This window comes from Pseudomonas sp. YL2 (assembly GCF_023063025.1).
GTDB lineage: Bacteria > Pseudomonadota > Gammaproteobacteria > Pseudomonadales > Pseudomonadaceae > Aquipseudomonas > Aquipseudomonas putida_A.
Genome location: NZ_JAJSLU010000007.1, coordinates 82,152 through 139,822, shown reverse-complemented (window position 1 = coordinate 139,822; position 57,671 = coordinate 82,152). Strand labels below are relative to the sequence as shown.

Below are 57,671 nucleotides of genomic sequence, written 5' to 3'. Positions count from 1 at the left end.
CGTGGCGATTGCCCATCGCAACGTCATGGCGCTGATCGACTGGTCGGCCAAGGTCTACAGCCGCGAGGACATTCAAGGCGTGCTGGCCTCGACTTCGGTGTGCTTCGACCTGTCGGTGTGGGAGCTGTTCGTCACGTTGGCCAACGGCGGCTCGCTGATCATCGCCCGTAATGCCTTGGAGCTGCCGCAACTGTCGGCCCGCGATCAGGTGCGCCTGATCAACACCGTGCCGTCGGCAATTGCCGCGCTGCAGCGTGCCGGGCAGATTCCGCCGAGCGTGCGCATCATCAACCTGGCGGGTGAGCCGCTGAAACAAGCGCTGGTGGAGGCGCTGTATCAGCAGTCGACGGTCGAGCACGTCTACGACCTGTACGGCCCGTCGGAAGACACCACTTACTCGACCTGGACCCGCCGCAGTGCCGGTGGTCAGGCACGGATCGGGCGCGCGCTCGAGCACAGCGCCAGCCATCTGTTGGATGCCGATTTGCACGCGGTTCCGCAGGGTGTTTCGGCCGAGCTGTACCTGTCCGGCGCCGGCATCACGCGCGGTTATCTGGGGCGTGCGGCGATGACCGCCGAGCGCTTCGTGCCGAATCCTTTCGTCGGCAGCGGCCAGCGCATGTACCGCACCGGCGACCTGATTCGTCAGCGCGAGGAGGGCGAGCTGGAGTACATGGGCCGGATCGACCATCAGGTGAAAATTCGCGGCTTGCGTATCGAACTGGGCGAAATCGAAGCGCGTCTGCAGGCACATGCCGCCGTGCGTGAAGCGGTGGTCGTGGCCAGCGAAGTGTCGGGCAGTCAGCAACTGATTGCCTATCTGGTGCCGAGCGATCCGGCGATCATCGACGCCAATGCCGAGCACCAGGCCGCACTGCAGCAAGCCCTCGGTAACTGGCTGGGCGCGACCTTGCCGGATTACATGGTGCCGAGCCACCGCCTGTGGCTGGCGCAGCTGCCGCTGACACCGAACGGCAAGATTGATCGCAAGCGCCTGCCGGCACTGGAACTCAGCGCCGCGCAGTTGCATGTCGAACCGGCGAATGCCACTGAGCAGGCGCTGGTGCAGATCTGGAAAGAGGTATTGGGCCTTGAGCAGGTCAGCACCCATGACAGTTTCTTTGCCTTGGGCGGCGATTCGATCATCTCGATTCAGGTGGTCAGTCGCGCCCGTCAGCAAGGGCTGGAATTGAGCCCGAAAGACCTGTTCCAGCAACCGACCATTCAGCAACTGGCCCTGTGCGTGCAGGCTGCCGAAGGGCGTGTGGCGCCGGAGCCGGCGCTGATCGACCTGCCGCTGCACGGCTTGAGCGAGGCGCAAGTCGCGCAACTGCCATTGCCGGCGGGGCAACTGGACGGGCTCTATCGCTTGTCGCCGATGCAGCAGGGCATGCTGTTCCTCGGCCTGAATTCGCCGGAATCGGACCTCTACGTCAACCAGTTGAGCGTTCCGGTGCAGGGCCTTGAGCCGCTGCGCCTGCAAGCCGCGTGGGAAACCGTCAGCCGTCGCCACGACATTCTGCGCACCGGTTTCCTTTGGCAGGACATGGCCGAGCCGCTGCAATTCGTGCTCGCCGATCCGCAGTTGCCGTTCAGTCTGCTCGACTGGCGTGAGCAGGATCATTCGGCCGAAGCCTTGCAAGGCCTGGCGGATGCCGAGCGGGCCAAGGGCTTCGACCTTGACCAGCCACCGCTGCAACGGCTGACGCTGGTGCAAGTCGGCGAGCACAGCTATCAGCTGATCTGGACTTACCATCACATCCTGATCGACGGCTGGAGCAGTTCGCAGTTGATCGGTGAAGTGCTGAGCCAGTATTCCGGACGACCACTGGCCGAAGCGGTGCCGTACCGTGGTTACATCAACTGGCTGCAGCAGCAGGACGCGAATGCCAGCGAAGGTTTTTGGCGTCAGCACCTGAGCCGGCTCGACGAGCCGACCTATCTGGCGGACGCGGTGACGCGCACCGGCAGTGGTCGCGGTCACCAGGCGCTGTACAGCCGTCTGGGCGAGGCCCGCACCGAACAGTTGAAAGCCTTTGCCCAGTCGCAGCAGGTCACCCTCAACACCTTGGTGCAGGGCGCCTGGCTGGTGCTGCTCAGCCGTTACAGCGGCCAGCGTTGCGTAGCGTTCGGCGCGACGGTGGCGGGGCGTCCGGCGAGTCTGCCGGCCTCGGAATCGATCCTCGGCCTGTTCATCAACACCTTGCCGGTGATCAAGGACGTGCCGGCCGAGCAGGCCGTGGGCGCCTGGTTGCGTGAGTTGCAGGATTTCAACCTGGAACTGCGCGAGCGCGAATACACGCCGCTGACCGACGTCCAGCGTTGGGGCGGGCGTGCCGGGCAGTCGCTGTTCGACAGCATCATCGTGTTCGAAAACCACCCGATCGATCAGGCGCTGCGTGAGTGGCGCGATGATTCGCTGAAGTTTGGCGAGATCAATAACTCGGGCCTGACCAACTTCCCGATGGACCTGATGGTCACCCTCGAAGACGGGCTGGTGATCGAGTACATGTTCCTGCGCGAACATTTTGATCTGGCGACCGTGGAAGGCATCCGCAGCAACATGGAAGGCCTGCTCACCGCGCTGGTTCAGGACGCCGGGCAGGCGCTGGGACGCATCGGTCTGCCAACCGGGCAAGTCTCGCCTGCGCAAGACTTTGCTGCGCAAGCGCAGACCACGCTGGTGCACCAGCGCATTGCCGGGTGGGCCGCGCAACGTGCCGAACAAACCGCAGTGATCTTCAATGAGCAAGCCTTCAGCTACGGTCAGATCGAAGCGCGGGCCAATCGTCTGGCGCATGCGCTGATCGCCGAAGGTGTCGGTCCGGAAGTGCGGGTCGGTGTGGCCCTGCCACGCAGTGAAAACATGATCGTCGCGTTGTTGGCGGTGCTCAAGGCCGGGGGTGCCTACGTGCCGCTGGACGCGACCTATCCGCGCGAGCGCTTGAGTTATCTGATGCACGATTCGGGCATCGCCTTGCTGCTCAGCGATTCGAGTCTGCGTCAGGTGCTGCCGACCCAGGCCAACCTGCATGTGCTGGAACTCGATCAGCTGGATCTGCGCACTCAGCCGGATTCGGCGCCGCAGGTCGCGGTGCAGCCGGGCAACCTGGCTTACGTGATCTACACCTCCGGCTCCACCGGTCAGCCGAAAGGTGTCGGCGTGGCGCACGGGCCGCTGGCGATGCACTGCCAGGCGATCGGTCAGCGTTACGAAATGAGCGCGGCCGATTGCGAGTTGCACTTCATGTCGTTCGCCTTCGACGGCGCGCATGAGCGCTGGCTGACCACCCTGACGCACGGCGCGCGTTTGCTGATTCGCGACGACAGCCTGTGGACGGCCGAACAAACCTACGACGCCCTGCATCAGCATGGCGTGACCGTGGCCGCGTTCCCGCCGGTGTATCTGCAACAACTGGCTGAACACGCTGAGCAGCACGGCAATCCGCCGCCGGTACGAATCTACTGCTTCGGCGGGGATGCGGTGCCGGTGGCAAGTTTCGAATTGGCCAAACGCGCACTGCAACCGCAGTACATCATCAACGGCTATGGCCCGACTGAAACGGTGGTCACGCCGCTGATCTGGAAGGCCGCGGTCGACGATCAATGCGGAGCGGCCTATGCGCCGATCGGCAGCGTGGTCGGCGAGCGCAGCGGTTATGTGCTCGACAGCGACCTCAACCCGCTGCCGGCCGGCATTGCCGGTGAGTTGTACTTGGGTGGCGCGTTGGCTCGCGGTTATCTGGGGCGTGCCGGTGGCACCGCCGAACGTTTCGTTGCCAACCCATTCAGTGCCGACGGCAGTCGCCTGTACCGCACCGGCGACCTGGTGCGCCAGCGTGCCGACGGCACTGTCGACTATCTCGGGCGGATCGACCATCAGGTGAAAATCCGTGGTTTCCGCATCGAGCTGGGTGAAATCGAAGCGCGCCTCAAGCAGCAGCCGGGCGTGCGTGACGCTGCCGTAGTGGCCCGCGAGGGTGTCAGCGGCAAGCAACTGCTCGGCTACGTACTGGCCGCTGCCGAGACGCCGGCCGACGGTTTGGGCGAGCGTCTGCGCGAGCAACTCAAGGCCAGCCTGCCGGATTACATGGTGCCGGCACACCTGATGGTGCTTGAGCGCATGCCGCTGACGCCGAACGGCAAACTCGACCGCAAGGCCCTGCCGAATCCGGACGCCGAACAGCGCCTGGCCTACGTCGAGCCGCGCACCGAGCTGGAAAAAGCCCTGGCGAAGATCTGGCAGGACGTGCTGAAAATCGAACGGGTCGGGCTCACCGACAACTTCTTCGAACTGGGTGGCGACTCGATCCTCAGCCTGCAAGTGGTGGCCCGCAGCCGTGTGCTCAAGGCTCAGGGCCTGAGCCTGAAACTGCGCGATCTGATGCAGAAACCGAGCATCGGCGAACTGGTAGCGAGTGTTCAGGGCACGGCGGAAAAAGCCTCCGGGTTGCTGGCGATGAACGCCGAGGTCAAGGGCGTGGCGCCGCTGTTCTGCCTCCACGCCGGTTTTGGCACGGTGTTCGACTACGAGCCGCTGGCGCGGCGCCTGAGCGGTCAACGCCAGCTGTTGGCGATTCAGTCGCGGATGCTGCTGGATCCGGCGTTCAACGACACCTCGCTGCAGGAAATGGCCAGTGATTACCTGGCGCAGATTCGCCAGAAACAGCCGCAGGGGCCGTATCACCTGCTGGGCTGGTCGCTGGGCGGAACTCTGGCGATGTTGATCGCCGCGCAACTGGAGCAGGCCGGGCAACAGGTCAAGTTTGTCGGGCTGGTCGACAGCTTCGTGCCGTCGGCGGCGGTCGACGCCGGGGCTGTCGATGACTGGCAAGCCGACCTGCGCGATTTCCTGCAGGTGACGCTGCCGGACGCCGCTTCGGACTTGTCTATCGACGGTGAGGAAACGCCGCACAACCTGCGCGCGCTGTTCCAGCGTGCCATGAGCGCCGAGCGCGGGGCGTCGACTTATGTGGCGCTGGGTGCCGAAGAACTGGCGCAGGTGTTCAGCGTGGCGCGCCGGCTCAAGCAGTTGTCGCTCAAGCTTGAGCGCTGTGCGCCGCTGACCGTCAACCCGACGTGCTGGTGGACCTTGGGGCGCGAAGCCGAGGCACTGGAGCTGGCGGCGCAACTCGACCAGCCGGGCATGGGCGGCGAATGGCTGGATTGCGGGCACTTCCAGATCCCGCGCGATGAAACTTTCCTGTCCGAGGCTGAAGAAATGCTCGGCCAGATCGTTGAATCAGTAGTCATGTCCTGAAACCTGCTGTGAAACCCAAGTAAAACCGATCGGGCGCTGATGGCGCCCGATCGCTTTGGAGATTTGAATGTCATTGAATCCTGATATCGCCGCATTTCTGCAACTGGTCGGCAACGGCCGGGCCAGTGGCAAACGCGTCGGCATGCACGAGTTGAGCCCGACCGAGGCCCGTGAACAATTCGATCAGTCATCGTTGCTGATGGACGCCGGCGGTGAAGAACTGGCCGTAGTCGATGAGCTGCAATTGCCGGTGCGTGACGGTGCACTGTTGAACGCACGGATCTACAGCAATCATCCGTTGCAGGCGGGTGCCGGTCGTCCGGCACTGTTGTATTTTCATGGCGGCGGCTATGTGGTCGGCAGCCTCGACTCGCATGATTCGCTGTGCCGCGCGTTGGCTTCGCTGGCGGATTGTGTGGTGCTGTCGGTGGCGTATCGACTGGCGCCGGAACATCGCTTCCCGACAGCGGCCGACGACGCCCGCGATGCCTGGGACTGGCTGGTGGCGAGTGCTGCTGATCTGGGCATCGACACGGCGCGGCTGGCGATTGCTGGTGACAGCGTTGGTGGCAGCCTGGCCACGGTGCTGGCTGCGCAACTGACGGATGCCGCTGTGCAGCCGCGTTTGCAGGTGCTGATTTATCCGGTCACCGATGCCAGTCGCAGCACGCCTTCGATCGAGCGTTTCGCCGAAGGTTATCTGCTGGAGAAGGCTTCGCTGCAGTGGTTCTACGCGCACTATCAGCGTGATGCCAGCGATCGTCTCGATCCGCGTTTCTCGCCGTTGCTCGGCGAAGTTCCGGCCGATGTCGCGCCGGTGCTGATGGTGTTGGCCGAGTGTGATCCGTTGCACGATGAGGGCGTGGCTTATGCCCGGCATTTGCAGGCGGCGGGGGTTGCTGTGGATTTGCAGGTGTACTCGGGCATGACCCATGACTTTATGCGGATGGGGGCGATTGTTGATGAGGCTGAAGAGGCGCTGGGGTTGATTGCTGGGCGCTTGGTGGAGGTGTTTGATTTGGCTTGACGGGGTGGGGGGGGTGAGTGGGTGAATATCCGTTGCTGCGGTAACGGCCACTTAGGGTTCCGCCCTTACGGCGGGTCACTTTTTCCAGACGCCGAAAAAGTAACCAAAAAGGCTTTACCCTGACGTTCGGCCCTCGCCTAGGCTCGGGTTCCTTCGCTGCGGGATTCATCCGGGGGGCAGCGCCTACGGTTTGCTTCGCTGCACCTCCTCTCGCTGTGTTTGGCTGCGCCAAACGGTCGCTGCGCTCCCACCCCCGGATAAATCCCTCCACTCAGCCTGCCGACGGGCCCTCAGATCAAAAGCGGTACTCGAGCTAACGCTCATTGTGTTGAGTGGGGCGGCTTCGCCGCAAGGGGTGCACGCTCTCTAAATTGTAGGAGCCAGCCTGCTGGTGAAGGCGGCCTGACAGCCGACCCATTTACAACTGAACACACCCATTCCAACTGTGGGAGCGGGCTTGCTCGCGAAGGCGGCCTGCCAGTCGACCAAACTCCAACTGAAAACACCCATTCCCACGCAGGAGCTGCCGAAGGCTGCGATCTTTTGATCTGCTTTGGCTTTGGCTTTGGCTTTGGCTTTGGCTTTGGCTTTGGCTTTGGCTTTGGCTTTGGCTCTTGATGTGGCTTTTGATCTTTTGCCCCTTCGGCAGGCCGAGCGTAGGTGTCCATCCGGGGGTTAGGCGCGCAGCGCCATGCGGCGGAGCCGCATACATCGAGAGGAGGTGCAGCGAAGCAAACCGGAGGCGATGCCCCCGGATGGACACCGTAGCGAGGGAACACTGAGCCTCAGCGAAGTGCCGTACGCCGGGGCAAAGCCTTTTGGGTTACCTTTTCGGCGTCTGGAAAAGGTGACTCGCTGTAAGAGCGAAACCGCCAGCGGCAGCACCCGAAGCAACGGATATTCACCCAAAACCCCAAGAGCCTGGTCGGCCCCAAGGCCGCCAAGTCTCCAAAAAAAACGCCAGCAAATGCCGGCGTTTCAGTGAGCGCTAAACGTATTACCAGTTGTAGGTCACGTCAGCAGTCATGGTCCGGCCTTCGCCGTAGTAGCAGTCGAGGGTGCCATTGCACGCGGCAACGTACTTCTCGTCAGTGAGGTTTTGCAGGTTGGCTTGCAGCTTCACGCCTTTGACATGCAGCGGCGATTTCTCCAGGTCGTAAGAGACCATGGCGTCATACACGGTGTAGGACGGAATCTGGAACGAGTCCGACTCGTAATCCGAACCGTAGCTGCTGCGCACGTAACGGGCGCCCAGGCCCATGCCGAAACCGGCGAGGGCGGTGGAGATGTCGAAGTCATAGTTGACCCACGCGGAGGCGGTCAGCGGTGGACGCATGGCCAGGGTGCGACCTTCGCGCCCGTCGTTGTCCTTCTCCCACTTGGTCTGGTTACGCGACACCGCCGCCAGCACGCGCAGGTTGCGGGTGACGTTGACCTTGCCTTCCAGCTCGATACCGCGCGAACGCACGGAGCCGCTCTGGGTGCTGAAGCCCGGGTTGGCGAGGTCGGTGGTCAGCATATTGTCCTGGTCGATCTGATACGCCGACAACTGGATGAAGCCATCGATGGCCTTCGGCTCGTACTTGACACCGACTTCGTACTGCTTGCCGGTGGTCGGTTCGAAGGCGCCGCCGCTCATGTCGGTACCGGTTTGTGGCAGGAACGATTCGGCGTAGCTGACGTACGGCGTGATGCCGTTGTCGAACTCGTAGCCCAGGCCGGCACGACCGGTGAACTTCTCGTCCTTCTGGTTGCTGTGGCCGCCACTCAGCGGTTGCTTGTTGTCGGTTTCGGCGAAGTCATAACGACCGCCGAGGGTCAGGAACCACTGGTTCCAGCGCAGTTGATCCTGAGCGTACAGGCCGGTCTGGGTGATGGTGTTGTCCCACTTGTACGGCTGGCGGAAATTGATCTGGCTGCCATACACCGGGTTGTACAGGTCCAGACCTGGAGCGGTGCGGTCGTACAGGCCGAGGAATTTCGAATTGTAGTGGTAGTAATCCACGCCCAGCAGCACGGTGTGCTCGACGTCGGCGGTGTGGAACTTGGCCTGGGCGATGTTATCGATGCCGTAGACCTTGTTGTGCTGCGACCAGTCCACCGCATAACGGCTCTGGTAGCTGCCGTCGTTGAGGCCGGTGACCGGGTTGGTCGGGAACGCATAACCGTGCAGCGGCGCCACGTACTGGTCGTTGATGTCGGCGTAACGCGCGTTCTGCTTCAGGGTCCAGACGTCGTTGAGTTCATGGGCGATCTCGTAACCGACGACGAACTGCTCGCGGTGGTACTTGTTCACGTCCGGCTCGCCGAGGAACAGGCTGCGGCTGATGCGCCCGGCCTGGCTGCGATGCACCGTGCCGTTGGCCGGCAGGCCTTGGGCTTCCGGTACATCGTGGTCTTTCTGGTACTGACCGAACACGGTGATGGTGGTCTGGTCGTTGGGCAGCCAGGTCAGGCTTGGCGCCAGCAACATGCGGTTCTGGCTGGCGTAGTCGATGGCCGAGCCGCTGTCGTTGACCACACCGGTCAGGCGGTAGAGGAATTCGCCCTGATCATCGATCGGGCCGCCGAGGTCGAAGGCACCGTACTTGCGGTCATAGCTGCCGCCACCGAGCTTCACTTCGTGCAGCGGGGTCGCGGTCGGGCGCTTGCTGACCATGTTGACGATACCGCCCGGCTGGTTCTGGCCGTACAGCACCGAGGCCGGGCCTTTGAGCACTTCGACGCGCTCCAGGGTGTACGGGTCGATCTGCAGCGAACCGCCGGTGCTGCCGCCGCCGTAAGGCATGTGCAGGCCGTCGAGGTACAGCGGAGTAGGGGAGAAGCCACGGGACGTCGGTTCGTCGAAGATCTTCACCCGGTCCGAGAAACCGCCGCCGGTCATGCCGGGGGTGTATTGCAGGGCTTCGGTGACGGTCTTCGAGCCGCGCATCTTGATTTCGTCTTGAGTGACGACGTTGATGGTCTGCGGGATTTCCTTGAGCGACGAATCGGTCTTCGATCCGGTGGCGCTGCGCTTGGCGACGATCCCGTCTACCGGGCCCCAGGCCGATTCGGCGGTGGCGGAAATGCTGGTCGGGGCCAGATCGAGGCTGGCACCGCCGGTGCTGCGCGAACGCAAGGCGACGTTGTTGCCTTCGACGCTGTAGGCGATGTTGGTGCCTTGCAGCAGTTGCGCGATGGCGGCGGTCGGTTCCAGGTTGCCACTGACGGCGCTGCTGCGCAGGCCACTGACTTCATCCGGGCTGTACAGCACTTGGAGGTTGGTCTGGCGACCGAATTCCTGCAACGCGCTCCCCAGCGACTGTGCAGGAATATTGATCGCCACGGCGGCGGCCTGGGCCTGGCCGATCATCGGCACAGTCAGGGCCATGGCGCAGAACGCGGGCAAGGTGCAACGGAAGGAGCGGCGGATCAGCAGGGCCTTGGCGAGCGGGTGGAGTCCGTGCGGTGCGGGCATTGTTCTTCTACTCTTCAAAGTGTTGACTGAGAACTATTTCTATTAACTGTTAGTAAGACGTTGAGCCTTCCGAAAACCGGAAAGCTCAACGCAAATTTTTTACAAAATTTTCACAGTCAGGCGGGTTGCAGCTCAGTGACCACTTTGCCGGCGCTCATGCGCACCAGTTGGTCGGCGACATCGAAGTAACGATCGTCGTGGGAAATGACGATGATGGTCTTGCCCAGACGCTTCAGGTCCGGCAGCAGCTCGGTATAGAAAATCCGCCGGAAGGTCGGGTCTTGATCGGCGGCCCACTCGTCGAACACCAGCACCGGACGCTCTTCCAGCCAGGCGTTGATCAGGGCCAGACGCTTGCGCTGGCCGGTGGACAGGTCGGTGGTGGTGAACGAGCCGTCACGCACACTGACCTTGTGCGCAATTTCCAGGCGCTCCAGGTATTGGTTGGCGTCTTCCGGGATATGCGTATCGCCCTGAACCACGTCGTCGAACAGGTAATAGTCGGCGAAGATCGTGGTGAACAACTGACGGTAATCGTCGCGGTTGGCGGCATCGACGAGCTGCTGGTTGAGGCGGATTTCGCCTTGCTGTGGCGCGTACAGGCCCAGCAGCAACTTGATCAGCGTGGTCTTGCCGCAGCCATTTTCGCCGACGATGAAAATGATGTCGCCCTGTTCGATTTTCAGGTTCACCGGCCCCAGCCGGAACGGCTTGGCGCCTTCTACCGTCGGGAAGCTGTACGAGACATCGGTCAGTTCCAGGCTGTGCACTGGGGTCTTTTGGTGGCCCTGATCGCTGAGCAGCAGGTGCGGCTCTGGGGAGGAAAACTGTTCGGACAGATCGGCGATCCGGCGGAACGCGATTTGCGCGCGACTGACGATCGGCAGGGTGCCGATGATGTGTTCCAGCGGCCCTTTCATGTACAGCAGCACCAGCACGAAGCCGCTCATCACCGCTTTGTCGGCGCTCGGCCACAGCGATTGCAGGCCCAGCGCCAGGCCGATCACCACGAAGAACAGCATCGAACCCAAGGTCTTGGCGACCACAAAAATGTTCACCGAACGCACCTGCGTGTCGCAGATCTTGTCGGCCGTGCCTTCGATGCCCGAGACGAACATGCGATGCCGGCGCGGGCGGTGGATGCGCAGCTCCTTGGCGCCCTCGGCGACTGCGTGATAGTGCTTTTGCAACTCGTCTTCGTAGTCACGGGCCTTGAGGAAACCCTGCATGCCGCGCCCGCGTGCGATGTATTGAATGACCGTGCCGATCAGGATCGCCACCGCCATCATCAGGAACATCGGCCACGACAACATCGCCAGGTAGCCCATGCAACCGAGGGTAACAGTCAGGGAAATCGCCAGCGGCGCAAAGGCGAAAGCGAAGTCGCTGATGGTGTCGACGTCGTGGGTCAGCACCGGAATCAGCCGATGGCTGCGATAGCGCTCGATCTGCTCGATCGGCGCCGAAAGGACTTTCTCGCCCAGCTCTTTGCGCAATTTGGCGATGATGTGCTGGCCGACGAAATTGGTGCCGATGTCGGAAAAGATCGAGCTGGTCAGCGCCAGCAGGCACAGGCCGGCGAACACCGCGACCATCGTGCTGGTCAGTGCGCCCTCGGCGTGCAGCACGTTGTTGATGGTCGCCAGCAGTGCGGTGACGCTCAGGCCACCGACCATGCCGAGCAGGATCGACACGCTGACGATCAGTCGAAAGGGTTTGAGCAGGGCGAACAATTCATTGATCACCCCGCGTGTTGGTTTGCTCATGGAGGTTCCCTGCTTGAAGGAGCGGCGAACACCGGCACTGCGCGTGGGTTCGCCTGGATGACGTAGAGGGCGGTGGGCGCGCCATGGAGGATCGCGCCCACTTTTAGAACGACTGGCTGGACGGCTAATTTAGCCGGGCGATGGCGTTACAGATCGCGGGCGACCCGGAAGCCGATCCAGTCGCCGCGGGTGTCGGTGTAGGTGGCGTTGCGGTTGCCCGAGCGCGAGAACACCGGTGCCTCGCCCCAGTCGTTGCCACGGATGCGCCGCACGTCGCACTTGCCGCTTAACCAGGCACTGCCATCGCTTGGCGCGCCGACGTAGTTCTCGTTGTAGCAATCGGCGGTCCACTCATAAATATTGCCGTGCATGTCGTAGACGCCGAAGGCATTGGCCGGGAAGCTGCCGGCCGGCGCGGTGAAGTTGTAGCCATCGGCGGCGCCGTAGGTGTTGGCGTGTTTGGCGATGCTGTATTCCTTGCCTTCGTCAAACGGGAAAGGGAACGGCCCGGTGCTGCCGGCGCGGGCGGCGTATTCACGCAGTGACTCGCTGACCAGCCGGTATTGCTGGCCGGTCTTCTTCGACAGCCAGGCCACGTACGCTTCGACCTCCGGGAAATCCATGCACACCGCCGGGTGCTTGTCGGTGTACTGCTTGCGCGGGTCGCTGCCCTGATAATCCGGGATCCCCGCCTTGCAGGCGCGACCGGGACGAGTGTCGCCGTCGGGCATTTTGTAGCCGCTGTCCTTGAGGTAGGCGTCCCACTCGCCGCGCAGAATCTGGAAACGGCTGATCGCCAGCGGTTTGGCAAACGTCACCGGGTGCAGCGGTCCTTCATCCGGCTCGCGGCCGACCTCATCCTCCGGGGTGCCCATGGTGAACGTGCCGGTGGGCAGCACGACCATTTCCGGGCAGTCCTTGCAGTCCTTGAACACCTTGCCCGGCGCAGGCGGGGTGGCGGCCTGCGCGGCGCCCGGCAGCAGGCCGGCGGCGAGGGCGGTGAGCATCAGCGCCGGCAGCGCCTTCAAGGAAAATCGACGCAGTTCACTGTTCATTGCGAGTCTCGCTAAAAGGAAAAAAGGAGCGTCCGGGTCAAAGAGCCTGGTCGAGCACGGCCAGCAAGCGGTCGATTTGCTCTTCGTCGTTGAGCAGCCCCGGTGCGGTACGGATCACCGGGCCGACGTCACGGTGCACGGCATCGGCCACCACGCGGTTGGCCATCAGGTGCGCGGCGATCTTGGCGCTGTCCTTGCCCTTGACCCGGAAGAAGGTGAAACCGGCGGACAGATCAGGGCTCAGTGGCGTCACCAGTTCGATTTGCGGACGTTGCTGCAGGCGTTGTTTCAGGTAGCTGTTGAGCGCGTGAATACGCGCCTCGACCTCGGCCTTGCCCAGCTCAAGATGCAATTTGAACGCTTCGTCCAGTGCCCAGCGGTGCTCGAACGAGTGGTAGCCGCCGGGCGTCATGGTGGTGGAAAACGCCGTGGCTTCGGAGAACGTCGGAATGATCGGGGTAACGTATCTGACTTCGGCGAAGCGGCTGCAGACGATGCCGGTGCCACGTGGGCCGAACATCCATTTGTGGGTGCCGGCGATGAAGAAGTCGCAGTTCATCTGCGCGAAGTTCAGGTTGTCCACGCCGAAGCCATGTACCCCATCGACCACGTAAACGATGCGGTCGGCGTCGCTGCGACCACGGTTGTGCCGGTCGACGATGGCGCCGATTTCACCGATGGGCAGTTTCATGCCGCTGCCCGAATGCACCCAGCACATGCCCAGCACCCGGGTTTCGGGGCGGATGGCGCCGTCGATGGCAGCAAGGATTTCTGCCTTGCTGGCGCTGTACGAATCCTTGAACAGGCGAATTTTGCGCACCCGGGTGCCGTCGCGTTCGCTACGCAGGGCGAGGATGGTGTGGGTCGCGTAGTGCTCGTGCTCGGTGGTGAGGATTTCCTGATCGGGGCGCACGTGCACGCCGCCGTAGATCGTCGCCAGACCTTCGGTGGTGCTGCCGGTCAGGGCGATCTGTTTGGCGTCGGCTTGCAGGTAGCGTCCGGCCCAGACCCGCACGTTCTCCTCGCGCTGTTCGATCACGCCGAGATCCCAATCCATGGCCAGGCCGGGATTTTTGTCGAGGGCGGCGCGGTGTCGTTCAATCGCCTCGCGCACCGGTTTCGGGTGCGAGGTGATCAGAAAGTTGGAGAAGTGCAGATACGCTGGATCCTGATCGAACAGCTGCTGCAACCGCGTCCACTTGTTGCCGGTCGCGGGCGCGGCGTTCGCGGCACCGGCGACATTCGGCAGGCTCGCGCCCAGTGGCAGCGCCGCCGCGAGAATCCCCGCCTGCTTCAAGAACTCACGACGATTGCTCATGGCTTGGCAGTTCCCGGCGCAGCGGCCAGTGCCGGTTTCGCGGCTTTCTCGACCTGATCCCAGACCCGCAGGAAGTTGCCGCCCCAGAGCTTGGCGATGTCCGCTTCGGAGTAGCCACGTGAGATCAGCTCGGCGGTGACGTTACGGATGTCGCCGACGTTCTCAAAGCCTTTGACGCCACCCCCTTCGTTGAAGTCGGAGCTGATGCCGACATGGTCGATGCCGATCTTGCGCACCGCGTAATCGATGGCATCGCCCAGATCCTTGAGGCTGGCTTTCGGCTCTTCTTCGAGGATGCCGTACAGGCGGCTGGCGTACTGGCCAAACTTCTGCTCGGACCACGCGGCAATGATCGGGTCGCCCGGCATCAACGCCATCGCCAGGTTCGGCAGCGGCGGCAGGTCGAAGTCCTTGCGCATCTCGTTGAGCTTGTCCTGGGTGTGCTGGGTGAGCGGACGCAGGTACTGCGAGAACGCGACAATCTGCACCACGCCGCCGCTGTTTTTGATCAGCTGCATTTCCTTGTCGCTGAGGTTGCGCGGGATGTCGACCATCGCACGCGGTGCCGAGTGCGAGGCCACCAGCGGCGTGCGGCTCAGTTGCGCGACTTGCTCGAGGGCCTTGGTCGACATTTGCGAGACGTCGATGATCACACCCAGATCGTTGAGGCGCTTGACCGCTTGCTTGCCCAGATCCGAGAGACCGTCGAGGGCGTCCGGCGAATCATTGAGGAATGGCAGCGGCCGCGACGAATCCGCCCAGTCGTTGTTGCCGATGTAGCTGAAACCGAACATGCGCATGCCGCGCGCCGTCCACAGGTCCAGCAGGTTGAGGTCGTGGCCCAGCGGGTAGGCGTTGAGCATGCTGATGAAAATCGCGAATTTGCCTTCGCCGTGCAAACGCCGGAAATCGTCCGGGGTGTAGGCGATGGCGACCTGATTGGGGTAGTCGCGAACCATCCCGGAGATGATCTTGAAGCGGATTTCCTGCTGGTTGCGCGCCTCGTCGACGAAGCCGGGTGTTGGCTTGTGCGGGGCGTTCGGGCCGTTCCACATTTCCGGCCAGCCGAAGATGGTCAGGGCGGCGCCGGACAGGCGCCCGCGGTTGGCCTTGGCGAGGTCGAACTGGCCGTCGCCGTCCTTGTCGGCTTCGTGGCCGTCGGTGCCGAAATTTTGCGTCAGGCTGACATGGCTGTCGAAAGAGAGCATGCGTTCGTGCAGCTCATCGGCCTGCTTCATGACTTTGGCCGGGTAGCCGAGGTCGTCCTTGAACCAGTGATGCCACACGGCAAAGCCTGCGCCGGCGCTGATCGCCAGGGCCAACGGCAGGCCGATGAATAGAGCCTTTTTCGAACGTGGTTTTGTCATTGCCATCTCAGTCAGGTTCGCCATCGAGTTGCAGGCGCGGAGGCCTTCGCTATCTGGGAAGAACGAGTGGTTGGCAACAAAATTTAAGCCTGGTGCTGTGGCGAGGGGATTTATCCCCGATCGAGTGCGAAGCGCTCGCAAAGCCTGCCAGCGCTGTCCCTTCTGGTGTCGCCGCCAGCGTCGGATGGGAGTTGATTCGCAACTCATCGGGGATGAATCCCCTCGCCACGGGTCATCATCGCCGGGCGCGTTAAATTTGCCGGGGCAACAAACGTTCTAGCTTGGATAAAGCCTGCTTCATGGCTGACACAGGTAGGGCAATGAAGATTTCTCGACGATGGTTCATGGCGGGTCTGGCGCTGACCGGCGCTGCCGTGCCTGCGGCGTATTTCGGGCATCGTGAATGGACGAAGCCGGACCCGACGATCACCCCGGGCGAAGCGTCTTTCGATGTCGCGGACATGGCCGGGCAGCGCCTGGCGAATGCGTTGCGCGGGGTGTGGGATATCCGTTTCGAAGGTGCCGATGCCGGCCTCGAAGGCTTGCCGCTCAAGGGCCTGCAAGTGTTTCTCGACATCGGCCAGAAGGGGCGCGGTGTGTGCGGTTTTCTCGACACGCCAGAGCGCCTGCGTTCCGCTGAAACCCCGCGTTATCGAATTCTGGGCGACCTCGCGAAAGCCGATGCGGCGAAACTGAGCTGGCGCCTGATCGGCGCCGATGGCCAGATCAGTTATGAGCTGGAGATGATCCTCGATGAGGTCTGGGCCGACTTCGGTAATGCCGGTAGTGGTACGCTCAGCGGCAAGGCTTTGCGCCTGGACCGCTCACTGGCCTTGCCGGCGCAGGACAATCGCTTCGTCGCCGTCAAGCGGCTGTTTCCCGAAGCGCGCGAGCGCACGCCGCTCAACCCGACGTTGCTGGCGTGGTTGATCTCCCCCGAGCATCGCCTGTTTCACCAGTTGTGGCATGCGACTCGGGACAAGTGGCACAAACTGCCCGAGGACAAACGCGAGGCCTTGCGCGGCATCGGCTGGCAGCCCGGCCCGCGCGACAAGGAGCGCGATGCCCGTGGTCCGCGCAAGGATCGCAATGGCTCGGGCGTGGACTTTTTCTTCATGCACCGGCACATGCTCGGGACGGCGCGCTCGATGCAGGAATTGCCATCCTGGGCGTTTTTCCCGCTGCCGCAGCCGGAGCTGATCCGCGACCGCGTCGGCTTCGCCCGCTATTTCGACAATCACGACGGCACGGCCTTGCCGCCGACCTGGACGGCGGCGGGCGATGACGAATTCAGCCAGTGGGTCAGCGACATCAAGACTGCCGAGACTTACGAAAGCAACTTCCAGGTCTGGGAGTCGCAGTATCGCGATCCGGCGTATCTGGCCCGGCTTACCCTCGGCCAGTTCGGCTCCGAAGTCGAGTTGGGCCTGCATGACTGGCTGCACATGCGCTGGGCCTCCGTGCCACGCGATCCGTCCAACGGTCAGCCGGTGCCGTTTGCCCGCGATCCGGCGGACTTCGCGGCGCGTTGGTACAACGCCGAAAACGATTTCCTCGGCGATCCGTTTTCTTCCCACGTCAACCCGACGTTCTGGCATTTCCATGGCTGGATCGATGATCGCATCGAGGACTGGTTCCGCGCCCATGAGCGTTTCCATCCGGGTGAAGTCACGCGGCTGCAGGTCAATGGCGTGCCATGGTTTGCCCCGGGGCGCTGGGTGGAAGTCGACGACCCGTGGCTCGGGCCGATCACCCATGGCTGCAGCACCACGCCGGGATTGCAGATGGGCAAGTCGGTGGAGATGGATCCGGAAACCATGAAGCTGGCGCTGCGCATCACCTTCATCACCGACGAGGAAAAACTCGCCGGCCTGTTCCGCCGCGTGCCGCAACGGCCATGGTATGCGCGCAATCTGAAGCCTAAAACCAGCCCGACTTGAGGGCTGCGTTATCGTTCTTCGCGAGCAAGCCCGCTCCCACAGGGTTATGTGTCAGACAATAATGTCCGGGCTGACCCCTGCATGAGAACGCATTCTTACTGATGGAACGCGTTCAAATGTGGGAGCGGGCTTGCTCGCGAAAGCAATCTGTCAAACGCTGCAATTACCGGGCCTGCCAACCCCCACCCAACGCCTTGTACAACGCAATGCTCGCCTGCACTCGTGACAGCCGTAGTTGTGCATGTTGATCCTGGGCCGCGTACAGCGTGCGCTGGGTTTCCAACACGGTCAGCAAGTCTTCAGCGCCAGCCTGGTAACGGCTCTGCGCGATGTCGAATGCGGTCTGCGCCTGATTCAGTTCTTCGTTCTGCCACAACCGCTGCTCATCCAGGCGGCGAATGCTATTGAGCGCTTTTTCCACATCGGCGAAACCGTTGATGATCGCCCCACGGTAAGTTTCCAGCAGCTCTTGCTGGCGCGCAGAGGCCTTGTCGCGTTCAGCGCCGAGGCGACCGTTATTGAAAATCGGTGCGACCAGTCCGGCGGTCAGGTTGTAGAAAGGGCTGCGGATCAAATCGTCGAACTGATTGGCGCCCGAGCCGAGTTGGGCGGTCAGGGTCAGTGCCGGCAACATGGCCGCGCGAGCGACTTTGACGTCAGCTTCGGCGGCGGCCAGTTGGGCTTCGGCGCGTGCGATGTCCGGACGATGCGTGAGCAACTCGCTGGGCACGCCGGCGGCGATGTCTGGCCATTGCAGGTGCTCGAAGGACTCTGTCGCCGACAGTTGCTGCACCGGTCGGCCGAGGAGGGCGGCGAGGCTGATCAGCGCGTCCTGGGCTTGCTGTTGCACGCGCGGCAATTGCCATTGCTGGGCGGCGACCAGGCTCTTCTGTTGCGCCAGTTCCAGCGCGGTGGCTGAGCCTGAATCAAACCGCGTCTGCACCAGTTTCAGCACGCTTTGCGCGTTGGCCAGATTGAGTTCGGCGATGCGGCTCTGCTCGCGTAGCGACAAGGTTTGCGCATACGTGCTGGCAACGCCGCTGAGCAATGTCAGCTCGACCGTCGCCCGGTCGAATTCGCTGGCCTGCAGAGCGAACTGCGCACTGTCGCGCGACGCGCGTTTGCCGCCCCAGAAATCGATTTCGTAGGTGGCGCTCAGGTTGGTATCGAAATAGTCCACCGCCTTGTTGCTGCTGTTGGCATCGAGTTGGCTGTAGCCATTGCCGCGCAGCAGTTTCTGCCGATTGGCATTCAGACCGGCCTTGACCTCCGGCAACTGTGAGCCGCCAGCGATGACGGTGCCCGCCTGCGCCTGACGCACTCGAGCGACGGCGGCCGCGAGGTCGAAACTGCCGACGCGAGCCTGTTCGATCAGACGATCCAGTTCCGGGCTGCCAAATTGCGTCCACCACTGCGGGTTGTTGCGGGCAACGCTGGCGCCATGGGGCGACTGCCAGGCAGTTGGCGTTTGCACGCCACTGTCCGGGCGTTGAACGGGACTGCCGCAGGCACTGAGGAGCAGGCACACGGTCAACAGGCTGAGGCGCGGTTTCATAGATCGATCATTCACTGGTAAGGGCCGTGACCGGGTCGAGCCGGGCAGCTTTGCGGGCAGGCATGAAGCCGAAGACAACACCGGTGACCAGGGCGCAGCCGAACGCGCCGAGTACCGCCATCAAGGAAAAGGCCACGGCCACTTCGCTGAGAATCAGCACGCCGCCGACGATCAAGGCCAGGGCGATCCCGGCAATGCCGCCGACCACCGAGAGCATCACCGCTTCGGTGAGGAACTGTCGGAGGATGTCGCGCTGACGGGCGCCGGTGGCCATGCGAATGCCAATCTCGCGGGTTCGTTCGCGCACGGTCATGAGCATGATGTTCATCACGCCGATGCCGCCGACCAGCAGCGAAATTGCGGCAATCGAACCGAGCATCAGCGACAGGGTGTTCTGGGTACGCGCCTCGGCCTGAATCATCGCGGCGTTGTTGGTCAGTTCGAAATCCTTCTTGCCGTTGTGCAGGCGCAGCATCAGTTGCTCGATGGCCTGCTCGGTGTCCTTGACCTTGCGCGCGTCGGCGGCGGCAATGGCCACGTATTCCGGATTGCGCGTGCCGAACAGCCGGACGCTGGCCGCCGAATAGGGGATGGCGATGCGGTTATCACTGTCGGAGTCGCCGGAGCTGGCGCCCTTTTCGGCGAGCACGCCGACCACCTGGAACGGCACATTCTCGATCAGGATGAATTGGCCGATCGGGTTCGGCACATCCTTGAGCAGTTTGCTGCGGACTTTGTGGCCGATCACCGCGACGGCTGCAGCGTTCTGCTCATCGGCCTCGGTGAAGTAATTGCCTTGCACCACCGGCCAGTTGAAGATCGCCGGGAAGTTGGTGTCGTTGCCGCCGACGTAACTCAGGTGGTCGGCATTGCCGTAACGTACGCCGGCCTCGGCGCCGTTGACCGGCATGATCCGCTGCACTTGCGGCAGGCTGGCCAGCGCGTGCACATCGTCGAGGGTGATGATCCCCGGCGGCGTGCGCGGGTTGGGCGCCGAGCCGCTGAGGTAAATAATGTTCGAACCGAAGGCGCCCATCTGCGCCATCACCTGGCGTTTGCTGCCTTCACCAACCGCCAGCATCACCACCACCGATGCCACGCCGATGATGATCCCGAGCAGGGTCAGCGCGGTGCGAAAGCGGTTGATCCACATCACCCGCCACGCCGCGTGCAGGGCATCGACCAGTTCGCCTTTCCAGGCGCCGGTGGCTTCGGCGCCGTCGGCCAGACGCTGGCGCAGATCCACCGCTTGCAGGGCGCCGGGGTTGGCGCTGGTCTGGGCGTGGGGATTGTCGCGGGCGCTGTCGCTGATGATCAGGCCGTCGCGGATTTCGATGATTCGTTTGGCCCGGGCCGCGACTTCGCGGTCGTGGGTGATGAGGATCACCACGTGGCCCTGGCTCGCCAGCTCATCGAGCAGCGTCATCACTTCTTTGCCGCTGTGGCTGTCGAGGGCGCCGGTGGGTTCGTCGGCGAGGATGATGTGGCCGCCGTTCATCAACGCCCGGGCAATCGACACTCGTTGCTGCTGGCCACCGGACAACTGATGCGGACGATTGCCGGTGCGCGAGGCCAGACCGAGGCGTTCGAGCAGGGCAGCGGCGCGGGCGTGACGCTCGCCGGCCGGGGTGCCGGCATAGATCGCCGGCATCTCGACGTTTTCCTGGGCCGAGCCGGACGGAATCAGGTGATAACCCTGGAACACAAATCCAAAGGCTTCGCGGCGCAGCCAGGCCAGCTCGTCGCTGTCGAGGCCGGCGACGTTTTCCCCGGCAAAGCGGTACTCGCCGGAGGTTGGGCGGTCGAGGCAGCCGAGGATATTCATCAGGGTCGATTTGCCGGAGCCGGATGCGCCGACAATCGCCACGAATTCACCAGCGTGAATCGACAGGTCGATGCCGCGTAACACGTGAACTTCAGGCGCGTCACCGCCGCCGTAGGATTTGCGAATGTCCTGCAGATCGATCAGAGGCGTTTGCATTCAGCCTCCGCTGCCGTCGACCGGGCCGATCAACAGGTGATCGCCTTCGTTGAGGCCGTCGACGATCTGCACCTTGAGCCGGTCGCTGATGCCGGTGCGTACCTCGCGTTGCTGGATGTCGCCGTTGGCCGCCACCACCTGCGCGGTTTGCAGGTTGGCCGTGGTGCTGCCCTGCAACGCGGCGACCGGCGCGGTGAGCACGCCTTTGGCCTGATTGGCGACGAAAAACACCTGGGTGGTCATCTCGGCCATCAAGGCGTTGTCGGCGTTATCGACGTCGAGCAAAACCGTGTACAGCACAACGCGGGCGCTGCCGCTTTTACTGCTGCTGGCTGGGCTGCCGCCGCCTTGGCTGGTCTGGTCCAGCGGCTTGGGCGGCACCGGCAGAATCTGCCGCACGGTGCTGCTCCAGCGCCGCTGGCCGCCGCTGAGGGTGGTGAAGTAGGCGGTCATGCCCGGTTTGACGTGACCGATGTCAGCCTCGGAAACCTCGGCCCACACGGTCATCGGTGACAGCTTGGCGATGCGCAGGATCAGCGGCGTCTGCTGTTGCGCGTTGAGGGTCTGGCCTTCGCGGGCGTCGAGGGCAACCACGGTGCCGGCCATCGGCGCGTAGATCCGCGTGTAGCCGAGTTCGGCCTGATCGCTGCGCAGGCTCGCCTCAGCCTGGCGGATCTGCGCCTGGAACATGTCGATGCGCGCCTGAGTGGCTTTCAGTTCGGCGCGGGCGGTTTGCACGTCTTCTTCACGGGTGGCGCCGCCGGCCACGAGATTCTGCTGGCGCTGATATTTCTGCCGCGCCAGTTCATGCTGGGCGCGCTGCTCCTGCAATTGCGCCTTGAGGTTTTCGATCGAGAAGCGCCCGGCGTCGAGTTTGGCCTTCTGCGTGGACGGATCAATCTCCACCAGCAGTTGACCTTCCTTGACCACGTCACCGACTTCGACATGAATTTTCTGGATCTGCCCGGAGGCCTGCGCACCGACATCGACATATCGGCGCGGTTGCAGGGTGCCCAGTGCGGTGACGCTGCTTTCGATGTCGCCACGGCTGACTTGCACCGTGGCGAAGCGGTCGCGGCCCGGCGGCATGATTTGCCACGCGGCGTAGGCAACAACGGGAATCAGACATAGGACTGCGAGCAGGGCGCGTCGAGCGGGGCGGGGACGTTTCATGCAGGGTTCCGGCCAGTGGAATTCGGCCCGTCGTCCGGCTGCACGCCACAGCGCGCAGCCGCAGAACGCTGTCGCAGGGCGCGACAGACACGGGGAGCTGTCCTGTAAACGATGAATACGCGGGGGAATTTAAGCGAAGACACAGGATGTTACAGGTATGGAACGGCACTATTTAGCGGGCAACGACAAACGCCACTTTAAATCTATATGAGAATTACTATAAATTACGCACCTCAAGTTGCCACTATCTTGCTACCCCGTGTTTGCGGGGCCGTCGATCAGTGTGCTCAAGGATCGAATCCGCATCGAAGCGGCCGGGAGTCATGTTGGAAAACTACTATCGCGAGCTGGTGTGTTTCCTGAACGCCAAGCTCGGCAACCGTCAGGTCGCCGAAGATGTGGTGCATGACGCTTATGTGCGGGTTCTGGAACGCTCCAGCGACACGCCCATCGAGCAGCCGCGGGCGTTTCTTTATCGCACGGCGCTGAATCTGGTGATCGACGATCATCGGCGCAACGCCTTGCGTCAGGTCGAACCGCTGGAAGTGCTCGACAACGAGGAGCGCTATTTCACCCCGTCGCCCCACGGCACCCTCGATCACGGCCAGCGTCTGGAGATGCTCCAGCGCGCACTGGCGGAATTGTCGCCGCTGTGTCGCGACAGTTTTCTGCTGCGCAAGATCGAAGGCCTGTCGCACCCGCAGATCGCCGAACAGCTGGGGATTTCCAAGGCACTGGTGGAAAAACACATCGTCAACGCGATGAAGCATTGCCGCCTGCGCATCAAGCAATGGGATGCCCATTGAGCCGCCATCGCTAAATTTTATTTCACTGTCCTCGTTCCTACTCAACAGACGACCTGCTGTCCTGCCAAGGCCAGTCGGGTCACTTAGGCTCTCCTTTCCCCTTGTTGAGGGGTTCATCCAGAGGACACTGGAAATGACTCAGGCAATTGCATCGCCCATCGTTCACGACCTGATCGGCGTCGGTTTCGGCCCTTCGAACCTGGCGCTGGCCATCGCTCTGCAAGAGCGCGGCCCGACCCACGGCGAGCTGGATGTGCTGTTCCTCGACAAGCAGGCCAACTACAGCTGGCACGGCAACACCCTGTCGACCCAAAGCGAATTGCAGATTTCCTTCCTCAAGGATCTGGTGACCCTGCGCAACCCGACCAGCCCGTACTCGTTCGTCAACTACCTGAAGGCTCACGGCCGCCTGGTCGACTTCATCAACCTCGGCACCTTCTACCCGTGCCGCATGGAGTACAACGACTACTTGCGCTGGGTCGCCGGGCAGTTCACTGAGCAGAGCCGCTATGGCGAAGAAGTGCTGACCATCGAACCGGTGCTGCACAACCATCAGGTTGAAGCGCTGCGCGTGATCTCCCGCGACAGCGAAGGCCAGCAGTTCGTGCGCACTGCGCGTTCGGTGGTGGTCAGTGCCGGCGGCACGCCGCGGATTCCTGAAGCGTTCAAGGCGCTGAAGGGCGACAGCCGCGTGTTCCACCACTCGCAGTATCTGTCGCAGATGGCCAAGCAGCCGTGTGTGAACAACCAACCGATGAGCATCGCGATCATCGGCGGCGGGCAGAGCGCGGCGGAAGCCTTTATCGATCTGAACGATTCGTTCCCGTCGGTGCAGGTCGACATGATCCTGCGCGGTTCGGCCCTCAAGCCTGCGGATGACAGCCCGTTCGTCAACGAAGTGTTCTCGCCGGAGTTCACCGATCTGGTGTTCCAGCAAAACAGCGCCGAGCGTGAACGGCTGGTCAACGAGTACCACAACACCAACTACTCGGTGGTCGACATCGACCTGATCGAGCGCATCTACGGCATCTTCTATCGGCAGAAAGTCTCGGGCATTGCCCGTCATGCGTTCCGTACCCTGACCACCGTCGAGAGCGCCACCGCCACCGAACGCGGCATCGAACTGGCGGTGCGCAACAACGCCACCGGCGAAGTCACCGTGCGCCTCTATGACGCCGTGGTCCTGGCCACCGGTTACGAGCGGCAGATGCACCGCAAACTGCTGGCACCGCTGGAAGAATACCTCGGTGATTTCGAGGTCGATCGCAACTACAAACTGATCACCGACGAACGCTGCAAGGCCGGTCTGTACATGCAGGGCTTCTGCCAGGCCAGCCATGGACTGAGTGATACGTTGCTGTCGGTGTTGCCGGTGCGTGCCGACGAGATTGCCGGCTCGCTGTATGAGCATGGCAAGAACCGTGGGCATCGTTCGGTGGCGGATCTGTTGTTGGCGACGGCAAGCTGATTTTGTAGCGCCTCACATACCGCTTTCGCGAGCAAGCCCGCTCCCACATTGGCTCTCTGTTGACCACAAAATCTGTGTTCAATGAAGATCCCCCTGTGGGAGCGAGCCTGCTCGCGAAGGGGCCGTCAAAAACACCCTGAAATCTGAATCCTGAACCCTTCCTGAACACCCGCCACATTCCCCGGCACACTTCCTTTTGCGGGTTTACTCTCAAATCATCGAGGCGTAAGCTTCGCGCGTTTTCATCAATAGCGGAGACCCACAGTGGGTACTTGTTCGAGTGACAGTTGTCGGCCGGTCTCGGTAACCGGCAGATTCTCGGCAAGATAACGCGCAGCCTTTCTCTGCCGTTGTCTCGCCGTAAAGCGAGCAGCGGCATCCCGATCATGGTCAGTTGAGACCATGTCCCGACGTCCTTCTCATCGACACTGAAAGTGTGTGGTTTCGACCGTGTGGTCGCGATCGCAAACCTATCGACACGCCTGTCCTTTGTGATCGGCGCGCCAAGCCTTGCCGTGCCGGATTTTCCGGCGCACGAGGCGCGGTCGTACCTGCTCGACGGTTTCCCGGCTGACCATAGGGGCAACAGCCATGAAACTTACGCTCAAGGAATTTTTCGCAGGCTTCCTGCGTACACGCCACATCGCCCGGCACTTCCGCCGTCTGGCGCTGCTGGAATCGATCACCGACACCACGGTCAGCCGTGAAGTGCCGCCAACCCTGGCCAACACCCTGGTCGATGCGGCCCATCGCGACAGCGGTGAACTGCTGTCGTCGCTGGGCACTCACACCGACGGCCTGACCGATTTTGAAGTCGACGCCCTGCGTGCGCAGTACGGCCTCAACGAAGTCGAGCACGAGCAGCCGCTGCCATGGTGGACCCATCTGTGGCACTGCTACAAAAACCCGTTCAACCTGCTGCTGACCCTGTTGGCGGTGATCTCGTGGCTGACCGAAGACCTGAAAGCCGCCACGGTGATTTTCTCCATGGTGGTGCTGTCGACGCTGCTGCGCTTCTGGCAGGAAAGCAAATCCAATCAGGCCGCCGACGCGCTCAAGGCAATGGTCAGCAACACCGCCACGGTGATGCGCCGCGACGAGCCGCGCGTCGAACTGCCGATCAAGCAGCTGGTGCCGGGCGACCTGATCGTGCTGTCCGCCGGCGACATGATTCCTGCCGACTGCCGAGTGCTCAGCGCCAAGGACCTGTTCGTCAGCCAGGCGGCGATGACCGGTGAATCGATGCCGGTGGAAAAATTCGCCCGTCAGGCCGACCGCGACACGCGCAATCCGCTGGAGCTGGAGAACATTCTGTTCATGGGCACCAACGTGGTGTCCGGTACGGCGGTGGCGGTGATTCTCACCACCGGCAACAGCACCTATTTCGGCGCGCTGGCGCAGCGGGTCGGCGCGACTGACCGCGCGGTAACCTCGTTCCAGCTGGGCGTGAACAAAGTCAGCTGGCTGCTGATCCGCTTCATGTTCGTCATGGCGCCGCTGGTGCTGTTCATCAACGGTTTCACCAAGGGCGACTGGACCGAAGCGCTGCTGTTCGCGCTGTCGATTGCCGTGGGCCTGACCCCGGAAATGCTGCCGATGATCGTCACCTCGACTCTGGCCAAAGGTGCGGTGTTCCTGTCGCGCAAAAAGGTGATCGTCAAGCGTCTGGACGCGATCCAGAACTTCGGCGCCATGGACGTGCTGTGCACCGACAAGACCGGCACCCTGACCCAGGACAAGATCTTCCTCGCGCGCAATGTCGACGTCTGGGGTGAAGACTCCGATGACGTGCTGGAAATGGCCTACCTCAACAGCTACTACCAGACCGGGCTGAAGAACCTGCTCGACGTGGCGGTGCTGGAACATGTGGAAATTCACCGTGAACTGAAAGTCGGCACGGCATTTCGCAAGGTCGATGAGGTTCCGTTCGACTTCAATCGCCGGCGCATGTCGGTGGTGGTCGAAGGGCGTGGCCAGCCACATCAACTGATCTGCAAAGGTGCGGTGGAAGAAGTGCTGGCGGTGTGCACCCGTGTGCAGCACGGTGACGTCGAGGAAGCCTTGAGCGATGAATTGCTGACCCGGATTCGTCAGGTCACCGCAGCATTCAACGCTGAAGGCTTGCGCGTGGTGGCAGTGGCTGCCCGCTCGATGCCGGAAGGTCGCGACACTTACAGCCTGGCCGATGAGCAGGAACTGACGCTGATCGGTTATGTGGCCTTCCTCGATCCACCGAAGGAAAGCACCGCACCGGCGCTCAAGGCGCTGGCCGAGCACGGCGTCGCGGTCAAAGTGCTGACCGGTGACAACGAACTGGTGACCGCGAAGATTTGCCGCGAAGTCGGTCTGGCACAACAGGGCTTGCTGCTGGGCAACGATGTCGAGCGCATGAGCGACGCCGAGCTGGCGGTGGCGGTGGAGAAAACCAACGTGTTCGCCAAGCTGACGCCGTCGCACAAGGAGCGCATCGTGCGCATCCTCAAGGGCAACGGGCATGTGGTCGGCTTCATGGGTGACGGCATCAACGACGCCCCGGCGCTGCGCACCGCCGACATCGGGATCTCGGTAGACAGTGCGGTGGATATCGCCAAGGAAGCCGCCGACATCATCCTTTTGGAGAAGAGCCTGATGGTGCTGGAGGAGGGCGTGCTCGAAGGGCGGCGGACCTTCGCCAACATGCTCAAGTACATCAAGATGACTGCCAGCTCGAACTTCGGCAACGTGTTCTCGGTGCTGGTCGCCAGCGCGTTCATTCCGTTCCTGCCGATGCTGCCGATGCATCTGCTGGTACAGAACCTGCTCTACGACATTTCGCAGATCGCGATTCCGTTCGACAACGTCGACAAGGAGATGCTGAAGAAGCCGCAACGCTGGCAGCCGGCTGATGTCGGGCGCTTCATGCTGTTCTTCGGCCCGATCAGTTCGATCTTTGACATCCTGACGTTCGCCTTGATGTGGTATGTGTTCGATGCCAACACCCCGGATCACCAGACGCTGTTCCAGTCCGGCTGGTTCGTGGTGGGGCTGCTGACCCAGACGCTGATCGTGCACATGATCCGCACGCCGAAGATTCCGTTCCTGCAAAGCCGTGCAGCCATGCCGTTGCTGGTGATGACCGGGATCATCATGGCGGTCGGGATCTTCCTGCCGATGGGGCCGCTGGCCAACTACTTCAAACTGCAGGCGCTGCCGTCGCTGTATTTCGTGTTCCTGCCGATGATCCTGCTGGCATACATGGCGCTGACCCAGGCGGTGAAAGGCTTCTACATCCGCCGGTTCGGCTGGCAATAACAACAGGACAACGCTGTTCCCTCTGTAGGAGTGAGCCTGCTCGCGATGGCAATCTGTCAGTCAAAATTTCAACGACTGACACACCGCTATCGCGAGCAGGCTCACTCCTACAGGGGATTCGGATGTTTTCAAGGACAAGACTATGCAAGCCATCAACAACCTCAACCTGACTTCTTTGCTCGACACGTTGGTCAGCCTCAGCGCAGCGTTCATCCTCGGTGGCCTGATCGGGTTCGAGCGCCAGTACCGGCAACGCACCGCCGGCCTGCGTACCAACGTGCTGGTGGCGGTCGGCGCGGCGATTTTTGTCGACATGGCCAACCGTCTCGGCGGTGCTGAAGGCGCGGTGCGGGTGGTCGCCTACGTGGTCTCCGGCATCGGCTTTCTCGGTGCCGGGGTGATCATGCGCGAAGAGGGGAACGTCCGTGGCCTCAATACCGCCGCGACTCTGTGGACTTCCGCCGCTGTCGGTGCCTGCGCCGGTGCCGACCTGCTGGCCGAAGCGCTGCTCGGCACGCTGTTCATTCTGGCCGCCAACACCTTGCTGCGGCCGATCGTCAACAACATCAACCGCCAGCCACTGGACGTGGTCTCGGCCGAAGTCACCAACATTGTCTATGTCATCGCCCGGCGCTCACAGCAGAAAGCCGTGTTCGCCCTGCTCGAAGCCGAGCTGGAGCGCAGCAATTACCCGGCCAGCGACGTCGATGTACACGCCTTCGGTGCCGACGAAATCGAGATCGAAGCGACGCTGGCGACGACTTCGGTCGACGGCGATGAACTCGATGCGCTGGTGGCGCGGATTTCGACTTCAGCGCTGGTGGTGCAGGCGTTCTGGAGTCCGAGTACCACCGAATAAGGCAACAACGTCGGGCAGCCATTCGGCATGGCTCATGAGTGCGGATGAATGACCGGTTTTTTAGGAAAAGTCCTACAGAACTGCTCCTGCGGCTTGCGTAGTCTTGGCGCACCCGTCCACCTCCACGAGATCGAGCATGATCAATAAAGCCCTGCGTATCCTGATTGCCGATTCGCAGCATTTTCACCGGATGAAAATCGAGCGCCTGTTCAATGGCCTTGAATACTTCCGGGTTGCTCCGGTACAGAGTCTGCTTGAGCTGCTGACCCTGGTGGACTACGGCTGTGAACCGTTCGACGTCGTGCTCATCAACGCCGAGCTGGCGGCCGGATCGCTGGACCTGCCGGGGTTTTTCCTCAACAACCCGCAGGTGCGCCACGCCCTGATCTATAACGAGCCCTCGGCACCTGCGCTGACGCCCGCAGGCTTCGCTCAGGAAAACCTGCAGATCAGCCCCGTCGCCTTGCCCAATGCGGCCGCGATCAAGCACCTGATGGCGCGGGTCGACGTTGCCCCGGTGTGTGCAGCTCATGCCTGGAACCCGGCGCCAGCCTTGCAACGCCGGGCTTGAGCACGAATTACGTTTTTGCGCAACTGTCAGATCTGACAGGTAGATACGACTGGCTTCCCGTGTAACAGTTCTTGCGCAGCCACCCCGGCGGAACAGCCGCTACCGGTGGCGCCATCGTTTTGTTTTTGCCCTGGGAGCGGTCATGAAGTCAGCGCTGATCGTCGACGATCATCCGGTGGTGCGGGCTGCCGTGAAACTTGTGCTCGAAGCCGAAAGGTTCAGGGTGATTCATGAAGCGTCGAGCGCCAGCGAAGCCCTGGAGCTTAGCCGTGAGCACAAACCGGAACTGGTGATACTTGATCTCAAGTTGCCGGGGGTGGGTGGACTGGAAGCGCTGGAGCGGCTGAAGGCCAACGACCCCAACTGCAGGGTGCTGATCTTTACTTCTCAGGATCCGCTGCACTATCAGGATCGCTGTCTGCGTGGCGGCGCCATGGGTTACGTGGCCAAAACCAACCAGTTGCTGCAATTGCACAAGGCTGTCCAGGCGCTGATGTCGGGCTACTCCTATTTTGCTGCACTGCCTGATAACGGCCTTGCGTCGACCCCGTCGCACCGTAGCGAAAAACAGCTGATCGACGAGCTCTCCAACCGAGAACTGAACATTCTCGTGCAGTTGGCTCTGGATAAGCCCAACAAGAAAATCGCCGCTGAAATGTTCCTCAGCCACAAGACCGTCAGCACCTACAAAACCCGCTTGATAAAAAAACTGGGGCTGCACTCAAAGTCAGCGGTGTACTTGCGCGAATTCGCCAAGCGCAACCATTTGATCTGAGTAGCACAGTGAATCTGCGACGCTGGTGGTGCGTGCTGTGGGTGAGCCTCACGGCCACCTGCTGGGCTGGTGAACCGCCACAGCCACTGGAGTTGTTGAGCCAGGCGGCACTGGAAAATATCCGGGTTCCGCTCGCCCCCCAGGATCAACAGTGGCTACGCCGCCATCCGACGTTGCGCATGGGGATTTCCGGGCCCGATTATCCACCGTTCGAGATCACGCGGAATCGGCAGGAGCTGGAAGGTCTCACCGCCGACTATGCCGAGCTGCTGACGCAATTGCTCGGGGTGCGGATCGAGGTGCAACGCTACGCAAACCGCGACGCGGTGATGAGCGCACTCAAGCGCGGCGAACTCGATCTGCTGGGCACCTCGAACAATTTCGAGCTGGCCGACCCGGATTTCATCTTGTCGCGCCCCTACGCCGAAGACCAACCGATGCTGGTGACCCGGCTCGACGAAACGTTACCGGGCGACCTGGCAGGCAAGCGCATCGCCATGGTCGAGGACTACCTGCCGCTGACCAGCGTGCAGGCGTTCTACCCCGACGCGAAGGTGCAGCGTTACGCCTCGGCAATGGATGCGCTGGGTGCGGTGGCGTTCGGTGTCGATGACGGCTATCTCGGCGATCTGATCAGTGCCAATTACCTGATCAACACCAATTACCGCAATGACCTGCAACTGGCCGGGCCTTCGGGCCTGGATGCCAATCCCTTCGGTTTCGCCCTGCTGCGCAGTGAGGTGCGCCTCAAACGCATCATCGACAGGACGCTGGCGGCGATTCCCATGGAGCGTCGTCAACTGATCGAGCAGCGCTGGAGCGCAGGGCGCGCGCAAATGGCCGCGCAGTCGCAGGTACGCCTCAGTGTCAGCGAGCAGCAGTGGCTGGAGCAACATCCTCGGGTGCGGGTCGGCGTGATCGAAGACTTCGCACCGCTGACGTTTTTTGATGCCGACGGACGATTCAACGGGCTGTCGGCGCAGTTGCTCAACCTGATCAGTCAGCGTACCGGGCTGCAATTCGAAGTGGTTCGGGGGCGTTCGCTGGATCGTCAGATTGAGCAGCTCAAGGCCGGTGAACTCGACGTGTTGCCGGTGGTGACCCCGAGCAGCGAACGGGAAACCGAGCTGCAATTCACCCGTGCCTACCTGAATAATCCGTTTGTGCTGGTCAGCGCGACGACGGCCGGCAGCCCGCGCAGCCTCGCCGATCTGCCGGGCAAGCGGCTGGCGATTTATCGCGGTCATCCATTGCACGACTTTATTCTGCAGCAGGTGCCCGGGATTCGCCTGGTGGAGGTGCGCAGCCCGGCCGAGGGGCATGGAGCAGATCGCCAAAGGCCAGGCCGACGTGACGGTCAGCTCACTGCTGGTGGCGCGGTTTCTGATTGCCCGTCATTACCGCGAGCGCCTGCGCATCACCAACACGATCGGCGATCAGCCGGCACGCATTGCGCTGGCGACCGCAGCGCAGGATACGTCGCTGCACACGATTCTGAACAAGGCGTTGCTGAGCATCGCGCCGCAGCAGATGGACGAACTGGTCGAGCGCTGGAGCCATGACGTGGTCGTGGAAGAGAGCTACTGGCAGCGTCATCGCCGCGAAATCCTGCTGGCGTTTGCCGGTGCGGCAGGGCTGCTGTTGCTGGCCTTGGCCTGGATCGGTTTTCAGCGCTCGCAGCTGCGTCAGCGTCAACAGTGGCTGCAGCAGTTGCAGCAGGCCAAGGATGCCGCCGACGACGCCAATCGGGCCAAGACTACGTTTCTGGCGACCATGAGCCATGAAATCCGCACGCCGATGAATGCCCTGATCGGCATGCTCGAAATGGCCCTCAAGCGTGCCGAGGAGGGCGTCACCGACAAGCTGGCAATCGAGGTCGCGTCCGCTGCCGGCCAGCAATTACTGGCGTTGATCGGTGACATTCTCGATATCGCACGTATCGAGTCCGGGCATTTGTCCCTCGCGCCGCAGCGGGCCAATCTGCGCGAACAAGTGATCGCGGTGTGCCGCGTATTCGAAGGGCTGGCGCGGGAGAAACGCCTGCTGTGGCAGGTCGAACTGGATGCGCACAGTGACGTCGACGTCATGCTCGACCCGACACGCTTCAAGCAAGTGCTGTCAAACCTGTTGAGCAACGCGATCAAGTTCACCGAGCAGGGTCAGGTGAGCCTGCGTTTGTCATGCTCTGCGATGCCGTCCGGGATCCTGGCGGTCGCGGTGGTGATCGCAGACAGCGGAATCGGCATCAGTGCCGATGACCGCAAACGCCTGTTCAGTCCGTTCGTCCAGGCCGCTAACCAGGGCCAGTCAGCGCGTAGCGGCTCGGGACTGGGCCTGGTGATCAGCCGTAACCTCTGCGAAATGATGGGTGGCACACTGCACCTGGACAGCGAGCCGGGGCATGGAACGCGGGTTGAGGTAAACCTGCAGTTGCCGCTGTTGACCGCGCTCGAACCCGAGACGGCAGGCCCGCAAGTGGCGGACACGCCAGCGCGTTCGCTGAGCGTGCTGGTGGTGGACGATCATCCGGTCAACCGCTTGCTCCTGTGCCGGCAACTGAGTGAACTGGGCCACGCTACGGTCGATGTCGAGGATGGTGAGCTGGGCTTGCAGCGCTGGCGAACACAGGCTTTCGATGTGCTGATCACCGATTGCAACATGCCCCGGCGCAACGGTTACGAACTCGCTCGGACACTTCGTGAAGAAGAGGCGGCGAGCGGTCGGGCACGCTGCCTGATCCTCGGCTTCACTGCCAACGCGCAGGTCGAGGAGAAAGTCCGTTGTCTTGAGGCCGGCATGGACGATTGTCTGTTCAAGCCGATTCGCTTGCACGATCTGCAACAGGCATTGAAGGCGGCCAGTCGCGGTGACGGTGACCAGCTGTCGGACCCGGCACCGCCGTTGCCCGAGATCGACCTGAGCGCGCTTGAACAGATGGCCGGGGACAATCCTGCAGTGATGCAGCGCCTGCGCGAACAAGTGTTGCGCAGTCTGCACGAGGATCTGCAACGGCTGGACGCTGCGCGCCAGCCACAGGATCTGAGCGAATTAAGCACTCTGGCGCATCACATCAAGGGCGGTGCGCAAATGGTCGGTGCGGCGCGGGTGGCGGCGGCGTGCAGCGATCTCGAACAGGCGTGCCGCGACGCCGAAACCCTGGCTGTCCACCGCTCGGCGGATGCGCTGCGCACGGCCATGCTCGGCCTCGCGCAGCGGCTTCAGGACTGAGCGATCAATCCCACTGCGGGGCAATGCCTTTCGGGCTGGTCAGGCGATGGCCGCGCTCCAGACCGGCGATCAGCGCCATGTCGGATTCGCTCAGGGTCAGCGTGGTGGCGCCGAGGTTACTCTGCAGGTTGGCGCGTTTGGTCGACGATGGAATCACCGCGTAACCCGACTGCATCGCCCAGGCCAGGGTGACTTGCGCCGGGGTCGCTTGCAGGCGTTCAGCGATCTGCTGAATCACCGGATCCTTCAGCACTTCGCCATAGGCAAGGGTCATGTAGGAGGTGATCTGGATGCCCTGGCTGCGGGCGAACTCGACCACTTTGCGGTTTTGCAGGTACGGGTGCAGTTCGATCTGGTTGGTGGCGATGTTTTCCGCGCCAACCGCGGCGATGGCCTGTTGCATCAGCTCGATGGTGAAGTTGGACACCCCGATCTGCCGGGTCAGGCCCAGACGCTTGGCTTCGAGCAGCGCGCCCATGAATTCGGCGACCGGCACCTGATCTTCCGGCGACGGCCAGTGGATCAGCGTCAGGTCGAGGTAGTCGGTCTGCAGTTTCTGCAGGCTTTCCTTGAGGCTCTCGATCAGACGATCCTTGGCGAAGTTGGCGATCCAGATCTTGCTGGTGATGAACAACTCTTCGCGAGCAATGCCGCTGGCGGCGATGGCCTGGCCGACCTCGGCTTCGTTCTCGTAGATCTGCGCGGTGTCGATGGCGCGGTAACCGAGTTCAAGGCCGGTGCGCACCGAATCGATGACCACCTGACCTTGCAGGCGAAACGTACCCAGACCAAAAGCGGGAACAGACATTGATGACTCCAGGGTTGCAGTGGGAATGGGCAGGAGTATCCGCGTCTGTGTCCTTGAGAAAAACCGCTGGTGGGGCAAAGCACTGTTGAGCAGAAGTCATGAATCTTTCCCGATAGTGGTGTTGTCTGGACCGGCCCTTCGCGAGAAAGCCCGCTCCCGCAAGGATCGAGATTCAACGGTGGGACTGTTCTATAAATGGAACGCTAAAGCCGGTTTTTGCCGTCTAGTCCTAAAAACGCTATGGATTTAAGCTTAATCCATTGCGTCACCCACCTTTTCTGGAGGCAACCATGAAAAACATCATCGGTATCTACACCAGCCCTCGCGGCCATTGGGTCGGCGATGGTTTCCCGGTGCGCACTCTGTTTTCCTATGACAACCTGGGCAAACACATCAGCCCGTTCCTGCTGCTCGATCACGCAGGACCGGCCGAATTCACCCCGACCACCGAGCGCCGTGGCGTCGGCCAGCACCCGCACCGTGGTTTTGAAACGGTGACCATCGTCTACGACGGCGAAGTGCAGCACCGCGACTCCACCGGCAGCGGCGGCACCATCGGCCCCGGCGATGTGCAGTGGATGACCGCCGCGTCCGGGATTCTCCACGAGGAGTTCCACTCGGATGATTTCGCCAGAACCGGCGGCAAGCTGGAAATGGTGCAGCTGTGGGTCAACCTGCCGGCCAAGGACAAAATGGCTGCGCCCGGCTACCAGACCATACTCGACGACGATATTCCCAATATCGCGCTGAAGGACGACGCCGGCCGGCTGCGGCTGATCGCTGGTGAGTTCGAGGGGCATACAGGCCCGTCGCACACCTTCACGCCGATCGACGTCTGGGACCTGCGGCTGAACGCCGGCAAGTTGCTGACGCTCGATCTGCACGAAGGGCGCAACACCGCGCTGGTGCTGTTGAAAGGTTCGGTGCAGATCAACGGCGTGGAAACCGCGGGTGTCGGGCAGTTGGTGCTGTTCGAGCGCGACGGTCGTCAGTTGACCCTTGAGGCCAGTGAAGACGCCGTGGTGCTGCTGCTCAGCGGCGAGCCGATCGACGAACCGATTGTCGGCCATGGCCCGTTCGTGATGAACACCGAGCAGGAAATTCATCAGGCATTCGCCGACTTCCAGTCCGGGCGTTTTGGCCAAATGCACGGGTAAATTCTCACCCCTGTGGGAGCGGGCTTGCTCGCGAAAGCGCAGTGCCAGTCAATGCATGTCTGACTGACCCTCCGCCATCGCGAGCAAGCCCGCTCCCACATTTGTTTTCGGGTGTTTTTGCGCGGGCGTTCTTCCTCTGAAATCAATTACTCCTACACTTGCCCAATCTGTGCGATCTTCTCGCGACCGGGCCCTGTCGGAGTGCTTTGATGTTGTCTTTTTTGACCGAACATCCGTTGTTTTGCGCGTTGATCCTGATCCTCCTCGATCTGGGCCTGTGGCGCCTGATCAGCTCCCGTGGCAGCGAGTGGAAGCTGCTGGTGCGGGTACTGATTTTCAGCCTGTTCAGCGTGCTGTTGTTCAACGAAGGCCTCAATCCGATGGAGCCGGCGCCGTGGGCCGACAACGTGCCGCTGCACCTGGCGGCGACCGGCTTGCAGATCGGCTGGTGGCTGTTCGGCGCGCGCACCCTTACCGTGCTGATCGGTGCGGTGATGATGCAGCGGGTCGGGCACACCGGGCGGCTGTTGCAGGATCTGCTCGGTGCGGTGATTTTCCTGATCGCGATTATCGCGGCCCTGGCCTACGTGCTGGATCTGCCGGTCAAAGGTGTGCTGGCGACGTCCGGGGCTTTGGCGATCATCGTCGGTCTGGCGTTGCAGAGCACGCTCAGCGATGTGTTTTCCGGGATCGTGCTCAACACCACCAAGCCCTATCAGATCGATGACTGGATCTCGATCGATGGCACCGAAGGCCGGGTTATCGATATCGACTGGCGCGCCACGCGTTTGCAGACCAGTCAGGGCAGCATGGCAGTGATTCCCAACTCGCTGGCGGCCAAGGCCAAGATCATCAACTTCAGCCGACCGAGCAACATGTTCGGAGTCGCCGTCAGCGTCCAGGTCAGCCCGCATGCCCGGCCCAATACGGTGATCGACGCGCTGGAGCGGGCGATGCAGGGTTGCCGTCCGCTGCTGGACAATCCCTCGCCAAGCGTCGCGCTGAAAAGCTCCAGCAGCGCCGGTGCGGAATATGAAATCAGCGGTTTTGTCTCGTCGATGGATCAGAAGCGCTCGGTGCGCAATCAGCTGTTCGATCTGGCTTACCGGCATCTGCAGGCATCCGGGATCAATCTGTTGTCGAGTGTCGAACCGATCGTCGCCGGCAACCTCTCGCGGCCGCGGGCGCTGCTCGACAGTTCGCCGATTTTCTCCACGCTGCGCCAGGAAGAGAAAGACACCTTCAGCCAAAACATGACCCTGCAAACCTTCCGTGCCGGCGAGACGATCCTCGAGGCCGGGGAGGTCAGTGATCATTTGTTCATCATCGAATCGGGTGTGGTCACCGTGACCTTGACCCGCCATGGCAGCCCGTTCGAATCCGGGCGCATGGGGCCGGGGGAGGTGATCGGCGAGGCCGGCATCCTCTCCGATTCGTCGGTGCCGGCGACCTTCGCGGCGAAAACCTTCTGCGCGTTGTATCGCATCGAGAAGACCTACCTGAAGCCGTGTCTGGATGCCCGCCACGACATCAACGAGGCGATGAAAGCTTTGCTCGATTATCGCCTGCACAAGGCCCAGACCCTGACTCAGGACGTGCCGACCGTGGTGGCGAAAACCGGGTTCCTGCACTGGTTGCGCAATCGCGTGTGAGGGGTGGTCTACTCGTCTTCCGGGAGATTGGCTATTTGTCCGGGGCAAGTGCGGGACTACCTTAGTCACACATTCACTGGCCCCGGAAATTCAATCATGAAAGCTCGTACCGATTTCTACACCGCCTCCCCAGACGCCCTGAAAGCGATGATCGCCCTGGAAACCGCGGTCTCGAAACTGCCGCTGGAAAAGACCCTGATCGAACTGGTCAAGCTGCGCGCTTCGCAGATCAACGGCTGTGCGTTCTGCATCGACATGCACACCGCTGACGCGATCAAGGGCGGCGAAACCCCGCGCCGGCTGTTCGCCGTCACCGCGTGGCGTGAAGCGCCATTCTTCACCGAGCGCGAACGTGCTGCGCTGCTGTGGACCGAGTCGCTGACCCAACTGAGCCTGACCCACGCCCCGGACGAAGACTACGACATCGTCGCGGCGCAATTCACGCCCAAGGAAATGGTCGACCTGAGCGTGGCGATCAACACCATCAACAGCTGGAACCGTCTGGCCGTGGGCTTCCGCAAAACCCCACAGCTCTAAGCCCCAGACACAATCTTATGTAGGAGTGAGCCTGCTCGCGATAGCGATTATCCGTTCAACATCAATGTTGAATGAACTGGCGCCATCGCGAGCAGGCTCACTCCTACAGGGGGCATGCATTGCAGATTTGGATCAATGCCCATCCGCACTCGGCGCGGCCGGTGGTTGTACCTTGCGCATCAAGGGCACCATCGCCGTGGCGATGATGAAGCACAGCATGATCATCAAAAAGGTATCGCCGTAGGTCTGGGTCTGCGCCTCGCGGTAGGTCAGCAGCCACAGTTGACGCAGGCCTGCGGTGACGCCGACGTCACCACTCTGACCCAGTGTCGCCAGGTTGCCACCGACCTGCGCCAGCCACTGATTCATCGCCTCGTTGCTGCTGTTCAAATGCTCGGCCAGGCGAGTGAAGTGCAGGTTGGTGCGGTCATTGAGAATGGTCGCGCACGCGGCAATCCCGATCGCTCCGCCCAGATTGCGCATCAGGTTGAACAGCCCCGAAGCGTGCTTCAAGCGCGCCGGTGCCAAGCCCCCCAAGGTCAGCGTCACCGCCGGTGGCACTGCCAGTTGCTGGGCAATTCCGCGCAGCGCTTGCGGCAGCAGCAACTGACCGGCGCCCCAGTCGTGGGTGATCGGACTGAACTCCCACATCGACACCGCAAACAAGCCCAGGCCGATCATCATGATCCAGCGCAGATCCATGCGATTGGCGAGAAAGGCGTACAGCGGAATCGCCATGATCTGGAACACCCCGGTGGAAAAAACCGCCAGACCAATGTCCAGCGCGCTGTAGCCACGCACCCGTCCAAGAAACAGCGGAGTCAGGTAAATCGTTGCGAACAGACCGATCCCGGTGACAAAGGAAAAGAAACAGCCCAGGGCAAAATTGCGATCCTTGAGTGCGCGCAGATCGACGATCGGATTGGCCACGTGCAAGGTGCGCCCGATAAAGGCCAGACCCGCCAGACCGCTGATCCACGCCGTGGTCAGAATCGTTTGATCGCTGAACCAGTTCCAGCGCGGGCCTTCTTCGAGGGTGTATTCCAGGCAGCCGAGAAATAGCGCGAGAAACACCATGCTCAGGTAGTCCGCGCCCTTGAGCAGCGCCAGTTCCGGCTGGTCGATCTTCAGCAGCATCGGCACGGCCACGGCGACGAAAATCCCCGGCACCAGGTTGATGTAGAACAGCCAGTGCCACGATGAAATGTCGGTGATCCAGCCGCCGATCACCGGCCCCAGGGTCGGCGCCAGCGAAGCCACCGCACCGATGGTTGCGGCGGCGATCACCCGTTGTTTGCCGGTGAAGAAAAAGAACGCGGTGGTGAACACCAGCGGAATCATCGAACCGCCTAGAAAGCCTTGCAGCGCCCGAAAGGCGATCATGCTCTGGATGTTCCAGGCCACGCCGCAGAGCAGGCTGGCCAGAGTAAAACCGACCGCCGAGGCGCAAAACAGCCAGCGCGTGGAGAACACCCGCGACAGCCAGCCCGACAACGGGATCACGATGATTTCGGCGATCAGGTAACTGGTCTGCACCCAGGCGGTTTCGTCGGTGCCGGCCGAGAGCCCACCGCCGATGTCGCGCAGCGAGGCTGAGACGATCTGGATGTCCAGCAGCGCAATGAACATGCCGATGCACATCGTGGCGAAGGCGAACACTTTGGTCGCGGTGGCCATGTCGGCGGCGTTGAACGGTTGCGCCGGGGCGGTGAGGGCGGTGCTCATGGCGCGACGGCCACGGCGCTGGTTTCGGCTTGCGCGCGGGTGTCGACTTCAGCGGTCACCGATAGCCCCGGCCGCAGATGGCCGAGCACGCCATCAGCCGGATCGAGGAGGATTCGCACCGGTACCCGCTGGACGATTTTGGTGAAGTTGCCGGTGGCGTTCTCCGGCGGTAGAACGCTGAATTGCGAGCCGGTGGCGGGGGCGAGGCTGTCGAGGCGGCCGTGGAATTCCTGGCCGGAGAGCACGTCGGCACGGATGCTCACCCGTTGCCCGGGTTGCATCCGCGCCAGTTGATCCTCCTTGAAATTGGCATCGACCCACAGACCGCTGGCCGGCACCACCGACAACTGTTGCGAACCCGCCTGGGCATAGGCGCCGACCCGCGCGCGGCGGTTGCCGATCACGCCGTCAACCGGCGCGCGCAGCTCGGTGTAGCCGAGGTTCAGTTGCGCCAGATCACGCTCGGCCCGGGCTTGTTGCAGGGCGGCGCGGGCCTGTTGTTTCTGGGTGTCGATCACCGCCAGTTGGCGCTGTGCGGCAAGCAATTCGGCCTGGGCGCGGGCACTCAGGGCCTGGGCGGTCTTGAAGGTGGCGTCGGCGCGTTGGGCGCTTTCCACCGACACGGCATTGGTGCTGACCAGACGTTTGTAACGCGCATTGTCATCCCGCGAGCGGGCGGTTTCGGCACCGGCGGCATCGATGCCGGCGCGGGCCTGGCCGATCACCGCTTGCTGCAGTTGTTCAGTGGCGTCGAGGTTGGCCAGCAGCGCCTCCTCGGCGGCAACCGCGCCTTCGGCTTTGGCGAGGTTGGCGCGATAGTCACGTGCGTCGAGGCGGATCAGCACGTCACCGGCCTTCACCGATTGGTTGTCGCTGACCAGCACTTCTTCGATGTAACCGGCGACCTTCGGCCCGATCACCGTCACGTCGCCACCGATGTAGGCATCGTCAGTCTCTTCAAGAAAACGCCCGGTGCCCCACCAATGACTGGCGTAAACGCCGACCACGACCAGCGCGACCAGGCCAGAGCCGGTCAGCAGCAGGCGTTTGCGCAGTGGCGGTTTGGCGGGGGTGACCGGGGCAGACAGGTCTGGCTCAACGGTTGGCATGCTGGTCATGGCGTAATACCTGCGGAAACGGGCTGTTATTACGGCTGTAATATGACGCAAGTAATATTTTGTGGCAATTATGTTTTTGTGCCAATCGTCAGTTGCTTACCCGGCCTCGGGGTTTGGAGCGGTTTCGATTAAATGACAGCGCCAGTAATACGGGCCAAATCTTCAAGAACTCAGTGAAACCCCTCGGGGAACCCCTGACGGCGTAGCGTTGAACGCAGCAAAATCAAATGTTTAAGAAATGTAAGCGTTGTAGGAAGCATCTTGCATTTGCGTAGGAAGGCTCTGACTATCACTCGTATTGATGAAGTGGCATTACGCCATTTTATGATTGCAAGGATGTTGCGTGCCGTATTTGCTTTGCGCTGTTTTCCGTCGTCGTTCCACGCTTTGCCCGCTGTTGTCGGCCTTTGTGTTGAGTGTGTGTGCCTCCTCGATTCAAGCGGCTGATCCTGTTGCGCCGGGCCAGGAAGTGCTGCGCCAGCAGCAACAGCAACAGCGCGATCTGCAACAACTGCAGATGGAACAACGCAAGCGCCAACTGGAGCGCGGTGCGTTCGGTCCTGCGCCCGCCACCCCAGTGCTCCCGCAGACCGTCACCCCCGATGAACGCTGCTGGCCGCTAAGCGGCACGCGCATTGGTGGCGTCACGCTGATCGACAGCAACAAGCTCAACGCCCGGATCAAACCGCTGCTGGCGGCGTGCATGGGCGTCGGCCAGATCAACCATCTGCTGGCGACCATCACCGCGATCTACGTCGAGCAAGGCTACATCGCCAGTCGCCCGTACTTGCTGAGCGCGCCGGCGGCGGGGCAGTCGCTGGACATCATGATCGACGAGGGCTACATCGAGTCCATCGAACTGGCCGATCAGAGCCTGCCCGTTTCGTTGGGCAGCGCGTTCCCGCACATGCTCGGCCAGCCGCTGAACCTGCGCGATCTGGAGCAGGGCCTGGATCAATTGAACCGCTTGCGCTCGATCGACCTGACCGCCGACATCGCCCCCGGTAGCCAACCGGGTGCCTCGCGCATCATCCTGCGCTCGCGTACCTCCGGACAGTCGCGCTGGGCGTTGGGCCTGGGCATGGACAACCTTGGCAGCGCCAGCACCGGGCGTGACCGCGATACCGTCAGCCTGAGCTTCGACAGCCCGTTGCAACTCAACGATCTGTTGAGCCTCAGTGCCAGTGACACGTTGAATCAGGGTGACCGCTACAGTCGCAACGCCAGCCTGTATTACGCGATTCCCTACGGCTATTGGACCTACAGCGCGTTCGCCAGCCATGCCGAATATCGCGCGCCGTTCAAGCTGCCCAGCGCGACCTTGTACAGCACCGGCATCACCGATCAACTGAGTCTGCGCGCCGACCGCGTTTTGTGGCGCGACCAGAGCCATCAGCTCAGCGCCAACCTGCAACTGGCACACAAGGACGTCGACAGCTATCTGGAAAATGTCCGTCTGGGCATTCAAAGCCCGACCCTGACCGTGGCCGAAGCCGGACTCAATCTGTTCTGGCTCGACCGTGCGGTGTGGAACCTCGACTTCACCTATTCGCAAGGCCTGCGCTGGCTGGGCGCCGATGACGACGCCAATCATGCGGTCAACAATTTGCCCAAAGCGCAGTTTCGCAAGTACCGCGCCGGCCTCAGCCAATGGCGCAACGGCCAGTTTGGCGCGCAAGCGTGGCAGTGGCAGAGCCAGCTCAATCTGCAATACAGCCCCGACCCGTTACCGGCCATAGAACAGTTGCTCGGCACCGATGATTCGGCGGTGCGCGGCTATCGGGTCAGCAGCGCATCCGGGGCCAGCGGCGCGATCTGGCGCAACACCTTGCGTCTGCCGCTGCGTAGCGATTGGCCGGTGCAGATCACCCCGCGCGTGGGCCTGGACAACGGCTGGCTCAAGGCCGATCACGGTGCTCAGGGCCAACGCCTGAGCGGCGCCAGCGTCGGGCTGAATCTGGGCTGGAAGAATCTGCAAGTGGACGTCGATTACCAACGCGCCCTCAATACCCCCAGCGGTTTGCAGCACGAGCCGGAGACCTGGCTGATGCGCGTGGGGTTGCAGATATGAGCACCAGCGAGACTCATCAAGCAGTGAACAAACAGCCGTCGGATCTGAGCGCGACAGCCACGGCCAAGACTAAATCGCGCGCCGTGATGCCGTACTTACATGGAGACGTTTTTATGCCAGCACACACCTTTGCATTCCATCTTTCTCCTCGGGGCAAACTGCGCTGGGCGATCGCCAGCCTGTTCTTCGCCGTGCACCTGCCCAGCGCCATCGCCGGCGGTGTGGTGGTCGCTCCCGGCCCCGGCGGCACTGCGCAATTGCAGACGCAGGGCGGCGTGCCCATCGTCAATATCGTCGCGCCCAACGGCTCGGGCCTGTCGCACAACCAGTTCCTCGACTACAACGTCGACCGTCAGGGTCTGGTGCTGAACAACGCCTTGCAGGCCGGGCAGTCACAGCTCGCCGGGCAACTGGCGGCCAACCCGCAACTGCAGGGCCAGGCGGCGAGCGTGATCCTCAACGAGGTGATCAGCCGCAACCCTTCGGCCATCAACGGCGCTCAGGAAATCTTCGGCCGCGCCGCCGATTATGTGCTGGCCAACCCCAACGGCATTTCGGTGAACGGCGGCAGTTTCATCAACACGCCTAACGCGAGTCTGCTGGTCGGTCGTCCGGAGTTGAACGACGGCAAACTGCAAGCCTTGAACACCCGCGACGCCAGCGGTCAGTTGCAGATTCAGAGTGGCGGCCTGCGCAACGCCGAGGGTTCGGTCAACCTGATCGCCCCGCGTATCGACAGCCAGGGCCGCATCGATGCCCGCGATCAACTGAACCTCACGGTCGGGCGCAATCAGGTCGATTACGCCAGCGGTCAGGTCAAAGCCGTGGATCCGGCGGGCAACACCAAAGATCAACGCATCGACGCCAGCCTGTTCGGTGCGATGCAGGCCGGGCGCATCAACATCGTCAGCACCGCCGGAGGCGCGGGCGTGCGTGTGGGGGCGGTGCAAGTGGCCGGGCGTGACGGCGTGCAGATCCGCTCGGCTGGCGACCTGAGTGTCAGCGGTGAAACCGTCCCTAACAGCCTCGAAGTGACCCGTGCCGGCATTCGCAGCAGTCAGGGTGATGTCGGCCTGCACAGCGGCAACGACCTGTCACTGGCCGCCACCGATGTCAGTGCTCGCGACGTCAGCGTCAATGCCAAGCGCAACCTGACCTTGAGCAGCGTCGAAAGCCGCAAGCTCCAGGAACAACGCGAAAACTGGAGCAACAGCACCATCGGCATCACCTGGGAAACCTACGATCGCACCCAGACCGACAGTGAAACTCGCCAGCACGGCAGCCAGATCGTCGCCAGCCGTGACGCCAAATTGTCCTCCGGCAAAGACACCGAACTCAAAGCGGCCAAGGTCGAAGCGGCGAAAAATCTCGATGTGCAGAGCAGCGGCGATCTGCGCCTGAGTGCGGCCACCGAAAGCCACACCCAGACCGATCAGGGCAACCATCGCAAGCATCTGTGGAAGGCCGACTGGAACAACAGCAGCGAAGAACAGCGCAGCATCGGCAGTCAGTTGAAGGGTGGCAATATCGCGCTGCAAACCGCCGCGTTGTTGCGTTCCGAAGGCGCCGAACTGAACAGCGCCGGCGATGTGAAACTGGCGGGCAAGCAAGTGGACGTCACCACGGCCACGCGCACCAGTCGCAGCAATAACAACAGTTACTCCGGCGACCTGGTTGGCGGCGGATTCTTCGGCAAGACCGGTGATGCCGATAAGGGCCAGACCCGGCATCAGGGCAGCAAAATCAATGCGGCCGGCAAACTGATCGTCAAGGCTGACGACGTGCGCATCAGCGGCAGCCAGGTCCGTGGCGGCACCGAGGCCAGCGTGATCAGCGATCAGGGTTCGCTGGTGATCGACGGTGTGCAGGACACTTCGCACAGCAACAACCACGACAAGGACAGCAAGTTCTTCGGCATCACCAAGGACGAGTCGCGGCAGAACGCCAGGGACAGCACCACGGTGCGCAGCGAGCTGGTTTCCGACAGCAACCTCAAACTCAAGAGCGCCAAGGACATCGAAGTGGCCGGCTCCACGGTCGAGGCTGGTGGCGTGCTGACGGCGGACGCAGCGGGTGATGTGAACGTGCATTCCACGCAGAACACCCACGACAGCAGCTCGACCACCGAGACCCGTGGCTTCGATGCCTACGCCAAAGAGCAAACGCCGGAGCAATACCGCGCCGGGGTGCACTACGAAGACAAGCAGCAGACCGTCACCCGTAACGACGTCAACCAGCAAGGTTCGAGCCTCAGCGGCGGTAGCGTGCAGGTGAAGGCCGGCGGCGATCTGACGATCAAGGGCGGTGAAGTCAAATCCACTGCTGGCGACACTACGCTGAGCGGCAAGAGTGTGTCGTTGCTGGCCGAACAGGACAGCCACAAAACCTCATCCGACACCTCTAGCACCGGCGGCGGTTTCTACTACACCGGCGGCCTCGACCGTGCCGGCAGTGGCGTCGATTTTGCCCACAGCACCACGCAAGACAGCAGCAGCAAAACCACCGCGCAAACCACCCACGTGCAAAGCAGCGGCAGCCTGAACATCAATGCCGACAAGCTGCTGACCGAAGGTGCGCAGGTCAAGGCTGGCAACGGTCTGAATGTCGCGGCCAACGAGATCGACAACCGCGCCGCCAGCAACAACGAAAGCAGCACTCACAACCAGAGCAACTGGTCGGCGGACATCGGCGCCAACGTCGAGTACAAGGACATCGCCCGCCCGATTGCCGGTGCGGTCAAGGATGTGCTCAACGGCAAGGTGCCGGACAAGGAAGCCCTGAGCAATCTCGGCCAGCCGAACGTCGGCCTCGACGTGGCGATCGGTCACGGCAGCGCCGACAAGACCGAGCAGAGCAGCAACGCTGTGGTCAGCCGTTTCGACGGCGGCAGTGTCGACGTGAAAACCGCCGGCACCCTGCACGACCAGGGCACCCAGTACAGCGCGAGCAACGGCAAGGTCAACATCAGCGCTGACAAACTGGTTGCCGATGCCGCGAGCAACACTCACAGCAGCACCGATAACTCGGTGGACGCCAAGGTCGACGTGCGCGTCTACACCAAGACCGGCGAGGACGTGAACGTCGCCGGCAGCGGCGCGGGTGGCAACAGCTACAGCAGCAAGGACAGCAGCACCGCGGTGGTCGGCGGTTTTGCCGGCAGCCAAGGCGTGAACATCAAGGTGGGCGGTGACGCGCAGTTCGCCGGCAGCCGTTTCGACGGCGGGCAGGGCGGAGTGAACATCAAGACTGGCGGCGATCTGGCGCTGAATCAGGCAAACGACCGTCAGAGCAGCAGCGACTCCAGCCTGCGCGGCAACGGCTCGCTGACGGTCGGCACCTTGCCGGGCACCGACGGCACCAACGTCGACCTCGGCGCTGGCTTCCAGCTTGACCACACCGGCAAACAGACCTCTGACACTCAGGCTCACGTGGCGAGCATCAGCGGCAACGGTCCGGTGCAACTGAGCAGCGGCGGCAATCAGGTTCAGCAAGGCACGAAGATCGACAGCGCCGGCGCTATCGATCTGCACGCTGATGGCAAGCTTGATCTGCAAGCGGCCGTTGATACGCACACCGCGACTGGCAGCAATCTCGGCGGCGGTTTGAAGGGCGGCGGCAGCAAATCCAGCAGCGAGAAGAGTCGCGATCAGGGCGGCAACCTGAGCGGCAACTTCAACATCGGCCGCATCAACGAAAACTCGCAAACCCTGACCGGTGGCCAGCTCAACAGCCAGAGCAACGTCGCCTTGAGCGGTGACGCGGTGCACCTGCAAGGCACGCAAGTCAGCGCGCCGAACGTCAGCGTCGATGCGCAGAAGGGCGGTTTGGTTCAGGAATCGGCGCAGTCCACCGAGAGTCGCAACAACTGGAATGTCGCGCTGAATGCCGGCGGCAACCTGAGCAGCAAGACCCCGACCGCAGCCGATGAAAAGGCCAGCAGTGACCACGGCTTCAACGCCGGAGCGAAGGTTGGCGTCGATTATCTGCAAGGCACCACCCAGCAGAACAGCCAGATCAAGGCTGACAGCGTGGTGCTCAACAGCGCGGGGGATGCGCAGCTGTCGGGCGCGCGGATCGACGCGAAAAATGTCAGTGGCAAGGTCGTCGGTGATCTGACTGTCGAAAGCCGCCAGGACTCGACGACCCAAGCCAACGTCGATGTCGATCTGGGCCTGACGGCGAAGAAGAACCCACCGAGCGACAAGGAAAAACTCGCCGGCACTGACTACAAACCAACGTTGAAAGCGCAGGGCGAATACGCGCACAAGGACAGCGTGGCGCAGGCGTCTGGCATCAGTGGCAATCAGGGCGTGAATCTTGCGGTGGGCGGCGCAACGCAGCTGACTGGCGCACGGATTTCGTCGACGGACGGCAAGGTCGATCTGGGCGCTTCGAAGGTCGTTGGCAGCGATCTGGTCAACCGTGACTACGGGGTGAAAGCCGGACTGGACCTGCCGCAGAAAACCGAGGAGAACGCACCGAAGGTGTCGTTCGATAACGGCAATCTGAAAGTCGGTCCGGTGACCCTGAGCGGGAATCTGGACAGCCAGACCCTACAGGCCGGGATCGACGAAAAAGGCTGAGCAGCACCGCTGTAAAAACTGTGGGAGGGGGCTTGCTCGCGAAGGCGATGATTCAGTCGATAAATAGCTGACTGAATTGACGCCTTCGCGAGCAAGCCCGCTCCCACATTGGTTTTCTGTCTCGACCCGATCTGGCGGTCAGCTCGACGCCTTCGCCTTACCCGCACTCATCAGCACGACCACCGCCAGCAGCGCGGACAGGATCGAACCCAGCAACACCCCAACTTTCACCGAGTCGACCAGATGCGGCGCGCCCGGGAACGCCAGCGCGCCGATGAACAGGCTCATGGTGAAGCCGATCCCGCAAAGCAGGGCGACGCCATACAGTTGCAGCCAGCTCGCGCCTTGCGGCAGTTGTGCCAGACCACTGCGAATCGCCAGGGCGCCGAGGCCGAGGATACCGATCTGCTTGCCGAACAACAGCCCCAGCGCCACGCCCAGTGGCACCGGCTCAAGCAGGTTGCTCGGGGAAATGCCGGTCAGCGACACACCCGCGTTGGCGAAGCCGAAAATCGGCACCACGGCGAACGCCACCCACGGATGCATTTTTTCTTCGAGGTACAGCAGCGGCGAGTTGTGCTCGTCTTCGGGATTTCCCAGCGGAATGCACAGGGCCAGAATCACCCCGGCGAGGGTCGCGTGGATCCCCGATTGCAGCATGAAGAACCACAGGAAGGCGCCGGCGATCAGGTATGGCCAAAGCTTTCTGACACCGCAGCGGTTGAGGATCACCAGCAGTGCAATCACTGCCAACGAGGCCAGCAGCATGCTCACCGACAGGCCGCTGGTGTAGAAAATCGCGATGATCACCACTGCGCCCAGGTCATCGAGGATGGCCAGCGCCGAGAGGAAGATTTTCAGCGACACGGGCACCCGTTTGCCCAGCAGCGACAGCACGCCCAGGGCGAAAGCAATGTCGGTGGCGGCGGGGATCGCCCAACCGCTCAGGGTCTGCGGATTACCCCAGTTGATCGCGACGTAGATCAGCGCTGGCACCAGCATCCCGCCCAGCGCGGCGAAGCCCGGCAGCGCGCGCTGACCCCAGGTCGACAACTGTCCGGCGAGCATTTCGCGCTTGATCTCCAGGCCCACCAGCATGAAGAAGATCGCCATCAGGCCATCATTCACCCAATGCTCGATCGACAGACCGGCGATCTTGATGTGCAAGGTCGAGAAATACGTGGCCGCCCAAGGCGAGTTGGCGACCAGCAGCGCGGCCAGGGCAGCGGCCATCAGAATCAGGCCACCGGCGGACTCGGCGGCGAAAAATCGCGAGAGAAAGGCCAGGGCAGAAGGCGACTCCTGACGGGCAGCCTGCAGGCGTGACGGATCGTGGCTCATAGGCACAGCAACTCCGCGCGGCGGCCCGACCTGCGCTGAATTAAACCTGCCCTGCCGCGTTGTTGCGGTGGCACCCGGGCGGCATTTTACACAATAGGTGGGGGAAGGCGCGGTTTTACTGACGATTGCCCTTGAATCGAGCGTTTCCAAGGAATGAATTGCCGGGCTTAATAGGAAGCATTACTATTCACACCTCTTTCCCCCCAGCACGCTGTCATGAACCCCATGCTGCCCCGCAGACCCGGCTTTTTCGAGCATTACGAAGAGTTGATCGGCACCTGGACTCGGCGTCTGCGCAATCGCGCGCAGGCCGAGGATCTGGCGCACGACACCTTTGTGCGGGTGCTCGAATCCGATTCGGCGGCGGTGCAGCAGCCACGCGCGTATCTGCACCAGACCGCACGCAACATCGCGGTCGACGGTTATCGGCGTGAGGATCGACGGGAAGCCATGGAGTCGCAGGCGATCGATCACAGTGTGTCGTCCACCGGCGACCCGGAGCATTACATGCAGGCGATCCAGTTGGCCGACTCCATCGAACGGGCGCTGCAGGAACTGCCGCTCAACTGCCGGAAGATTTTCGTCTGGCAGAAGATCGAAGGGCTGACCCAGGCGGAAATCGCCGAACGCCTGGGGCTGTCGAGGAACATGGTCGAAAAGTATATGATCCGCACCCTGCGCCACTTGCGCGATCGTCTCGACGGCATGCAGTCATGAGAGCCCGCTTTTCATCCCCAGCCCGACAGGACATTCCATGATGGATACCCGTGATTGCGCGTGCGGGCAAACAACGGTGCGCGATGAAGCGGCACGCTGGTTTGTGCGTTTGCAGGAACCGCTGATCAGTGCCGACGAACAGCAGCGCTTCGACGTCTGGCTGAATCAGCATCCGCAGCATCGTGACGAATTCCAGTTGCTGCAAGGCTTGTGGACGGCCGCCGATCTGCTGCCGGCGCCACGTCTCAAGGCCCTCGTCGAAACCCCGCCGGCCCGTCGCGAACGTCGCCCGCTGCTGCGCTATGCCGTGGCGGCCAGTGTGCTGGCGGTGGCGCTCGGCCTCGGTCTGTTCAGCGGTCTGAATCTCCCCGACGGCTACAGCGCCGAGTTCGCGACGGCGCTGGGTGAGCGCAAGCACGTGGCGCTGCCGGACGGGTCTGTGATCGACCTGAACAGCCGCAGCCGCCTGCAGGTGCGTTTTGAGAAGGAACGGCGGCTCATCGAATTGAGTGAAGGCGAGGCGCTGTTCAGCGTTCAGCACGACACGGCGCGGCCGTTCGTGGTCGAGGCCGGTAGTGGCAAGGTCACGGTCACCGGCACGCGTTTCGATGTGCGCCGCGATGTCACGCAAACCCGGGTCGCGGTGGAGCAGGGCACGGTCAAGGTGCAGGGGCGCAATGCGCCGGACAACGAGTTCATCAACTTGACGGCAGGTCTCGGTACCCACGTCGATGCCGAGGGTCGCGTCGCCGCCGCATATGCGGTCAACCCCGCCGAACTGACGGCGTGGCGCAGCGGCAAACTGGTGTTCAACAACGCCAGCCTCGGCGAAGTGGCAGCGGAAGTTTCGCGTTATCGCGACAAGCCACTGACGGTCAGCAACCCGGCCGTGGCCAGTCTGCGCCTGACCAGCGTGTTCAAATCCGACAACACCGACGCCTTGCTCAAGGCCCTGCCAAACATCCTGCCGGTGGCCGTCCGCACCCTGGCCGATGGCAGTCAGGAAATAATTTCAAAATAACATTCAGGTTTTTTTCGAGTTCATCGTCTTCCTGTTCAACTGCAACTGGTTTGCATTAACAGACGCACACTCTTGCGCTCCACAGGACTACGTTCGACGTGAAAAACACCTCAGCCAACAACAAAAAATCCCCCTGGTTACCGCTGGCCCTCGCGCTGGCAGTCAACGTTGCGATGCCACTGGCGTATGCCGCCGAGGCCATTCACATCCGCGCCCAGCCGCTGGGTCAGGCCCTGAGCGAACTGGGCCAGCAAACGTCGTTGCAGGTGTTTTTCAGCCCGGATCTGGTCGCCGGCAAACAGGCGCCGGCGGTTGACGGCAATCTTTCCCCCGAGCAGGCGTTGCGCCAATTGCTTCAGGGCAGCGGCCTCGACTATCAGATCAACGAAGGCTCGGTGACTTTGGCTCCAGTCGCGACCGCCGCCAGCAACGGCCCGCTGGAACTGGGCGTGACCGACATCAAAGTGGTCGGCGACTGGCTCGGTGACGCTGACGCCGCCGTGGTGCAGAACCACCCGGGCGCACGCACGGTGATCCGCCGCGAAGCCATGGTCGAGCAGGGCGCGATGAACGTCAGTGATGTGCTCAAGCGTGTGCCGGGCGTACAGGTGCAGGACTCCAACGGCACCGGCGGCAGCGACATCGCGCTGAACGTCGGCGTGCGTGGCCTGACTTCGCGCCTCTCGCCACGCTCCACGGTGCTGATCGACGGCGTGCCGGCCGCGTTCGCGCCGTACGGCCAGCCGCAGCTGTCGATGGCGCCGATCTCCTCGGGCAACCTCGACAGTATCGACGTGGTACGCGGTGCCGGTTCCGTGCGTTACGGCCCGCAAAACGTCGGCGGGGTGATCAACTTCGTCACCCGCGCCATTCCGGAAAAAGCCACCGGGGAAATCGGCACCACCCTGGAGACCACCCGTTACGGCGGCTGGAAGCACATCGACACGGCGTTCCTCGGCGGCACTGCCGACAACGGCATGGGCGTGGCGCTGTTGTATTCCGGGGTCAACGGCAACGGTTACCGCGAGCGCAACAACGACAACGACATCGACGACGTGCTGCTCAAGACCCATTGGGCGCCGACCGATCAGGACGATTTCAGCCTCAACTTTCATTACTACGACGCCAGCGCCGACATGCCCGGCGGCCTGACGCAGAAGCAGTACGACGACAAACCGTATGATTCGGTGCGCGATTACGACAACTTCAGCGGTCGGCGCAAAGACGTGTCGTTCAAGTGGATCCGGCAGATCGACGAGCGCACCCAGGCAGAAATCCTCACCTACTACACCGACAGCTTTCGCGGCAGCACCATCGCCGCCCGTGACCAGAAAACCCTCAGCTCGTACCCGCGTTCCTACTACACCCTCGGTGTCGAACCGCGTGTGTCGCGGGTGTTTGACGTCGGCCCGACCACGCAGGAAGTCAGCGTCGGTTATCGCTACCTGAAAGAGGCGATGCACGAGCAGTCGAGCCGTCTGGCGCTGGTCAACAATCAGCCGGTGGTCACCCCGACGTCCGACGGCCATGTGTTCCAGGACCGCACCGGCGGCACCGAGGCCAACTCGGTGTATGTCGACAACAAGATCGACGTCGGCAACTGGACCATCACCCCGGGCATTCGCTTCGAACACATCAGCACCGACTGGCATGACCGCGCCGTGCTCGACACCGCAGGCAAACGCGTGCCGGAGAAAAACCGCAGCATCGAAAGCAACGAACCGCTGCCAGCGCTGAGCGTGATGTATCACCTGTCGGACGCGTGGAAACTGTTCGCCAACTACGAAACCTCGTTCGGCAGCCTGCAGTATTTCCAGCTTGGCCAGGGCGGTTCGGGTGACCAGACCGCCAACGGCCTGGAGCCGGAAAAGGCCAAGACCTACGAGATCGGTACGCGCTACAACGATGACGTGTGGGGCGGGGAAGTGACGCTGTTCTACATCGACTTCGATGACGAACTGCAATACATCAGCAACGATGTAGGCTGGACCAACCTCGGCGCGACCAAGCACCAGGGCATCGAAGCCTCGGTGCATTACGACATGGCGGCGCTCGATCCGCGTCTCGACGGTCTGACCGCCAACGCCGGTTTCACCTACACCCGTGCGACTTACGAAGGCGAGATTCCGGGCTTCAAGGGCCGTGATCTGCCGTTCTATTCGCGGCAGGTGGCGACCGTAGGCTTGCGTTACGACGTCAATCGCTGGACCTACAACATCGACGGTTTCGCCCAATCGAAACAGCGCTCGCCGGGTACCGGGGTCAACGCTGATGGCAGCTTCAACGGCAACTACATCACCGAAGGCACGGCCGATGGGCAGTACGGCGACATCCCGGGTTATGTGACCTGGAACGTGCGCGGCGGGTATGACTTCGGGCCGCAGGTGTCGAACCTGAAGCTCGGCGCCGGGGTGAAAAACGTCTTCGACAAGCAGTATTTCACCCGCTCCAGCGACAACAATTCGGGGATGTATGTGGGCGCACCGCGCACGTTCTTTGTGCAGGCCAGCGTCGGTTTCTAATGACGCCTGACCCTGTGGCGAGGGAGCTTGCTCCCGCTGGACTGCGCAGCAGGCCCGATTTTTTGGGGTCGCTTCGCAACCCGGCGGGAGCAAGCTCCCTCGCCACAATGACGGTGTTCAGACCTTGAGGACTTTGCCGCCGATCGCCACGGCTACCAACAGCACCGCCATCAACCCGAAAGCAAAACTCAAACTGCTGGCATGCGCGACAAAACCGATCACCGCCGGCCCCGCCAGAATCCCTGCGTAACCCAGCGTGGTGATTGCCGGCACCGCGATGCTTTCCGGCATCACCGTCTGCTTGCCCACCGCCGTGTACAGCACCGGCACGATGTTCGAACAGCCGGCGCCGACCAGCGCATAACCCAGCAGCGCCGCTTCCCAGCTCGGGGCGAAGGTCGCCAGAAACAGGCCTGCCGCTGCCAACAGCCCGCCAAACAGAATGATCCGCGTGGCCCCGACACTGCGCACGATCCGGTCACCCAGCAAGCGTCCCGCCGTCATGGTCAGGGCAAATGCGGCGTAACCCAAGCCCGCATACGCCGTGTCGATCCCGCGTTCCTGTGCGAGGAACACCGCGCTCCAGTCCAGCGCCGCGCCTTCGGTGAGGAACACGATGAAACACATCCCGCCGATGAACAGCACGATGCCGTGGGGAATAGCGAATGCCGGGCCCGAGCTTTCACTGCCGTACGGCAGCATGTGCGGCACCGCTTTGACCAGCGCACCGATCAACACCGCCACCACCACCAGCATCGCCGCCAGTGGCGTCAGTCCGAGACCGAGGAGGGCGCTGACACCGGCCGCGCCGACAATCCCGCCGAGGCTGAACAGGCCATGAAACCCCGACATCATGTGCTTGCCGCTGGCCCGTTCGACGATCACCGCTTGCAGGTTGACGGTCGAATCCACCGTGCCCAACCCGGCGCCGAACATGAACAGCGTGGCGATCAGCGCCGGTATCGACGACACCGTCGCCAGCAACGGCAGCGCCGCGCAAATCAGCAGGGTGCCGCCGGTTGCCACTTTGCGGCAGCCGAAGCGCGTGGCGAGAATCCCCGCCAAGGGCATCGCCAGAATCGAGCCGACCCCCAGGCACAGCAGCAGAAGGCCCAACGTACCCTCATCGAGTCCGGCGCGGGCCTTGGCGTACGGCACCAGCGGTGCCCACGCGGCAATGCCGAGGCCGGCGATGAAAAAAGCGATGCGCGTCGACATCTGTTGCAGGCGTCCGGGGACGAAGGTGTCTTGGGGGTTGAGGCTGGTCATATCGATCCTTGGCAAAAAACGTCGCGTCCCCCGAATGACAGTGATAGCGCGTCGAGGTTCGATCGCCGGTCTCGGGGGCGGTGCAGCCGACATCCTAACCTGTAGGGATGAGTCTGCTCGCGATAGTGTTGTGTCAGCCAAAGAATATAGTGACTGACACACCGCATTCGCGAGCAAGCCCGCTCCCACAGTGATCTGCGCATGACAGCAGATTTGTGAGCGCCCGCCATTTAATGTGGGAGCGGGCTTGCTCGCGAAGGCGGTGGCTCCGGCAATGAACAGGGCGCCTGACACCCCGCTATCGCGAGCAGGCTCACTCCTACAGGGGATCGCGGTTTACAGTAGGTGCTTCGACTAGGTGAGTGAGGCTAGTGATGACGCAGTTTTACGATGCACGGGGCAATATCTACGGGGTGGTTTCGCCTCAGGCACTTCGTGAGGCGGGGATCGATTTGCCTGTCGGTGCCGCGCAGTGTGCCTTGTCGACACAGGCATGGAGTCAGGCAGCCATTGCGCTGTGCTGCGACTGGCCCGAGGGCCAGCGTCCGGCGGGGAGTAAATCGCACCGCAGCGACGGTCTGCTGATCGGCCCGTTCCAGGCAGTGCCGCCGTTCGACGTGCTGATCGTCAATACCGACGGAACCTTGGCCGAGCGCAGCGGCAATGGCCTGACGATTTTTTCCCAGTCGTTGCTGGAGCAGGGGCTGATGCCGACGGAAGGGGCGTCGCTGCGAGTGCATCACGACAAGGGGGGCGACGCTGTGGAAACTTCGGTGAAAACGGCCACAGTTGAAGGCGTGAACGGCTTCTGGCTGGACCTCGGTCAACCGGGCTTCGGGCCTTCAGCGGTGACCGCCCGGAATGTTGAAAACCGCGAATTCAATGGTCATGAAGTGAGCCATGTAAAACCCTTGGCACAGCTCGATCCCGCGTGGCAGCACAGCCAGTTCGTGCGCATCGGCAACCCGCATTGCGTGACCTTGCTCACCGACGTCGCCGAGCTGCCGAGCAACCCGCAAATGCGCGAATCGCCCTGGGCCGAAGGCCTGACCCGAATCGCCTACGCGATGCCGACCGGCGCCGGCCAGCCATGCCCGGCGGGCATCAATCTGCAATGGGCCGCGCTTGAGTCAGCGCAGCGCATCGTCGCCCGAGTATTCGAGCGTGGCGAAGGGCCGACGGCGTCTTCCGGTACCAGCGCCAGTGCGGTGGCCTGCGCAGCATGGGCGGTGGGTTGGGTGGCGAGCGGCGAAGTGCACGTCGTCATGCCGGGCGGGACGGCGCCGGTGTTGCTCGAAGAAAAGCAGGGCGAATTGGTGCGGGTCAGGCTGTTTGGTACGGCTCGATTGATCGACTGAAGCGGCAATCGCCTTCGCTGGCAAGCCAGCTCCCACAGGGTTATGTGGTGAGCACAAATCACGCGTTCACTGCTGAATACTGTGGGAGCTGGCTTGCCAGCGAAGAGGCCATCAGCCTGACAACCATTTCAGATCTGTCCGCTGTTGAACTCCACCAAGGGCATCTTCCGCTGCATCAACACCTTGCCGCCGCGAATCGAATACAACGGCAAGCCTTGGCTGCGAATAACCTCGTAATCGCTGTCCGCCGACAGAATCAGCAAGTTCGCCGGACGCCCCTGTTCCAGGCCATAACGCTCGCCCAAGTGCATGGCCTTGGCGCTGTTGTCGGTGACCAGGTCCAGCGCGTTCTGCAGGTTGCGGTAACCGAGCATGTGGCAGATGTGCAGCCCGGCTTCCAGCACCCGCAGAATGTTGCCGTTGCCTAGCGGATACCAAGGATCGACGATCGAATCCTGGCCAAAACACACGTTCATCCCGGCCTCAAGCAATTCATTCACGCGCGTCACGCCACGGCGTTTCGGGAAGTTGTCGAAGCGCCCCTGCAGGTGAATGCTTTCGGTCGGGCACGAGACGAAACTGATCCCGGAATGCCCGAGCAGGCGGAACAGTTTGGCGCAGTAAGCGTTGTCGTAAGAACCCATTGCCGTGGTGTGGCTGGCGGTGACCCGCGCGCCCATGTCGCGGCTGCGCGCCTCTTCGGCGAGCACTTCGAGAAAGCGCGAGTGCGGGTCGTCGGTCTCGTCGCAATGCACATCGACCAGGCACCCGGTGCGCTCGGCCAGATCCATCAGAAACTTCACCGAACTGACGCCCTGATCACGGGTGTACTCGAAATGCGGAATGCCGCCGACCACATCGGCGCCCATGCGAATCGCTTCTTCCATCAGCTCGCGACCGTTGCGGTACGACTCGATGCCTTCCTGTGGGAACGCGACGATTTGCAGATCGATCAGGTGCCGGGATTCTTCGCGGACTTCGAGCATCGCCTTGAGCGCGGTGAGTTGCGGATCGGTGACGTCGACGTGGGTGCGCACGTGCTGGATGCCGTGTGCGGCCAGGGCCTGGATGGTCTTTTTCGCGCGGGTCTTGGTGTCTTCTTCGGTGATGGTGACTTTGCGCTCACCCCAGCACTCGATGCCCTCGAACAGCGTGCCGCTCATGTTCCAGCGCGGCTCGCCAGCGGTCAGCGTGGCGTCGAGGTGGATGTGCGGCTCGACGAAGGGCGGCACCACCAGATTGCCGCCGGCGTCGAGGTCGCCGGGATTGAGGCTCGGGGCTTCGGTCTGGCGACCGATGCTGCGGATCAGGCCGTCTTCCAGGTGCAATTCGTGCAAACCTTCCTGGTTGCGCAGCCGGGCGTTGATGATGTGCATCAGGCGAATCCTTCTTATAGGTCTGGTAGTGGCGCACTGGCGCGGCGGGCGCCGAGCAGGCCGGTGACGATGACATACGTTAGCGCGGCGGCGGCAATCCCTACCAGCGGCGCGACCCACGGCGAGTGGAACGCAGCGAGCGTACCGACCGCGTAAGCCCCCAGTCCCGGCCAGTTGAACGCCGGCAGCCGTGCGTCGGCCAGACGCGGATAGCGCCCGCGCCAGCGAAAGAAAAAGTCGGCCATGATCACCCCGCCAATCGGCGGAATCACCGTGCCCAGCAAAATCAGGTACGGCACCAGCATGTCGTACATGCCCAGCAGGGCGAGCAGGGTGCCGATCACCGCGCCGGCCAGGGTCACGGTTTTGCGTCGGCCGGTGCGCAGCAGGTTGCAGCCGGCGACGGCAAAGTTGTAGATGGTGTTGTCCTGGGTGCTCCAGATATTCAGTAGCAGCATGGCCATTGCGGCCATGGCGAAACCTTGCAGCAGCAACACTTCAACCACGTCGGGCTGCTGATAGACGATCGCGCCGTAGGCACCGATCAACACCATCAAGCCATTGCCGATGAAAAATCCGATCAGGCTCGCCAGCACGGCAACCCGTGCCGAGCGCGAGAAGCGGGTCCAGTTGGTCGCCTGGGTCGCGCCGCTGACGAAGGTGCCGAACACCAGCGTGATCGCGGTCGACCAGTCCAGCGAACCCGTCGGCACCACGCTGAGCAAACCATCGAGGCCACCGACTTTTACCGTCGCGACCCACATCGACAGCATCAACAGCAACATCATCGCCGGCACCGCGATGTACGACAGGATCTCCAGGCCGCGATAACCGATATACGCCGTGGCGCAGAACACCAGGCCGAACAGCACCATCAAGCCGAGCACTGTGCCTTGCCCCAGATCGAAGTATTTGCCGAGCACCACGGCGGCGGTCGCAGTGCCCCAGGCGTACCAGCCGATCTGGGTGAAACCGAGGATCAGGTCACTGAGCTTGCTGCCGACTTCACCAAAACAGAACCGCCCCATCAGTACCGAATTAAGCCCGCTCTTGAAAGCGATATAACCCAGCCCCGCCGCATACAGCCCGAGCAGCAGGTTACCGACGATGATCACCGCCATCATCTCGCCAAAACTGAAGGCGACCCCAAGCTTGCCGCCGGCAAACATGGTTGCGGTGAAGAAGGTGAAACCCAGCAGCACCATGGCGGTCGAGGCCAGACCTTTTCGCGCGTGCATCGGGACTTCGCTGAGCGGGTAATCGTTGCCGGGATCGTTCTGCGTCATGGGGCGTTCCTTGCTGGATTGGGGAGACGCGAAGCAAGTTGCAGTGGTCGTGCCAAATACCGTTATGCGGATTATGTATAGCCGAGTCAGGGATTTCGGCGCGAAAGCAGTGCACCAGAACGCACACAGGCCCAATGTGGGAGGGGGGTTGGTCCCGGGAGCGCGGGGGGGGGGCATTCGGGGGGGGGTTGGTGGGGGGCCGTTGCCGGGGAAGCGCCCCCGCCCCCTTT

Annotated in this window: 33 protein-coding genes and 1 pseudogene (1 of these 34 only partly in view); 19 read left to right on the top strand and 15 right to left on the bottom strand. The window is 62.4% G+C overall.

Translation table 11 applies throughout. The features are described 5' to 3' along the window. Both LVD08_RS12945 and LVD08_RS12940 read left to right on the top strand, forming a co-directional pair. On the top strand, window positions 1-5,260 hold the final stretch of the coding sequence (locus LVD08_RS12945) for a non-ribosomal peptide synthase/polyketide synthase (protein ID WP_247268329.1). 9,737 nt of this gene lie to the left of the window's left edge; 5,260 of the gene's 14,997 nt are visible here — the last part of the coding sequence; its start codon lies off the left edge, out of view; its stop codon occupies window positions 5,258-5,260. A 67-nt stretch (window positions 5,261-5,327) separates the two neighbouring features. Further along, window positions 5,328-6,287, top strand: a complete 960-nt coding sequence (locus LVD08_RS12940) for an alpha/beta hydrolase (protein ID WP_247268328.1) — start codon at window positions 5,328-5,330, stop codon at window positions 6,285-6,287. Between the two features lie 997 nt (window positions 6,288-7,284). Here LVD08_RS12940 and LVD08_RS12935 read toward each other — a convergent pair. From LVD08_RS12935 to pvdM, 5 genes are all read right to left on the bottom strand, one after another. Continuing rightward, window positions 7,285-9,747 carry a TonB-dependent siderophore receptor gene (locus LVD08_RS12935; protein WP_247268327.1) on the bottom strand — a complete coding sequence of 821 codons (2,463 nt, stop codon included), beginning with the start codon at window positions 9,745-9,747 and terminating at the stop codon, window positions 7,285-7,287. A gap of 116 nt (window positions 9,748-9,863) precedes the next feature. Continuing rightward, the gene (locus LVD08_RS12930; protein ID WP_007968743.1) at window positions 9,864-11,513 is read right to left on the bottom strand and encodes a cyclic peptide export ABC transporter; all 1,650 of its coding nucleotides are present in this window, start codon (window positions 11,511-11,513) and stop codon (window positions 9,864-9,866) included. A 146-nt stretch (window positions 11,514-11,659) separates the two neighbouring features. Beyond that, window positions 11,660-12,568, bottom strand: a complete 909-nt coding sequence (gene pvdO, locus LVD08_RS12925; RefSeq protein ID WP_096797107.1) for a dihydropyoverdine dehydrogenase — start codon at window positions 12,566-12,568, stop codon at window positions 11,660-11,662. 37 nt (window positions 12,569-12,605) lie between these two features. After that, entirely contained in the window at window positions 12,606-13,886 is a 1,281-nt protein-coding gene (pvdN, locus tag LVD08_RS12920; RefSeq protein ID WP_247268326.1) for a pyoverdine-tailoring periplasmic protein PvdN, read from the bottom strand. Continuing rightward, window positions 13,883-15,253, bottom strand: a complete 1,371-nt coding sequence (gene pvdM, locus LVD08_RS12915; protein WP_247268325.1) for a pyoverdine-tailoring dipeptidase-like protein PvdM — start codon at window positions 15,251-15,253, stop codon at window positions 13,883-13,885. The genes pvdN and pvdM overlap by 4 nt, the downstream gene beginning before the upstream one ends. A gap of 320 nt (window positions 15,254-15,573) precedes the next feature. On the opposite strand from pvdM, the gene pvdP reads away from it, so the two are divergent. Beyond that, window positions 15,574-17,193, top strand: a complete 1,620-nt coding sequence (pvdP, locus tag LVD08_RS12910; RefSeq protein WP_247268324.1) for a pyoverdine maturation tyrosinase PvdP — start codon at window positions 15,574-15,576, stop codon at window positions 17,191-17,193. Between the two features lie 163 nt (window positions 17,194-17,356). On the opposite strand, the gene LVD08_RS12905 is transcribed toward pvdP, so the two are convergent. The 3 genes from LVD08_RS12905 to LVD08_RS12895 are packed head-to-tail and all read right to left on the bottom strand — an operon-like array spanning window position 17,357 to window position 21,902. Further along, complete coding sequence (locus LVD08_RS12905; protein WP_247268323.1) at window positions 17,357-18,748, bottom strand: efflux transporter outer membrane subunit; 1,392 nt, start codon at window positions 18,746-18,748, stop codon at window positions 17,357-17,359. Window positions 18,749-18,755: 7 nt separating this feature from the next. Continuing rightward, entirely contained in the window at window positions 18,756-20,729 is a 1,974-nt protein-coding gene (locus tag LVD08_RS12900; RefSeq protein ID WP_247268322.1) for a MacB family efflux pump subunit, read from the bottom strand. After that, window positions 20,730-21,902, bottom strand: a complete 1,173-nt coding sequence (locus LVD08_RS12895) for an efflux RND transporter periplasmic adaptor subunit (protein WP_247268321.1) — start codon at window positions 21,900-21,902, stop codon at window positions 20,730-20,732. A 323-nt stretch (window positions 21,903-22,225) separates the two neighbouring features. Here LVD08_RS12895 and LVD08_RS12890 point away from each other — a divergent pair, with 323 nt between their 5' ends. The 7 genes and pseudogenes from LVD08_RS12890 (at window position 22,226) to LVD08_RS12860 (ending at window position 32,900) form a co-directional block, all read left to right on the top strand. After that, the gene (locus tag LVD08_RS12890) at window positions 22,226-22,708 is read left to right on the top strand and encodes a sigma-70 family RNA polymerase sigma factor (RefSeq protein ID WP_274621188.1); all 483 of its coding nucleotides are present in this window, start codon (window positions 22,226-22,228) and stop codon (window positions 22,706-22,708) included. A 133-nt stretch (window positions 22,709-22,841) separates the two neighbouring features. Then, a complete protein-coding gene (locus LVD08_RS12885) occupies window positions 22,842-24,176 on the top strand; it encodes a lysine N(6)-hydroxylase/L-ornithine N(5)-oxygenase family protein (RefSeq protein ID WP_145596388.1) in 1,335 nt (444 codons plus the stop codon). A gap of 591 nt (window positions 24,177-24,767) precedes the next feature. Then, the gene (gene mgtA, locus LVD08_RS12880) at window positions 24,768-27,467 is read left to right on the top strand and encodes a magnesium-translocating P-type ATPase (RefSeq protein ID WP_247268320.1); all 2,700 of its coding nucleotides are present in this window, start codon (window positions 24,768-24,770) and stop codon (window positions 27,465-27,467) included. A gap of 142 nt (window positions 27,468-27,609) precedes the next feature. Continuing rightward, window positions 27,610-28,326, top strand: coding sequence for an MgtC/SapB family protein (locus tag LVD08_RS12875; RefSeq protein ID WP_095138705.1), 717 nt, complete (start codon window positions 27,610-27,612; stop codon window positions 28,324-28,326). Between the two features lie 136 nt (window positions 28,327-28,462). Next, window positions 28,463-28,897 carry a chemotaxis protein CheY gene (locus tag LVD08_RS12870; RefSeq protein WP_247268319.1) on the top strand — a complete coding sequence of 145 codons (435 nt, stop codon included), beginning with the start codon at window positions 28,463-28,465 and terminating at the stop codon, window positions 28,895-28,897. A 142-nt stretch (window positions 28,898-29,039) separates the two neighbouring features. Further along, the gene (locus tag LVD08_RS12865; RefSeq protein WP_247268318.1) at window positions 29,040-29,672 is read left to right on the top strand and encodes a response regulator transcription factor; all 633 of its coding nucleotides are present in this window, start codon (window positions 29,040-29,042) and stop codon (window positions 29,670-29,672) included. Between the two features lie 8 nt (window positions 29,673-29,680). Beyond that, a pseudogene (locus LVD08_RS12860) lies at window positions 29,681-32,900 on the top strand (transporter substrate-binding domain-containing protein). A gap of 4 nt (window positions 32,901-32,904) precedes the next feature. Here LVD08_RS12860 and dkgB read toward each other — a convergent pair. Beyond that, entirely contained in the window at window positions 32,905-33,708 is an 804-nt protein-coding gene (dkgB, locus tag LVD08_RS12855) for a 2,5-didehydrogluconate reductase DkgB (RefSeq protein WP_247268317.1), read from the bottom strand. A gap of 290 nt (window positions 33,709-33,998) precedes the next feature. Between dkgB and LVD08_RS12850 the strand changes: the two genes are divergently transcribed. The 3 genes from LVD08_RS12850 to LVD08_RS12840 all read left to right on the top strand — a co-directional run bounded on the left by LVD08_RS12850 (window position 33,999) and on the right by LVD08_RS12840 (window position 37,054). Further along, a complete protein-coding gene (locus tag LVD08_RS12850) occupies window positions 33,999-34,865 on the top strand; it encodes a pirin family protein (RefSeq protein ID WP_247268316.1) in 867 nt (288 codons plus the stop codon). A gap of 209 nt (window positions 34,866-35,074) precedes the next feature. Further along, window positions 35,075-36,517: a mechanosensitive ion channel domain-containing protein gene (locus tag LVD08_RS12845; RefSeq protein ID WP_247268315.1), complete on the top strand. Its 1,443-nt coding sequence runs from the start codon at window positions 35,075-35,077 to the stop codon at window positions 36,515-36,517. A gap of 96 nt (window positions 36,518-36,613) precedes the next feature. Then, window positions 36,614-37,054, top strand: coding sequence for a carboxymuconolactone decarboxylase family protein (locus LVD08_RS12840; protein WP_247268314.1), 441 nt, complete (start codon window positions 36,614-36,616; stop codon window positions 37,052-37,054). A 132-nt stretch (window positions 37,055-37,186) separates the two neighbouring features. Here the strand turns inward: LVD08_RS12840 and LVD08_RS12835 are convergent, their stop codons facing one another. Further along, window positions 37,187-38,779 carry a DHA2 family efflux MFS transporter permease subunit gene (locus LVD08_RS12835; protein WP_247268313.1) on the bottom strand — a complete coding sequence of 531 codons (1,593 nt, stop codon included), beginning with the start codon at window positions 38,777-38,779 and terminating at the stop codon, window positions 37,187-37,189. Further along, the gene (locus LVD08_RS12830) at window positions 38,776-39,897 is read right to left on the bottom strand and encodes an HlyD family secretion protein (protein WP_247268312.1); all 1,122 of its coding nucleotides are present in this window, start codon (window positions 39,895-39,897) and stop codon (window positions 38,776-38,778) included. Before LVD08_RS12830 ends, LVD08_RS12835 begins: the two co-directional genes overlap by 4 nt. Before the next feature lie 343 nt (window positions 39,898-40,240). On the opposite strand from LVD08_RS12830, the gene LVD08_RS12825 reads away from it, so the two are divergent. After that, a complete protein-coding gene (locus tag LVD08_RS12825; RefSeq protein ID WP_247268311.1) occupies window positions 40,241-41,968 on the top strand; it encodes a ShlB/FhaC/HecB family hemolysin secretion/activation protein in 1,728 nt (575 codons plus the stop codon). A gap of 113 nt (window positions 41,969-42,081) precedes the next feature. Next, on the top strand, window positions 42,082-46,551 hold the full coding sequence (locus tag LVD08_RS12820; RefSeq protein WP_247268310.1) for a hemagglutinin repeat-containing protein: 4,470 nt from the start codon (window positions 42,082-42,084) through the stop codon (window positions 46,549-46,551). 138 nt (window positions 46,552-46,689) lie between these two features. Here the strand turns inward: LVD08_RS12820 and nhaA are convergent, their stop codons facing one another. Continuing rightward, window positions 46,690-47,892 carry a Na+/H+ antiporter NhaA gene (gene nhaA / locus LVD08_RS12815; protein WP_247268309.1) on the bottom strand — a complete coding sequence of 401 codons (1,203 nt, stop codon included), beginning with the start codon at window positions 47,890-47,892 and terminating at the stop codon, window positions 46,690-46,692. A 216-nt stretch (window positions 47,893-48,108) separates the two neighbouring features. On the opposite strand from nhaA, the gene LVD08_RS12810 reads away from it, so the two are divergent. The 3 genes from LVD08_RS12810 to LVD08_RS12800 all read left to right on the top strand — a co-directional run bounded on the left by LVD08_RS12810 (window position 48,109) and on the right by LVD08_RS12800 (window position 52,152). Next, window positions 48,109-48,609 carry a sigma-70 family RNA polymerase sigma factor gene (locus LVD08_RS12810; protein ID WP_003223490.1) on the top strand — a complete coding sequence of 167 codons (501 nt, stop codon included), beginning with the start codon at window positions 48,109-48,111 and terminating at the stop codon, window positions 48,607-48,609. 37 nt (window positions 48,610-48,646) lie between these two features. Continuing rightward, window positions 48,647-49,630 carry a FecR family protein gene (locus LVD08_RS12805; RefSeq protein ID WP_247268308.1) on the top strand — a complete coding sequence of 328 codons (984 nt, stop codon included), beginning with the start codon at window positions 48,647-48,649 and terminating at the stop codon, window positions 49,628-49,630. 98 nt (window positions 49,631-49,728) lie between these two features. Further along, complete coding sequence (locus LVD08_RS12800) at window positions 49,729-52,152, top strand: TonB-dependent siderophore receptor (RefSeq protein ID WP_247268307.1); 2,424 nt, start codon at window positions 49,729-49,731, stop codon at window positions 52,150-52,152. A 117-nt stretch (window positions 52,153-52,269) separates the two neighbouring features. Here LVD08_RS12800 and LVD08_RS12795 read toward each other — a convergent pair whose 3' ends face one another. After that, window positions 52,270-53,421, bottom strand: coding sequence for an MFS transporter (locus LVD08_RS12795; RefSeq protein WP_247268306.1), 1,152 nt, complete (start codon window positions 53,419-53,421; stop codon window positions 52,270-52,272). 374 nt (window positions 53,422-53,795) lie between these two features. Between LVD08_RS12795 and LVD08_RS12790 the strand changes: the two genes are divergently transcribed. After that, the gene (locus tag LVD08_RS12790; RefSeq protein WP_247268305.1) at window positions 53,796-54,779 is read left to right on the top strand and encodes a diaminopimelate epimerase; all 984 of its coding nucleotides are present in this window, start codon (window positions 53,796-53,798) and stop codon (window positions 54,777-54,779) included. Window positions 54,780-54,907: 128 nt separating this feature from the next. Here LVD08_RS12790 and codA read toward each other — a convergent pair whose 3' ends face one another. Beyond that, the gene (gene codA / locus LVD08_RS12785) at window positions 54,908-56,155 is read right to left on the bottom strand and encodes a cytosine deaminase (protein WP_247268304.1); all 1,248 of its coding nucleotides are present in this window, start codon (window positions 56,153-56,155) and stop codon (window positions 54,908-54,910) included. 14 nt (window positions 56,156-56,169) lie between these two features. Beyond that, complete coding sequence (gene codB / locus LVD08_RS12780) at window positions 56,170-57,441, bottom strand: cytosine permease (RefSeq protein WP_247268303.1); 1,272 nt, start codon at window positions 57,439-57,441, stop codon at window positions 56,170-56,172. Window positions 57,442-57,671: the final 230 nt, after the last annotated feature.

Excerpts from the sequence above, each read along its gene's own strand:
- LVD08_RS12940 (WP_247268328.1), top strand. The coding sequence starts at position 5,328 with ATGTCATTGAATCCTGATATCGCCGCATTTCTGCAACTGGTCGGCAAC.
- LVD08_RS12935 (WP_247268327.1), bottom strand. The coding sequence starts at position 9,747 with ATGCCCGCACCGCACGGACTCCACCCGCTCGCCAAGGCCCTGCTGATC.
- LVD08_RS12930 (WP_007968743.1), bottom strand. The coding sequence starts at position 11,513 with ATGAGCAAACCAACACGCGGGGTGATCAATGAATTGTTCGCCCTGCTC.
- pvdO (WP_096797107.1), bottom strand. The coding sequence starts at position 12,568 with ATGAACAGTGAACTGCGTCGATTTTCCTTGAAGGCGCTGCCGGCGCTG.
- pvdN (WP_247268326.1), bottom strand. The coding sequence starts at position 13,886 with ATGAGCAATCGTCGTGAGTTCTTGAAGCAGGCGGGGATTCTCGCGGCG.
- pvdM (WP_247268325.1), bottom strand. The coding sequence starts at position 15,253 with ATGACAAAACCACGTTCGAAAAAGGCTCTATTCATCGGCCTGCCGTTG.
- pvdP (WP_247268324.1), top strand. The coding sequence starts at position 15,574 with ATGAAGATTTCTCGACGATGGTTCATGGCGGGTCTGGCGCTGACCGGC.
- LVD08_RS12905 (WP_247268323.1), bottom strand. The coding sequence starts at position 18,748 with ATGAAACCGCGCCTCAGCCTGTTGACCGTGTGCCTGCTCCTCAGTGCC.
- LVD08_RS12900 (WP_247268322.1), bottom strand. The coding sequence starts at position 20,729 with ATGCAAACGCCTCTGATCGATCTGCAGGACATTCGCAAATCCTACGGC.
- LVD08_RS12895 (WP_247268321.1), bottom strand. The coding sequence starts at position 21,902 with ATGAAACGTCCCCGCCCCGCTCGACGCGCCCTGCTCGCAGTCCTATGT.
- LVD08_RS12890 (WP_274621188.1), top strand. The coding sequence starts at position 22,226 with ATGTTGGAAAACTACTATCGCGAGCTGGTGTGTTTCCTGAACGCCAAG.
- LVD08_RS12885 (WP_145596388.1), top strand. The coding sequence starts at position 22,842 with ATGACTCAGGCAATTGCATCGCCCATCGTTCACGACCTGATCGGCGTC.
- mgtA (WP_247268320.1), top strand. The coding sequence starts at position 24,768 with ATGAAACTTACGCTCAAGGAATTTTTCGCAGGCTTCCTGCGTACACGC.
- LVD08_RS12875 (WP_095138705.1), top strand. The coding sequence starts at position 27,610 with ATGCAAGCCATCAACAACCTCAACCTGACTTCTTTGCTCGACACGTTG.
- LVD08_RS12870 (WP_247268319.1), top strand. The coding sequence starts at position 28,463 with ATGATCAATAAAGCCCTGCGTATCCTGATTGCCGATTCGCAGCATTTT.
- LVD08_RS12865 (WP_247268318.1), top strand. The coding sequence starts at position 29,040 with ATGAAGTCAGCGCTGATCGTCGACGATCATCCGGTGGTGCGGGCTGCC.
- dkgB (WP_247268317.1), bottom strand. The coding sequence starts at position 33,708 with ATGTCTGTTCCCGCTTTTGGTCTGGGTACGTTTCGCCTGCAAGGTCAG.
- LVD08_RS12850 (WP_247268316.1), top strand. The coding sequence starts at position 33,999 with ATGAAAAACATCATCGGTATCTACACCAGCCCTCGCGGCCATTGGGTC.
- LVD08_RS12845 (WP_247268315.1), top strand. The coding sequence starts at position 35,075 with ATGTTGTCTTTTTTGACCGAACATCCGTTGTTTTGCGCGTTGATCCTG.
- LVD08_RS12840 (WP_247268314.1), top strand. The coding sequence starts at position 36,614 with ATGAAAGCTCGTACCGATTTCTACACCGCCTCCCCAGACGCCCTGAAA.
- LVD08_RS12835 (WP_247268313.1), bottom strand. The coding sequence starts at position 38,779 with ATGAGCACCGCCCTCACCGCCCCGGCGCAACCGTTCAACGCCGCCGAC.
- LVD08_RS12830 (WP_247268312.1), bottom strand. The coding sequence starts at position 39,897 with ATGACCAGCATGCCAACCGTTGAGCCAGACCTGTCTGCCCCGGTCACC.
- LVD08_RS12820 (WP_247268310.1), top strand. The coding sequence starts at position 42,082 with ATGCCAGCACACACCTTTGCATTCCATCTTTCTCCTCGGGGCAAACTG.
- nhaA (WP_247268309.1), bottom strand. The coding sequence starts at position 47,892 with ATGAGCCACGATCCGTCACGCCTGCAGGCTGCCCGTCAGGAGTCGCCT.
- LVD08_RS12810 (WP_003223490.1), top strand. The coding sequence starts at position 48,109 with ATGAACCCCATGCTGCCCCGCAGACCCGGCTTTTTCGAGCATTACGAA.
- LVD08_RS12805 (WP_247268308.1), top strand. The coding sequence starts at position 48,647 with ATGATGGATACCCGTGATTGCGCGTGCGGGCAAACAACGGTGCGCGAT.
- LVD08_RS12795 (WP_247268306.1), bottom strand. The coding sequence starts at position 53,421 with ATGACCAGCCTCAACCCCCAAGACACCTTCGTCCCCGGACGCCTGCAA.
- LVD08_RS12790 (WP_247268305.1), top strand. The coding sequence starts at position 53,796 with ATGACGCAGTTTTACGATGCACGGGGCAATATCTACGGGGTGGTTTCG.
- codA (WP_247268304.1), bottom strand. The coding sequence starts at position 56,155 with ATGCACATCATCAACGCCCGGCTGCGCAACCAGGAAGGTTTGCACGAA.
- codB (WP_247268303.1), bottom strand. The coding sequence starts at position 57,441 with ATGACGCAGAACGATCCCGGCAACGATTACCCGCTCAGCGAAGTCCCG.